Genomic DNA, 57,671 nt, shown 5'->3' with positions numbered 1-57,671 from the left:
AACAGCGACATGCCCATGAACAGGTGCAGCTTGAAGATCAGCGGCGCGGTTTCAATGAAGCCGGCGGCGTCGCCACGGAAGGTGACGATATGCTGGGCCCAGGTCATCAGCAGCACCATCATGTGGCCGTCCATGTGGCCGGCCGAGACGAAGATCGACGACAGACCAAGCAGCAGCGTCGCCAGAATCCACAGCAGCACGATCTTGTCCTTGAAGGTGCTGCGGGCACGCACGCGTTCATTGCTGAAGCGACGGGCCAGCAGCATCAGAAGACCCAGCAGGCACATGGAACCCATGATGCCGCCGGCGGTCATCGCCACCAGTTGCTTGACGGTGTGGCTCACGCCCAGCGTGTCCCACACCCACACTGGGGTCAGCAGGCCGGCCGCGTGACCGAAGAACAGGCCCAGGATACCGACGTGGAACAACGGACTGCCGAGACGCAGCATGCCGGTGTTGAGGGTCTGGCTGGATTCCGACTTCCAGGTGTACTGTTCGCGGTCGAAGCGGATCAGGCTACCCAGGAAGAAGATCGCCAGTGCGAGGTACGGGTAGATCCCGAACAGGAATTGATTCAGGTAGTTCATGGCTCCTCCTTCAGTGATGCTGCGGCGCTGGCGCCTTGGGGTAGAAATTGATCGGGTGCGCGCCGCCCGCGAGCGGGCCGACGCCTGGCTTGAGCAACGGCTCGATGCCGTCGGCGCCGGGGCCGAAGGTCTCCAGCGCTTCATCCATGTCGCGTACCGGCGGGCCGCTCAGCTCCTCGGCCTGCACGGCGGTCTGCGTTTGCAGCAGCTCGAAGATGCAGGCATACGGGCTGCCGTTGGCACGCAGCTTGCGGCCGATATGCGCCAGCACATGGATGGCGTCGCCCAGCAGGCGCTCCGCTTCCTCGTGGTCCTGCTGCGACAGAAATTCCAGGAACAGCGGCACATAGTCCGGCAGGTCGTCGCCGACCATCTGCAGGCCGTGGCGGCGGTACTCTTCCATCAGATCGACCATGGCCTGGCCACGATCGCGCGACTCGCCGTGGATATGCTCGAACAGGTGCAGCGAATGACCCGGACTACGGTCGAAGGTCGCCACATACTCCTGCTGCAGATCGATCAGCGCTGTGTTGCCGATGTGGGCCAGCAGGCCTTGCAACGGCGCCTGCCATTGCTGTGCCGCCAGCACGTCATCCATCTGCGCCAGGTCGGCCACCAGTTCCGCTTCCGGATACTGCAACAGCGCCGACAACACCAGGTAGCCAGGATTAGACATCTGCGTTCTCCTCACTGTTAGCTTTTTTCTTGCGCGACTTCGGCATCATCATGAAGATTTCCGAACCGTGTTTGCGCTTGCCGAACAGGCTTACGTCACTCACACCATCCGAGCAGCCGTTGCCGAAACTGAAGCCGCAACTCCCCTTCTCGTTGAAGCTGTCCTCGGCCATCTCTTTGTGGCTGCTCGGGATGACGAAGCGGTCCTCGTAATTGGCGATGGCCATGATGTGATACATGTCCTCGACCGTTTCCGCATCCAGACCGACCTGCCTGATCACTTCCAGATCCGGCACGCCTTCCACGCTCTTGCTGCGCATGTAGGCGCGCATCGCCAGCATGCGGTCCAGCGCCTTGATGACGGGCGGCTGATCGCCGGCGGTCAGCAGGTTGGCCAGGTACTGCACCGGAATTCGCAGGCTTTGCGTGTCCGGTAGGATGCCGTTCTTGCCCATCAGGCCCGATTCGGCGGCGGCCTGGATCGGCGACAGCGGCGGGATGTACCACACCATCGGCAGCGTGCGATATTCAGGATGCAGCGGGAAGGCCACCTTCCACTCGACCGCCATCTTGTACACCGGCGAACGCTTGGCCGATTCCAGCCAGCTGTCAGGAATGCCCTGACGGCGCGCTTCCTCGATCACCTTCGGATCGTGCGGATCGAGGAACAGGTTCAGTTGCGACGGATACAGATCGCGCGGATCGGCCACCGAAGCGGCGGCTTCGATCTTGTCCGCGTCGTACAGCAGCACGCCGAGGTAGCGGATGCGGCCCACGCAAGTCTCCGAGCAAACGGTAGGCTGGCCGGCTTCGATACGTGGGTAGCAGAAGGTGCACTTCTCCGCCTTGCCCGACGACCAGTTGTAGTAGATCTTCTTGTACGGGCAGCCGGAGATGCACATGCGCCAGCCGCGGCACTTGTCCTGGTCGATCAGCACAATGCCGTCATCTTCACGCTTGTACACCGAGCCGGATGGGCAAGAAGCCACGCAAGCGGGATTCAGGCAATGCTCGCAAAGACGCGGCAGGTACATCATGAAGGTGTTCTCGAAGGTGCCGTACATTTCCTTCTGCACGTTCTCGAACAGCGTGTCCTTGCTGCGCTGCGCGAACTCGCCGCCCAGGTCATCCTCCCAATTCGGGCCCCACTCGATCTTGTCCATCTTCTTGCCGGTGAGGACAGAGATCGGGCGCGCGGTGGGCGGGGTTTCCACCAGCGGCGCGTTTTGCAGGCGCTCGTAGTCGTAGGTGAACGGCTCGTAGTACTCGTCGATGTTCGGCAGGTTCGGGTTGGCGAAGATCTGCGACAGGATCTTCAGGCGGCTGCCCTGACGCGGCTCGATCTTGCCGCTGTCGTTGCGGCGCCAGCCGCCGTTCCACTTGTTCTGGTCTTCCCAGTGCTTCGGATAGCCGATGCCTGGCTTGGTTTCGACGTTGTTGAACCACGCGTATTCAACGCCGTCACGGCTGGTCCATACGTTCTTGCAGGTGACCGAGCAGGTGTGGCAACCGATACATTTGTCCAGGTTCAGCACCATGCCAATTTGCGCTCTGATCTTCATTCTTTTACTCCTTGCAGTGGGCCTTCCAGCCAGTCGATCTTGTTCATTTTCCGCACCAGCACGAATTCGTCGCGGTTCGAGCCCACGGTGCCGTAGTAGTTGAAGCCCCACGACAGCTGCGCATAACCACCGATCATGTGGGTCGGCTTGGTGACGGCGCGCGTCACCGAATTGTGGATGCCGCCACGCTTGCCCGACTGCTCGGAACCAGGCACGTTGATGATCTTCTCCTGTGCGTGGTACATCAGCGTCATCCCTTCCGGTACCCGCTGGCTGACAATGGCGCGGGCGGTCAGCGTGCCGTTGACGTTGAAGACTTCGATCCAGTCGTTGTCCACGATGCCTGCCGCTTGCGCATCGATCTCCGACAGCCACACGTGAGGACCACCGCGCGACAGCGTCAGCATGCGCAGGTTGTCCGAGTAGGTGGAGTGGATACCCCACTTCTGGTGCGGCGTGATGAAGTTCAGCGCGATTTCCTTGTTGCCGTTCGGTTTCGCGCCCAGCATCGCCGTCGTCGTCTTGGTATTGATCGCCGGTTTGTAAACACAGAGGCCTTCACCGAAATCGCGCATCCAGCGGTGATCCTGGTAGAACTGCTGGCGGCCGGTCAGCGTGCGCCATGGGATCAGTTCATGCACGTTGGTATAGCAGGCGTTGTAGCTGACTTCTTCCGACTCCAGGCCAGACCACGTCGGCGACGAGATAATCTTGCGCGGCTGCGCCTGCACGTCGCGGAAGCGGATGCTGTCGTGTTCACGCGGCAGCGCCAGGTGGGTGTGGTCGCGACCCGTGATCTTGGACAACGCGTCCCACGCTTTCACCGCCACATGGCCATTGGTTTCCGGCGCCAGCGACAGGATCATCTCGGCCGCGTCGATCGCCGTGTCGAGGCGCGGCTGGCCCTTGGCGATGCCATCCGCGATCACGGCGCGATTGATGCCGCGCAGGACCTCGACTTCATGGCCGGTTTTCCAGCTGATGCCCTTGCCGCCGTTGCCGATCGATTCCAGCAGCGGGCCAATCGACGTGAACTTCTGATGGATCTTGGTGTAATCGCGCTCGATGACGGTGAAGTTAGGCATGGTCTTGCCCGGAATCGGTTCGCACTCGCCGGCGCGCCAGTCTTTCGGATCGAACGGCTGGCCCAGTTCTCCCGGCGTGTCATGCATCAGCGGCGTCAGAACCATGTCCTGCTGCGTGCCGAGATACGCGCCGCCGATTTCCTCGAATTTCTTGGCGATGCCCTTGTAGATTTCCCAGTCCGAACGCGATTGCCACAACGGCTGCACGGCCTCCGACAGCGGGTGGATGAACGGGTGCATGTCCGACGTATTCAGGTCGTCCTTCTCGTACCAGGTGGCGGTCGGCAGCACGATGTCGCCGTACAGGCAAGTGGTCGACATGCGGAAGTCCAGCACCACCAGCAGATCCAGCTTGCCTTCGGCGGCGGGACGCACTTTGACGTCGCGTGGTTTGATGCAATCGGCTTCGTCGCTCATCAGCGCGTTCTGGGTGCCCAGCAGGTACTTCAGGAAGTACTCGTGGCCCTTACCCGAGCTGCCCAGAATATTCGAGCGCCATACAAACATATTGCGCGGGAAGTTGGCCGGATTGTCCGGATCATCGCAGGAGAATTCCAGCTTGCCCTGCTTGATCTGATCGACCGCGTAGTCGACCGGTTTCACGCCGGCGGCGGCGGCGGCGCGCGTCACTTCCAGCGGATTGGTTTGCAGCTGCGGCGCCGAAGGCAGCCAGCCGAGGCGTTCCGCCTTGGCGTTATAGTCCAGCAGCGTCATCGGCGCCACGTCGTCGCCGGCCAGCGGCGAAGCGATTTCCTCGGTGTGCAGCTTCTCGTGACGCCATTGGCTGGTGTGGTTGTAGAAGAACGAGGTGCCGTTCATCTGACGCATCGGACGGTTCCAGTCCTGAGCGAAGGCCAGCGGGGTCCAGCCGGTTTGCGGACGCAGCTTCTCCTGGCCCACATAGTGCGCCCAGCCGCCGCCGGATTGACCGATACAGCCGCACATCATCAGCATGTTGATGATGCCGCGATAGGTCATGTCCATGTGATACCAGTGGTTCAGGGCCGCGCCGACGATGACCATGCTCTTGCCGCGAGTCTTGTCGGCGTTTTCCGCGAACTGGCGGGCCACGGTGATCACATCGGCGGCTTTGACGCCGGTGTGCTTCTCCTGCCAAGCCGGGGTGTACGGCACGTCGTCTTCATAGCTGGTGGCGACATTGCCGCCGCCCAGGCCACGGTCAACGCCGTAGTTGGCCATGGTCAGGTCGAACACGGTGGCAACCAGCGCGGTACTGCCGTCGGCCAGTTTCAGGCGTTTGACCGGCACATTCCGCATCAGCATATCGCTGGCGTCCTTGCCGCCGAAGTAAGGGAAGCCGACCGGCAGCACTTCATCGCCGCTGCCCAGCAGCGACAGTTGCGGATCGACCGGAGCGCTGTTGCCGCCCTCTTTCATCTCCAGATTCCACTTGCCGGATTCGCCCCAACGGAAGCCGATCGAACCGGCCGGCGCGACGATGCGGCCGGTGACTTCGTCGATGACCAGGGTTTTCCATTCCGGATTATTGGTTTCGTCCAGATTGTTATCCAGGTGCGAGGCGCGCAGGAAGTACTCAGGGGCCAGCACGCCGTTCTGCTCTTTCAGCAGCACCAGCATCGGGAAGTCGGTGTACTGCTTGGCGTATTCCTTGAAATACTGCGACTGCTGGGCGCTGTGGTATTCCTTCAGGATCACGTGGCCCATGGCCATCGCCAGCGCGGCGTCGGTGCCCTGTTTCGGCGCCAGCCAGATGTCGCCGAACTTGGCCATCTCGCCGAAGTCGGACGATACGGCGACCGTCTTGGTGCCTTTGTAGCGCACTTCGGTGTAGAAGTGGGCGTCCGGGGTACGGGTCATCGGCACGTTCGAGCCCCACACCATCAGGTAGGTGGAGTTGTACCAGTCGGCCGATTCCGGCACGTCGGTCTGCTCGCCCCATACTTGCGGGCTGGCTGGCGGCAAATCGCAGTACCAGTCATAGAAGCTCAGCGCCACGCCGCCGATCAGCGACAGGTAGCGGGTGCCGGCGGCATAGCTGACCATCGACATCGCGGGAATCGGCGAGAAGCCGACGATGCGGTCAGGGCCATACTTCTTGATGGTCAGCGCGTTGGCGGCGGCGATCATCTCGTTGGTTTCATCCCAGGTGGCGCGCACAAAGCCACCCAGACCGCGCACCGATTTGTATTTGGCGGAGCGTTCAGGGTCCTGGCTCACATATTCCCAGGCGGTGACCGGGTCCATGGTTTTGCGAGCGTCGCGCCACATGTCCATCAGGCGGCCGCGCACCATCGGGTATTTCACGCGCTGCGCCGAATACACATACCACGAGTAGCTGGCGCCACGAGGGCAGCCGCGCGGCTCGTGGTTCGGCAGGTCCGGGCGGGTGCGCGGATAATCCGTTTGCTGGGTTTCCCAGGTAATCAGGCCATTCTTCACATACACCTTCCAGCTGCAGGAGCCGGTGCAATTGACGCCGTGCGTGGAACGCACGATCTTGTCATGTTGCCAGCGCTGGCGGTAGGCGTTTTCCCAGGTACGATCTTCATTGACGACGGCACCGTGGCCGTCGGAAAAAGTCGACGTGGTTTTGTTGAAGAACTTCAGGCGATCCAGAAAATGACTCATGCTACCTCCTCACTCTACGATGATTCCAGTCTACAGAGCGCGGCGGCCTGTGTGAATCGGCAAGAAGGCCGCGCGGCGTAGTGAGAAGGAGTAGTCCGTCTAGTCCTTTGTGACTAGCCGCACGCCGCGCGGGCGCATGTTTTCAGCATTTGCCGGTAATTCGGCAGTTGGCGCGCATCCGACCAGCGGCCGTCGGCATCGCGCACCAGCACCGCGCGCACCAGGCCTGGCTGCTCCTGCGCCACCAGTTGCGCGAACATGGCGTTGACGCTGCAATAGACCAGCGTGCGGCCGTTGTCATAACGGATTTGCGCACGCACGCCCTCCTCGCCGCAACGTACCTCCTGCGGCGGCACGGCGCGCGCCGGGTTGTAGCCCTCGTAGAGCAACACCCAGAGCGTGGCGGCTGCCAGGCCCCAGGCCAGGCGCCGCATGCCGATACGGTGAATTTGATTCCACATCATGAAGATCCTTTCATAGCCGTGCCATTGTCCATGGCCTCGCCGCCAAAAATCCTTGATGCAAGTCAGATTTTGCCAAACCAGATCAAGGCAAAAGAACTAGTCTGTCTAGTCATTCATGAGCATGGGCAGCGACCGCGTGGCACGGTATACATACGGTCGGGCCGCCATGTCGCGCGGCCAATGTGCAAGGAGCCTGAAATGAACATCGCCACTTTCGAAGAACTGCTGATCGCCGCCGCCGTCCAGCCGGAACAACAACGCCTGCTGTTGACGTTTGCCGTCGCCGAGCCAGAACCGGACGCCAAGCCGGGCGAGCGCGCCCGCACCACGCTGGTACCGGTGATGTGCGTCGACAAGCAGGTGGCGGAGCTGGACACGTTTGCCAACCTGGCGGAAGAGGCCAAACGCATGGGACAGAATTGGGATGTGCTGCTGGTGACCACCTTGTCCGGCACCGCGAGTCAATTACCGGACAATGAGCAGACCGAGGCCGCGCTGCGCAAAATGATCAAGGCGATCCGCCACGGCCAGATGGAACGCCTGCTGGCCTTCGACCGCGGCGGCGATCTGCTGCAATACGCCTGAGCGGGGCCGACATGGCCAAACATTTTCCGATTCGTCCGGCCAGGCCGGAATTGATCTGCTGGGGATGCGACAAGTACTGCGCGCACGACGCCATGATGTGCGGGAACGGCGCCGACCGCACCCAGCACCCGATCGAAACCTTCGGCGAGGGCTGGGATACCTTCGGGCTTAACGCGCCGAAGTCAGAGGACACACCAGCGGAAGGAACTGCTGCTGACGCGCCGAATACGCCATCAGCGCCCCACTCTCCAGATCAAAATACCAACCGTGGATCTTGAGTTTTCCGTCATCGACGCGGCGCTTCAGCCACGGATAGGTCAGCAGATTATCCAATGATTGCAGGATGCTGGCCTGTTCGCAGGCCTGATGCTGCTCGGCGCTGTCCCGGTGCGCCAGCTCACGCTTGACACGCGCCGCCACCGGTTCCGCAATCCGCATCCACTGGCCGACAAAGTCGGTCTCGCGCTCCACCACGCGCGGCACTGGCGACATCAGCGCGCGAATGCCGCCGCAGCGCGCATGCCCCAGCACGATGACGCGGTCCACTTCGAGATCGCACACGGCGAACTCGATGGCCGAGCTGACGCCGGGCGGCGCGTTCGGCGTGCACGGCGGCACCAGGTTGGCGATATTCCGCACAATGAACATGTCACCTGGATTGCTGCCGGTGAGTAGCAGCGGATCGACGCGCGAGTCGCAGCAGCCGATCAACAGCGTATGCGGGTGCTGGCCGGTACGCAGGTTGCCGTACAGGTCAGGGTTCTCGTTGAAGTACTGCTGTTGGAAGCGGTTAAAGCCGCTGATGAATTTTTCAATATCCTGCATGGTTGCGCAAATCCTCTGGATTGATGATCGTGATCTTGCGGCCCTTGAAGGCGATCAGGTTTTGTGCGCTCAGCTCCGCCAGGATGCGCGAGAAGTGTTCCGGCGTCAGGTTCAGGCGTGAGGCCAGCACCGCTTTGGTCACCGGCAGCGTCACTTGCGTGGCCTGCGCGTCCGGCAGCTCCTTGAGCAGGTAGCCGATCACGCGTTGGGTGCCGGTGCGCAGCGCATAGGACTCCATGTCACACATCAGCGAGTGCATGCGCTGGCTCAGGCCCGCCAGCATCTTGCAGGCGAATTCCGCGTCATGATGGATTTCGCGATAAATCACCGGCTTGGAGACGTGCAGCAGCAGCGTGTCCTCGGTGGCGGTGGCGGTGACGATGTAAGGGCTGCCCATGAACATCAGCGCCTCGCCGAAACTGTGACCGGGGCCGATCAGCTCTATCACCTTCTCCACACCGCTGAACGACGTGAAGGACAGTTTGACCTGGCCGTACAGCACCTGATGGAAGCCGACGCACGGATCGCCGCGCTGAAAAATCTGCTCGCCGCGCTCCGCGCGCACCTCGGTGGTGCCGAGCGCGATGCGATTCAGTTCCTCGGGTCCCATCGAATTAAACAGCGGCACGCGGGCCAGGAAGTCTTGTACTTTGATCTTGCTCTTATCCATAACCGCCTCAAATGGTTCTCGAGTAACGCGCCGGCTGCGGTCCTTCCTGCTTCGGCGCGTTCAGGTAATTGTCGAACGCCATGCAGATATTGCGTATCATCAGGCGTCCGCGCATCTTCACTTTGATACCGCCGCCGTCCCTGGACAGCAGCCCCTCTTCTTCCAGCGGCGCCAGGCGCGCCAGGTCTTCGGCGAAGTAATCTTCAGGCGCGACACCCGGCGGCAGCGCCAGGTCCTTGTAAGCCAGATCGAAGTCGCACATCAAGCGGCCGATCACCGTGCGCCGCAAGACATCGTCGTCGTTCAGCGTGATGCCGCGCGCGATCGGCAACTGGCCGGCGTCCAGCCTTTCGTAGTAGGCGCTCAGCACCTTCTCGTTCTGGCTGTAGCTGTTGCCGACGGCACTGATGGCCGACACGCCCAGTGCCACCATCGGCGCATCGGCGTGGGTGGAGTAGCCCTGGAAGTTGCGCTGCAATTTACCCTCACGCTGGCTACGCGCCAGATCGTCCTCCGGCAGGGCGAAATGGTCCATGCCGATGTAGACGTAGCCGGCCGCCGTCAGGCGCTCGATACACAGGCCGAGCATGGCCAGCTTGGCTTCCGGGTCCGGCAGTTCGTCCGCCTTGATCAGGCGCTGCGCCTTGAACAGCTGCGGCATGTGGGCGTAGTTGTAGACGGCGATGCGGTCCGGACGCGCGGCCACCACCTTGTCCAGCGTCGGGCCGAAGCTCTCGGCGCTTTGCAGCGGCAGGCCGTAGATCAGGTCCACGCTGATCGAACGGAAGCCGCTGGTGCGGGCGGCCTTCAGCACCTCCATGGTCTGCGCATACGACTGGATACGGTTGACGGCCTTCTGCACCGCCGGGTCGAAGTCCTGGATGCCCAGGCTGATGCGATTGAAGCCCTGCCGGCGCAACCTCGCGATGCGCTGCGGCGTCACCGTGCGCGGATCGACCTCGATCGAAAACTCGCCCTCCTCGTCCGGCGCAAAGTCGAAATAGGCGCGCAGTTGACCGAGCAGGCCGTCCATCTGCGCGTCGCTCAGATAGGTCGGCGTGCCGCCGCCAAAGTGCAGCTGGTCGACCTTGCGGCGTTCGCCCAGCAGCGCCGCCTGCAGCCGCATCTCGCGCGACAGGTAGCTCAGGTACTCGGCGGACTTGGTCTTGTCCTGCGTGATGATCTTGTTGCAGCCGCAGTAGTAGCACAGCGACTCGCAGAACGGAATGTGGACATACAGCGAAAACGGCGCCCGCTCGCCAAGGCCGTCCAGCCGGGTGACGGCGGTGCGGTACTGCTCCGTGCCGAAGTCGCCGCTGAAACGGTCGGCGGTCGGGTATGACGTATAACGTGGCCCCATCTGGTTCAATTTGCGGACCAGGGCGGCGTCGAATTCGACAGATGGGATCAGCGGTATCATGGTTTTTCTCCGGTTAGCAAGGCATGTCGGCGTTTTTGCGGGCATAGCACCACCAGGTGATGGCGATGCAGCTGGTGTAGAAAGCGATGAAGCCCCACAGCGCGGCGTCCACGCTGCCGGTCAAGGCGATCGAGGTGCCGTAGCTTTTCGGGATGAAGAAGGCGCCATACGCCGCCACCGCCGAAGTGAAGCCCAGTACCGCGGCGCTTTCCTTGTTCGCATCGACGATCGCCTGCTGCTTGACGGCTTCCGGCTGGCCGGCGGCGGCGCGCTGACGCTCGGTCATGAAGATGATCGGAATCATGCGGAAGGTCGAGGCGTTACCGACACCGGTGCCGGCGAACAGCGCCATGAACATCCAGAAGAAGCCATTGAAGCTGCCTGCGGCTTCGCCGTGCGGCAGGAACGCGATCACGCCATAGACGGCGGCGATCATGCCGAAGAAGGTCCACAGCGTGACGCGCGCGCCGCCCAGCTTATCGGCGATAACGCCGCCGGCCACGCGAAACAAGGCGCCCACCAGCGGGCCAAGGAAAGCGTACTTCAACGCGTTCACATCGGGGAACTGGGTTTTGATCAGCAGCGGGAAGGCCGCCGAGTAGCCGATGAAGGAGCCGAAGGTGCCGGTGTAGAGCCAGCACATCAACCAGTTGTGTTTGCGCTTGAAGATCACCGCCTGGTCGGCGAACGACGCCTTGGCCGAAGCCAGGTCATTCATGCCGAACCATGCCAGCAGGCTGCTGACGATAATGAACGGCACCCAGATAAAGCCGGCGTTTTGCAGCCACAAGGTGGTGGCTTCGCCAAACTTGACGGCGTTCTGCGGCTCGCCACCGACGGCGCCGAACACGCCGGCGGTGATCACCAGCGGCACAACGAACTGCACCGCCGACACGCCCAGATTGCCCAGGCCCGCGTTCATGCCCAGCGCATAGCCCTTCTGCGCTTTCGGGAAGAAGAAGCTGATGTTGGCCATCGACGAAGCGAAGTTGCCGCCACCGAAGCCGCACAGCAGCGCCAGAATCAGCATGGTCGGATAGCCGGTGTTGATGTCCTGTACCGCGAAGCCGATGCCGATGGCTGGAATCAGCAGCGAGGCGGTGGAGATCGTGGTCCATTTACGGCCGCCGAAGATCGGCACCATGAACGAATAGAAGATGCGCAGCGTGGCGCCGGACAGGCCGGGCAAGGCCGTCAGCCAGAACAGCTGGTTGGTGCTGTATTTGAAGCCGATGGCCGGCAGGTTGACCACCACCACGCTCCACACCATCCAGACCGCGAAGGCCAGCGCCAGCGCGGGGATCGAAATCCACAGGTTGCGGTTGGCGGTGGCCTTGCCACCGCTGCCCCAGAACGCGGAGCTCTCAGGCTCCCACGTATTGATCATGTACTTGCTCATGAGGTTCTCCTTATTTAGTCGATTGTGGGCGGAACGAGAAGTGCATCCACACCAGCGATACGCATACGGTGCCGTACAACAGCATGAAGGCGCTGGAGCGGATGCCGGTCAGGTCCAGCAAGGCGCCGAACATGATCGGCAGCACGAAGCCACCCAGGCCGCCGGCCAGGCCGACCACACCCGATACGGCGCCGATGTTGTCGCTGAAATCGTCCGCGATGAATTTGAAGACCGACGCTTTGCCCACCGCCATGGCGGTGCCGACGATGAACAGCAAACCGGTGAAGACCCATGGCGACAGCGCCAGGTCCAGATGCAGCGGGCCGTTGGTGGTCTGGATGATCATCGCGGTTTGCGGATAAGACAGCAGGAAGAAGCACACCCAGCACACCCACATCACCCACCAGGTGACCTTGTAGGCGCCGTGGCGGTCCGAGATCCAGCCGCCCAACGCGCGCAGCACACCGCCCGGCAGCGAGAAGCAGGCGGCCAGCAAGGCGGCCAGGCGCAGGTCAAAGCCGTATTCACCGACGTAGTACTTGGTCATCCACAGCGCCAGGCCGACGTAGCCGCCAAACACCACCGAGTAGTACTGGCAATAGCGCCATACACGGCGGTCCTTCAGCACCTTCAGTTGCTCGCTGAACGACACGGAGGAATTGGTCTGATGCGATGGATCGGTGGCCGAGAACACCCAGAACAGCAGCGCCGTCACCAGCATGGCGATGGCGTACACGGTCGGCAGCGATTGCCAGCCCCAGGCCGCGATGATCGCCGGCGCGACGAACTTGGTCAGCGCCGAACCGGAGTTGCCGGCGCCGAAGATGCCCATGGCCAGGCCGCGACGCTCCTTGGCGAACCAGCGCGCCACATATGGGGTGCCGACCGAGAACGAGCCGCCGGCCAGGCCGACGAACAGGCCAAGCACCAGGAACTGCCAGTAGGCGGTGGCGTGGCCGATCAGCGCGATGGCCGGCACCGTGGCCAGCATCAGCAGGAAGAAGACGATACGGCCGCCGTATTTGTCACACCAGATACCCAGCGGGACGCGCACCAGCGATCCGCTCAACACCGGCATCGCGGCCAGCAGGCCGAATTCGGTTTCGTTCAAGCCCAACATCTTCTTGATCGGGATGCCCAGCACCGCGAACATCATCCAGATCGCGAAGCAGATCGTGAACGCGAAGGTACTACTCACAAGTACCGAAACTGCTTTGTTATTGTTTGACACTTTGCCTCTCCTGATTACACGTAGGGATGGCATCAGGGTACGCTGCGGCGCAACAACCGACTATCGGCATGACGTATATCCCGCCTAGGTCGAAAGAACTAGGTCCGCCAGGGAGACAGCGTCCAGCGTGGCTAAAAAGGCATCAGTGGCTTTACCCAGCACGTTCTCCACGCGGCAGTGGCCCGCATGGCGACAGGTGGTGTGCTCGCGGTTGAAGCAGTCGGCGATATAAAAATCCGGCTCGCTATCGCGCACCACCTGACCGACACAAATCTCGCACGCGGGCCGCGCCAGCATGATGCCGCCGTTCCGCCCACGCACCGTGCGGATCACGCCGCGCACGCCGAGCCGGTAAACCACCTTGGTCAGATGGTGCTGCGAGATGCCGTGCGCGCCGGCGATTTCGGCCACGGTGGCCAGGCGCGCGGGCTGGCGCGCCAGGTACATCAGTGTGCGCAATGTGTAGTCGGTGAAGGTGGTCAGTCGCATGGAAGCCATTATTCATGAGGGCCTTTTGCACCGGCATAACCTACATCAAGAAATAACAACTATTTTCTATGCTGCTTTAAACCGCGGGCCTAGAATCCAGCTGTCGATCCTGACAAGCTCAAATAAAAAGGAACCATGCCATGCACGCTACACGCAAGCTCTGGACCTGGCTCGCCGTCATTTGCGTTCTCTCCTTCGCCGTTCTTGGCTGGGTGGGCGCGCAAATCTACCAGACCGCGCCACCCATCCCCAAACAAGTCATCAGCGCCGACAACGAGGTGCTCTTCAGCGAAGGCCAGGTCGATCGCGGCCAGCAGGCCTGGCTCTCCGCCGGCGGCCAGCAGCTTGGTTCCGTCTGGGGCCACGGCAGCTACCTGGCGCCCGACTGGTCGGCCGACTGGCTGCACCGCGAAGCGCTGGAACTGCGCCAGATCTGGGCCCAGCGCGATCATGGCGCCAATTTCGATGATCTGAGCAAGTCGCAGCAGGCCGCGCTGAACGCGCGCCTGAAGGAAGAAATGCGCCGCAACACCTACGACGCCGCCACCGGCGCCATCATCCTGTCGGCCGACCGGGCCGCCGCCGTGCGCGCCGTCACCAGGCACTACACCGACTTGTTCGGCGACGCCCGCGGCCTGGATCAGCTGCGCGAACAATATGCGATGACCGCCAACTCCGTGCCGGATGCGGACGACCTGCGCGCGCTGCCGGCCTTCATCTTCTGGTCGTCATGGGCCGCCGCCGCCGACCGTCCGGGCGAGACGGACCTGAGCTACACCAGCAACTGGCCGCACGAACCGCTGATCGACAACCGTCCAACCGCCGAAGCGGGCATCTGGTCGATCGCCAGCGTGATCCTGATGATCGGCGCCATCGCCGCCATGGTCATGGCCCACTCGGCCGCCAAGGAGGAGGAGGATCCTGTGCCACCGAAGGCCGATCCGCTGTTCAGCCTTAAAGCCACGCCGTCGATGAAGGCGACCAGGAAGTACTTCTTCGTGGTGATTGGCCTGATTCTGGCGCAAGTGGGCATGGGCGTCGTCACCGCGCACTATGCGGTGGAAGGCAACAGCTTCTTCGGCTACCCGCTGGCGGAAATCCTGCCGTTCGTGGTAAGCCGCACCATCCACACCCAGTTCGCCGTGCTGTGGATCGCCACCGCCTGGCTGGCCACCGGCCTGTATATCGCGCCGGCCATCTCCGGCCATGAGCCGCGCCTCCAGAAGCTGGGCGTGAATGTGCTGTTCTACGCGCTGCTGTTCATCGTGGTCGGCTCGACCGCCATGGGCTGGCTCGGCACCCTGCAACACAAGGGCACCGCGTTCGCCTTCTGGCTGGGTAACCAGGGCCTGGAATTCACCAGCATGGGCCGCATCTGGCAAATCCTGCTGTTCGTCGGTCTGCTGTTCTGGGTCACGCTGCTGGGCCGCGCGCTGTGGCCCGCGCTGAAAAATCCATCGTCCAGCCGTGGCCTGATCGTCATGGTGTTCCTGTCGGCGCTGTGCATCGGCGGCTTCTACGCCACCTCGCTGACCTGGGGCCGTCATAGCCACTACTCGATGATCGAATACTGGCGCTGGTGGCTGGTCCACCTGTGGGTCGAGGGCTTCTTCGAAGTGTTCGCCACCGCCGTCATCGCCCTGCTGTTCACGCGTCTGGGCCTGATCCGCGCCGCCACCGCCAACAACGCCATCGTGCTGGAGACCATCGTGTTCCTGTTCGGCGGCATTCTGGGCACGCTGCACCATCTGTACTTCACCGGCACGCCGACCTTCGTCATCGCCATCGGCGCCATGTTCTCGGCGCTGGAAGTGGTGCCGCTGTCGCTGATCGGTATCGAGGCATGGCGCAACTACCAGCGCTCGAAAGCCGCGCCGTGGGTCAGCAGCTACCGCTGGTCGATCCTGTGCTTCATCGCCGTCGGCTTCTGGAACACCGTGGGCGCCGGCCTGCTGGGTTTCTCGATCAACACCCCGATCGCGCTGTACTACATGCAGGGCCTGAACATGACCGCGGCCCACGGCCACGCCGCACTGTTTGGCGTCTACGGCATGCTGGGTATCGGCCTGTTGCTGTTCTGCCTGCGCGGCCTGTCGAGCCGTCTGGCCTGGTCGGATGCGCTGCTGCGCCCCATGTTCTGGTGCCTGAACATCGGCCTGGCGATGATGGTGTTCATCTCGCTGGTCCCTGCCGGTATCTATCAAGCCTGGGGCAGCATCACGCACGGCATGTGGTTCGCCCGCTCGCCTGAGCTGATCCACTCGAAGTTCATGGAAACGCTGGTCTGGCTGCGCGTTCCGGGCGACGTGGTGTTCGCCGTCGGCACGCTGTTCCTGGCGCTGTTTGCCTGGCGCCTGATGGTGGCTCGTAAAGAAAGCAATCCCGCCGCTGTCGCCGACCACGCCTGATTAACTCGTCATTCCGGCCAAGGCCGGAATGACCAACAAGGAGTTTGAAATGCCTCACGATTGTTCGACACCCACCGCCCAGGCAGGCGTCTACCCATTCGACGCGCGCGGTGTCGCCAAGCGCTTCCGCCACGCCGCCATCTTCGGCGCGCTGGAAGCGCTGCATCCCGGCGAAACCATGCGCTTCTGTAACGACCATGATCCGCTGCCGTTGCTGGCACAGATCCAGCATCGCTATGGCCCCTATTTCCGCGCCACCTATATTTCGCGCGCGGTGGGACAGGTCATTATCGATTTCCTCGCAGTTGGGGAAGAAACACCGCAGTAAAACACTAACGACAACCAGAAGGTGATTGAGATGAAAACGCAATTCAAGCTTGCCGCCGCCAGCATTACCGCCGCGCTGCTCGTGATGTCCCAAAGTTTCGCCGCTCCAGAACTTCCCGTCATCACGCAGGAACTGGTCGCTCCGCCGTTGATGCCTCCTCAGATAACCCGCAAGACCCCCGCCAAGGTGGTGGTCAACCTGACCGTGGAGGAGGTCGAGCGCGAAATCGCGCCGGGGACAAAATACACCTTCTGGACTTTTGGCGGCACGGTGCCCGGCAAGATGATCCGCGTGCGCGAAGGCGACACGGTGGAGCTGAACCTGCAAAACCTCCCGGACAACAAGCTGCCGCACAATATCGACCTGCACGCGGTGACCGGTCCTGGCGGCGGCGCGGCACAAACGCTGATCGCGCCGGGCAATGAGGCCAGCTTCACGTTCAAGGCGCTCAATCCTGGCCTGTATGTCTACCACTGCGCCACCGCGCCGGTTGGCATGCACGTGGCCAACGGCATGTACGGCATGATCCTGGTCGAACCGAAGGAAGGCATGTCCAAGGTCGACAAGGAATACTATGTGATGCAGGGCGACTTCTACACCTCCGGCGCCTACCGCGCGCCGGGCCTGCAGGGCTTCGACCAGCAGAAGGCCATCGACGAGAAACCGACCTATGTGCTGTTCAACGGCGCAGACGGCGCGCTGACCGGCGCCAACGCGCTGACCGCGAAAACCAACGAGAAGATCCGCATGTTCTTCGGCGTCGGCGGCCCTAACATCACGTCGAGCTTCCACATCATCGGCGCCATCTTCGACAAGGTGTACTTCGAGGGCGGTACCAAGTTCCAGGAGCAGGTGCAGACAACGATGGTGCCGGCCGGCGGTTCGGCCATCCTGGAGTTCACCCCAAAAGTACCGGGCAATCTGACACTGGTCGACCACTCGCTGACCCGCGCTTTCAACAAGGGCGCGATCGGCCTGCTGTCGGTCAGCGGTCCTGACAACTTTGCCATCTACGGCAAGGGCGTCAAGAAGCCGCTGCCTGGCGCGAAAACGGCCGCGGCGCCGGTGAAGGCAGCGCCGGTGGTGCCAGCCCTGCCCGGTGAACAGGTACGCGGCAAGTCGGTGTACGACAACACCTGCGCGGTCTGCCATCAGGACAAGGGGCAGGGTGTGCCGGGCGTATTCCCGCCGCTGGCCAAGTCGGACTTCTTCAAGGAGCGTCCATATGAAATGGCGCACATCGTGCTGCACGGCCGTACCGGTGAACTGGTCGTCAACGGCGAGCATTACAACGGCGTGATGCCGCCGCAGGAGCTCAATGACGAAGACGTGGCGGCGGTGATCAACTATGTCAGCGTGGCGATGAACGACGGCAAACCGGTGATCACGCCGGCCCAGGTGGCGGAAATGCGCAAAGCGAGGTAATCATGAAAGCGCCGATACTCGCACTGTCCATCGCGGTTGCGTGCAGCGTGACCGCCAGTGGGGCCGCCAGCGGCAGCGGTCCGGTCCAGCAGTCTGATATCGGCGCCCGTCTCGACAGCGCTCTCGCCGACGTCTGTGTCACGCCCCGGCCAAGCGCCGAAGGTGATACCGGCGGCGGCTCCGGCGGTGGCGTGGAATATCGCGCCATCGCCGGCGGTCCGTTGCGCAGCGTGCTGCCGGCGGACGGCGTGGCGGCCGACGCGCAGGTCCAGCCCTACCAACTGCGCAGCCGCCTCGTTACCAACCGTGAGTTCAAGGCCTTCCTGCAAACGTCGACGATGTGGCGGCGCGGGCAGGCCCCGGCCCTGTTCACGGCGCCAGGCTACCTGTCCGCCATCGACGGCGCCGACGACGAAGCCCCGGTCATCCAGGTCAGCTGGTATGCCGCGCAAGCCTATTGCGCGTCAGAGCAAGCCAGACTCCCCCGCTGGTATGAATGGGAATTCGCCGCCAAAGCCGACGCAACGCAAGCCGATGCGCGCGACGACGACGCCTGGCTCTCCAACATCCTGCGCTGGTACGCCGACGCGGGCAAAGCCCCTCCCGGCCGCGTAGCCTCCACCCCAGCCAACTACTACGGCGTGCATGACATGCATGGCCTGGTATGGGAATGGGTGGAAGACTACAGCGGCCTTTTTGTCAATGCCGACAGCCGTTCCAGCGTCGAAAAGAAACAGCTCGACTACTGCGGCGGCGCCGCCGTCTCCCTGCAAGACCGTCGCAACTACGCGGTCCTGATGCGCCTCGCCCTGCTCTCCGCCATGGAAGCACGCCAGGGTGGCGCCAACCTCGGATTCCGCTGCGCGCGCGACTCCACCGATCAAGGAGCTACACCATGAAACGCACCGCCATCACTTTCACATTGATTTCCGCGCTGCTGACGTTCGGCCAGGCCGGCGCGCAGCAGCACGACCATGGCGGCCACGCGGCGCACGCGCAGACCGCGCCAGCGACCGGCACCGGCGCGTGGGCGCCGTCCGCGCCCGGCGTCGCCATCCCCGCCAACTCCGTCTATCAGGTGCCAACGCCGCTGACCGACGCCGCCGGACAGCGCTTCGTGCTGAAGGACGCCGCCGGCGCGCCGCTGCTGGTGACCATGTTCTACGGCGACTGCCACTCGGCCTGCCCGGTGGTCATCGAAACGCTGAAGCGCACCGTCGGCGCGCTCGGCCCGGACGGCAAGCGTCTGCGCGTGCTGCTGATCAGCCTCGATCCCAAGCGCGACACGCCGAAATCGCTCGCCATGATGGCCGACATGCAGAAGCTCGATCCGGCGCAGTTCCGCCTCGCCGTCGCCGGCAGCGACACCGACACGCGCATGCTGGCCGCCGCGCTGGACATCCGCTACCGTCCACTGGACAACGGTGAAATCAGCCACACCACCCGCATCGTCCTGCTCAACCCGGACGGCAGCGTGCGCGCCGACAGCAACAAGCTGACGGTCGATCCGGATCCGGAATTCGTTAAGCAAATCGCCACGGCGTTAAAAAGATAAGCCAGATCAAGAAATCTACAGATAGGGCTAACCGTCGCCAAAAACACCATATATAGTGGCCCAACGATCAAACCAACTAAATATGGGGTCAGCATGGAAGGACTATTTCATACCAAAATCATCAAGCGCGATGGCGGCGAGCAGCCATTCAACCTGGTGAAGATTGAAAGCGCACTGCTGCGCGCTGGCCGCGCCACCGGCGAATTCGACACCCAGCAGGCCAACCAGCTGACCGAGGCCGTGCTGCTGCAACTCTCCACGCTGCCGCAGACCGACAGGCTGACGGTGGAACTGGTGCAGGACACGGTGGAAAAGGTCCTGTACCAAGCGGGCTTCCGCCGCACGCTGCGCGCCTACGTGGTCTACCGCGAGCAGCATGCCTCGCTGCGCCAGGACAAGCACTCGCTGGTCGACGTGGCGTCCTCCATCAACGAATACCTCGAACGCCAGGACTGGCGCGTCAACGCCAACGCCAACCAGGGCTACTCGCTGGGTGGCCTGATACTCAACGTGTCCGGCAAAGTCATCGCCAACTACTGGCTCAATCACGTCTACCCGCCGGAAGTGGGCCGCGCCCACCGCGACGCCGACATCCACATCCACGATCTGGACATGCTGGCCGGGTATTGCGCCGGTTGGTCGCTGCGCACGCTGCTCAACGAAGGCCTGAACGGCGTACCGGGCAAGGTGGAATCCAGCCCGCCGCGCCATATGTCCAGCGCCATCGGCCAGATCGTCAACTTCCTCGGCACGCTGCAGAATGAATGGGCCGGCGCCCAGGCCTTCAGCTCCTTCGACACCTACATGGCGCCCTTCATCCGCAAGGACAGGCTGCGCTACGATGAAGTCAAGCAGTACATGCAGGAGCTGATCTACAACCTGAATGTGCCGTCGCGCTGGGGCACGCAGACGCCGTTCACCAACCTGACCTTCGACTGGGTGTGCCCGGAAGACCTGCGCGAGCAGATTCCCCACATCGCCGGCGAGGAAATGCCGTTCTCCTACGGCGAGCTGCAGGAAGAGATGGACATGATCAACCGCGCCTACATCGAGATCATGATGACCGGCGACGCCAAGGGCCGCGCCTTCACCTTCCCCATCCCGACCTACAACATCACCGAGGACTTCGCGTGGGAGAGCCCAAACGCCGAGCTGCTGTTCGAGATGACGGCCCGCTACGGCCTGCCCTACTTCCAGAACTTCATCAACTCGGAACTGAAGCCGAACATGATCCGCTCGATGTGCTGCCGTTTGCAGCTGGATCTGCGCGAGCTGCTCAAACGCGGCAACGGCCTGTTTGGCTCGGCCGAGCAAACCGGCTCGCTGGGTGTGGTCACGATCAACTGCGCGCGCCTCGGCTATCTGTATCGCGGCGACGAACCGGGTCTGCTCGCCGCGCTGGACCGCCTGCTGGAACTGGGCCGCGACAGCCTCGAAATAAAGCGCAAAGTCATCCAGCGCCACATGGACAATGGCCTGTTCCCGTACACCAAACGCTATCTGGGCACGCTGCGCAACCACTTCTCCACGCTGGGCGTCAACGGCGTCAATGAGATGATCCGCAACTTCGACCCGGAAGGAAAACACGACATCACCACGCCGTGGGGCCGCGCCTTCGCCCTGCGCCTGCTGGACCACGTGCGCGCGCGCATGGTCGAATTCCAGGAAGCCACCGGCCATATGTACAACCTGGAAGCCACGCCGGCGGAAGGCACGACCTACCGCTTCGCCAAGGAAGACAAGAAGCGCTACCCGAACATCCTGCAGGCCGGCACGCCGCAGCAGCCCTACTACACCAACTCCTCGCAGCTGCCGGTCGGCTATACCGAAGATCCGTTCGCAGCGCTGGAACAGCAGGACGAACTGCAACGCAAGTACACCGGCGGCACCGTGCTGCACCTGTACCTGACCGAGGCGCTATCCAGCGCCGCCGCCTGCCGCACGCTGGTGCGCCGCGCGCTGGGACGTTTCGGCCTGCCGTACATCACCGTCACGCCGACCTTCTCGATCTGCCCGAAACACGGCTACCTGAATGGCAGCCACGAGTTCTGCCCGAAATGCGATGCCGACATCATCGCCCGCAAACAAGCCACTCTTCAACAACCAGCAAAGGAAACGCCATGCAAAGTGTGAACCAGCAAACCATCCAGCTCGACGACTCGGAACGCCAGCGCTGCGAAATCTGGACCCGCGTCATGGGCTACCATCGTCCGGTATCGTCCTTCAATATCGGCAAGCAGGGGGAGTTCCATGAACGTAAATTCTTCCGTGAGCCGCATGCGCAGCTGGAATCTTAAAGAGCAAGGCCGCCAACTGCGCGTTGGCGGCTACACCCCGTTCAGCGCCAGCGAATATCCCGGCCTGCTGTCGGCCGTGATATTCGTGCAGGGCTGCCCGTGGCGCTGCGGCTACTGCCAGAACACCCACCTGCAGGAGCGCACGCGCGACAGCCCGATCGCCTGGAAAGACATTCTGACGACGCTGGAACGGCGCGCCGGCATGCTGGACGCGGTGGTGTTCTGCGGCGGCGAGCCCACCATGGACCCGGCGCTGCACAGCGCCATCTCGCAAGTGCGTGCGATGGGCTTCAAGATCGGCCTGGAAACCGCCTGCATTTACCCGGAACGTTTGAAAAGCGTGCTGCCGCTGGTGGATTGGGTGGGCTTTGATGTGAAGACCACATTCGCGCGCTATGCCGACGTGACCGGTGTTCCCGACAGCGGCGCGCCGGTGCGGGAAAGCGTGGCCGCCATCCTCGCCAGCGGCGTCGATTACGAGTGTCGCACGACAGTCCATCCAGCGCAGCTGTCACCGGCGTTGCTGGCGGAGCTGGCGCGGGCGCTGGCCGCGATGGGCGTGGAAAACTATGTATTACAGGAATTCCGCGCCACCGGGTGCGCCGATGAAGGCCTGGTGGCGGGTGCGCAGGCGGGCTATCCGGGCGAAGCGCTGCTGGCCGGGATAGCACCGCTGTTCGACAGGTTTAACGTGCGCCGCGCCGGCCAGGCAGGGCGCTGAAAAAACGGGTAATGGCCTGGCGGCCCAGTTCCGTCAGCGGCAGCTCGATCGCGTCGAGCGTATTCTTCACCAGCAGGCCCAGTTCCGTATCCCCTTCCATCGACAAGCGGCGCGAGAAGAACAGCGTGTCCGGGTCCTGCTCGCGCTTGGCCAGCGCGATGAAGTCGCGTGTGCAGGCGCCGATTTCCAGGTCCGGCACGCCGGCGGGACGCAGGGCAGCGAAAGCGTCGCCGCGCCAGGTAAAGTCGAACGCCACGCCGGCGTCAGTGACGCGCACGCGCAGATGACGGCCGGCCAGTCCGGCGCGCACGTCATCCGGCAGATGCGGTCTCAGCACCAGATTCAGCGCCGTCACGCACAGCAGCGACCCGGGAAACGCCGGCAGACGCTGGCCGAGGGAGGCCAGCAAGGCCGGCAGCCGTTGCACCGTGCCGAAATTGTTTTTTGCTACAGGGTTCATGCTGCGTTCTCCATGCGATATTCCAGACCAGGCTTGCCGTACCAGTAGCCGTTGCAGGCTTCGGACGGCAGCAGCGGCAAGATCGTGTCGGCGGCGGTGCGCGGTGGCATGGCGCCGGTGCGCGCGGCATCGAAGGCGGAGATGATCTCGTTCATATTGGTCGACTGAGGGCTGAGGCGCGCCACGTCCACGCCCAGTTCCGCCATCTGCGCCATCTCCGCCACCAGGTTGTACACCAGCGCCGACTGGCTCTGGATGCCGTTCAGGATCAGGAACTCCTGCTTCTCCTTGGTTTGCATCATCATGCCGTCCGGATGATCGATGCAGCTGAAACGGCAATCGTCCTTTGGCAGGTTGCGGTTGCGCGCGGTGAAGCAGCGGGCGGAAAACGCCAGCGGCATGCGGCCGAAGGCGAAGACTTCGGTCTGCATGCCTTCCGGGCGGCTGCGCTGCATGTGGCGCAAGCCATCGCGGCTCATCTCCAGCGGCATGACCCAGCGCGTCGCGCCCAGTTCATGCATCAGCGCCAGCGTTGGCGGATTGTAGATATTCAGGTGTGGGCCGGCGACAAAGCTCGACTGGCCGGACAGCATGTGCACCGCCCCAATGTCGTTGGCTTCCACGTGGAAGCGACCATTCGCCACGATCTTGCGCTGGGCACCGAGGTCCGCGCTGGACTCGATCAACACCAGCGTCGATATCACCACCTCCTTGCCGCGCGCTTGCAGCAGTTCAGCGATGCTCAGCCAATCGGCGGCGCGCAGCTCGTGGCGGCGCGAGCACACGGTCTCGCCGAGGTAGACGATATCCACCGGGCTCTCCGCGATTTGTTCGTAAAATTCCAGGACCTTGGCGCGCGGCCAGTAATACAGCAGCGGCCCGAGGGCGAGTTTCAACATGACTTCTCCGTTCTTATTTCCACGAGCGGTGATACGCGCCCAGTGTGTGCTGCTGGCCTTCGGCCAGCGTGTTCAGTTCCGACATCCAGGCCGGCTTAACCGAGTAGCGCGCCGTATTACGCAGACAGTCGTCCAGCGCGGTGCGCCACACGCGCGTCACCTGCGAGACGTAGGCGGGGCTGCGCTGGCGGCCTTCGATCTTCACCGCGCGCACGCCCATTTCCAGCAACTGCGGCAGCAGTTCCAGCGTATTCAGGCTGGTGGGTTCCTCGATGGCGTAGTAGGTTTCATCCTCGACCTCGAAGCGGCCCTTGCACAGCGTTGGATAGCTGGCGTTTTCCTGCGGCGTGTAGCGGTCGATCATCACGCCGTTGAGGCGCGACTCCAGGCCGCGCGGATTCTGCTGCCAGCGCACCGCCTTGGCCGGCGAGCAGACGCCGTGGGTGTTCGGCGATTCACCGGTGACGTAGGACGACAGCTGGCAGCGCCCCTCCACCATCACGCACAGGCTGCCGAAGCCGAACACCTCGATTTCCACGTTGGTGTTCTTGACGACGTGCTCCACCTGCGCCAGCGACAGCACGCGCGGCAGCACCGCGCGCTGCACGCCAAACTGCTTCTGGTAAAAGTTGATCGCCTCGGCGTTGGTGGCCGAGCCCTGCACCGACAGGTGCAGGCGCAGGTTCGGATAGTTGTCGGCGGCGTAGCGCATCAGGCCCGGATCGGCCAGGATGACGGCATCCACGCCGGCCTTGGCGGCGCGGTCGATGGCGGCCTGCCACAGCGCCGTGTTGTCCGGCTGCGGGTAGGTGTTCAGCGCCAGCAGCACCTTGCGGCCGTGATCATGGGCGTAGGCGACGCCGGTGTTGATGGCGGCGTCGTCGAAATTGAGGCCGGCGAAGTTGCGGGCGTTGGTGGCATCGCGAAAACCGAGGTAGACGCAATCGGCGCCCAGGTCGACGGCGTTCTTCAACGCCGGCAGGCTACCCGCCGGGCATACCAGCTCGATGGGTGGGGAGACAGGATGATTCATGTGGTCTTCATGGCTAAATAGGGCGAACGAACTGTATCGCTCCATGAACCCGAAAATCCTTGATGTGAATCAAAGAAATTAAGCTTTATCGGGTGGGACAATGCACACAGATAAGCAAAGTACATGAGCAAGGACAAAGAAAATGCAGAAGATCGCAAGCTATCTCGATCAGGATCATCGCCGCTGCGACGATCAATACGCTGTGGCGGAATCGGACGTTATCCTGCGCCACTGGGACGACGCCACCAGTCATTTCAGCGTCTTCCTGCAGATGTTTGAGCTTCACCTTGAGAAGGAAGAACGGGTGCTGTTCCCCCGCCTCGACCACGCGCTGGGCAACGGCTACGGCCCGACCACCGTCATGCGCGGCGAGCACCGGCAGATGCGCGAGCTGCTGACGGACATGAAAAGCGCCATCACGCGGCAGGACAGCGACACCTTCTTCGACCATGCCGACACGCTGCGCATCATGATGCGCCAGCATAATCTGAAGGAAGAAGGGATCCTCTACCCGCAGGCCGACCATGTGCTGGCCGCGCAGGCCGACGACGTCGTCGCCAGCATGGAGCAGATGGAAGGGAGCATCGCATGAGCGCCTTGCTGGAAGATGGCGCGAGCGCCCGCCTGCTGGACGTCGGCGGCCTGGAAGCTCCGGAGCCGATGGTGCGCATTCTCGAAGCGCTGGACCGGCTGAGCGACGATGAGCGCCTGCGGGTGCTGATCGACCGCGAACCGGTGCCGCTGTACCGCATCCTGCTGCGCAACGGCTACCAGTACCGCACCACGCCGCAGGACGATCAGCGCTACGAAGTGATGATCTGGCTCGGCCCCATCGCATGAAACCCCTCGACGCACCGCAGCGCGCCCTCTCCTTCGGCAACAACCCGCCGCTGTCGCTGCCGCTGCGCTATTTTCTCTCGGCGCCGCTGTTCGCGGCGCTGGCCGCCGCCTTCCTCGCCTGGCAGGGCGAAGCGGCCCTGCTCACCCGCTGGTCGCCGCTGACGCTGGCCATCACCCACCTGATGGTGCTGGGTTGCCTGAGCATGACCATGATCGGCGCCTTGCTGCAAATGCTGCCGGTGGTGGCCGGCATCGAAGTGCCGCGCACCCACGCCGTCGGCGCGGTGGTGCATGTCTGCCTGTGCGCCGGCACGCTGGCGCTGGCCGCCGGCTTCTGGCTGGGCGGCCCGGTGCTGTTCCGCCTCGCCATGGCGCTGCTGCTGGCGGGGTTGATGCTGTTCGTCGGCGCCTGCACGGTCGCCATGTGGCAGTACCACCTGCCCGGCGCCGGCGCGGTGGTCGCGGGCATCCGCCTGTCGCTGGCGGCGCTGGTGCTGACCATGATCCTCGGCGGCATGCTGGCCAGCGGCTTCGCCTGGCCGGGCATGCTGCAAATGCCGCTGCAGCGCATCACCGACCTGCACGCGATGTGGGGCATGCTGGGCTGGGTGGGCCTGCTGGTGATCGGCATCGCCTTCCAGGTGGTGCCGATGTTCATGCTCACCGAGCCGTATCCCAAATTCCTGACCGGTGCCTACTCCACCTGGATGTTCATCCTGCTCGGCGCGGCCTCGCTGTCGAGCGGCTGGACCGGCCACGGCACGCTGCTGCATCTCGGCTTCCTGGCGCTGCTGGCGGCTGGCTACGCGCTGTTCGGCGGCGCCACGCTGTACCTGCTGGCGCGCCGCAAGCGTCCGCGCGCCGATCCGACCACGCTGTTCTGGCGTACCGCCATGGTCTGCCTGCTGGCGGCGCTGGGCGTGTGGCTGTGGCCTGCGGCCGCGCCATCCAACGCCGCGCCGCTGGCGGTGGGCGTGCTGCTGATCGCCGGCTTCGCGCTGTCGGCCGTCAGCGGCATGCTCTACAAGATCGTCCCGTTCCTGACCTGGTATCACCTGCAGGATGCGCGCGCGCGCAGTGGCCGCAAACCGCCCAATATCAACCAGATCATCCCGGAGCGCCACGCGCAATGGCAGTACGGCGTGCACCTCGCCGGCCTGCTGCTACTGCTGGCGGCTTGCTATCAACCGGCGCTGGCGCGTCCGGGCGCGGTGCTGATGTGCGCCGCCTGCCTCGGGCTGTGGTTCAACCTGGGTCGCGCCGTGACTCACCATATTCTCCTCGTTCCCGCACAATCATGAATAGCGAATTCTATATCGACGCCGTACTGCGTCAGGCCAAGCCCCGCCTGAGCACCCTGTTGAAACTGATGTTCAGCGAGGCGCAGGTCTTCGGCCAGCAGACCCAATGGCTGGGCAGCGTGATCGCCCTGCTGGAACCGCTGGGCTTCCAGGAGCGCACCGTGCGCACGGCGCTGTTCCGCCTCGCCGAGCACAAAGTGATCAAGATCGAGCGCCACGGCCGTCGCAGCCTGTGCATGCTGACGCCGCAGGCCGCAGCCTCGATCCAGTCGACGCGCCAGCGGCTCAACATCCCGGCAGGCCGCGGCTTCGCCGAGGACTGGACCATGCTGGTCAACTCCGGCGGCATCAGCGCCACCAGCTACGCGGGCGCGCGCAAGCAGCTGCTGGACCTGGACTACTGCGTGCTGGCGCCGAACGTGCTGGCCCGTCCGGCATCCTACACGCGCGGCGTGCAGGCCGGCGAAGACCACGGTCTGGCGCTGTTTGAAGTGAGCGGCGCGCAGCTGGCCGCCGCCGTGCGCCAGCCCTTGTTCGGCAAGATGGATTGGGACCTGGAGACACCGGCCGCGATGTACGCGCAGTTCAAGCAGCGCTTCGAGCCGCTGCGCCAGATGCTGGGCAAGCGCGGCGCCTTCACCGACGTCCAGGCTTACATGCTGCGGCTGCTGGTCAGCCATGGCTACCAGCACTGCCGCCGCGCGGATCCACTGCTGCCGCAAGAGCTGCTGCCGCGGGACTGGATGGCGATGGAAGCGTATCAAACCTATGTGGCCCTGTACGCGGGCTGCGCGACGCAGGCACGCCGCCACATCCTGAAGATTACCGAAGCGCCGGCATTAGAGCAGCCAGCCGGCATTTCGAACACGCCGGTACGTCGCCACGTCGCGCGCCGCACCAGCGTCTACATGACTGCTTAATATCACCGAAAGAGAATCATGAAACAAATGGCGAATGACTACTACGACGGTCCCACTCTGAGCGTCACCATCAACCGCGAAGGTGCGCGTGTGCACCGCCTGATCGACGATACGGTCTACCCGACCCGCGCCAAGAAGATGAATATCCGGCGCGATCCGATGGTCGAGGCGCTGTTCGGCGCCGCCGCCGAACATCCTCCGCGCGCCACGACGACGCGCAAGATCAAGGCCGCGCGGCGCTGATCCGTTGCACCACGCGGGCCTCTTCGGAGAGGCGATTGCGTCAGGCGCCGCCCGACTTCGCATCTGGCATTTTCGCCTCAGTGCAGCAACCACATCCAACCACTGAGCGTGAAGAAGGAGGAGACCATGCAAATCAGTAAGGCCGTCGCGCTGCGGTCGGCCTCGCCGTAGGCCTGGCCCAGAATCGGATAGATGCTCAGCATCGGCATGGCCGCCATCAGCAAGGCGGCGGCGCGCAGTGGCGGCGCCATCGGCGTGACGCCGATCAGCGGCACCAGCGTGGCGATCAGCAGCACCGCCAGCGGATGGCCGATCAGCTTGCCCACCACCAGCGGCACCACGCGCTGCCAGCCCGCGCTCAGCGACAGTCCGACCAGCATGCCGCCAATCGCAAACAGCGACAGGCCGCCGCTGGCCTGCGCGAACAAGTTGACGGCGCGGATCACCGGCGCCGGCAGTGTCAGCTCGGACAGGCTGACGATCAGGCCGGCCGTCACCGCCAACACCAGCGGATTTTTCATCAGCCGCCGCGCCGACTGGCGCACCACCTGATGCCAGGCGCCGCCGCCGCCATCGCGGCCATGCTCGGCCATGGCCAGCAGCAGCGGCAGCATCACCAGGTTCTCGATGATGACGTTCAGGCCCAGCGCCACGCCGGCCACCGGCGCCACCATCAGCATCAGGATCGGAAAGCCGATGAAGCTGCTGTTGGAGCACGACACGCCCATCGCCATGAAGGTGCTGCGCAGCATGCTCAGCTTGAGCAGGCGGCGGCCGGTGACATAGGCCAGCGCCAGCATCAGCAACGAACCGAATAGATATGACAGCAGATAAGCCGGGTGCAGGATGTCGCTGATATGGTGCTGCGCCAGCGCGTTGAAGATCAGCGCCGGCAGCGCCAGATTGAAGACGAACTTGCCGAACACCTGCATGTCGGCGCGGGCAAACAGACCGCTGCGGGTGGCGACATACCCGGCCAGCACAACAAGGTAAATCGGACAGGTGATGGCGAGGATTTCAAGCATGCCTGGAGGGCGGCGACGGCAGAGGGAAAACGATTATCTTACCATGGCGCCCGAACGAAAGCGGGCGCTCAGCCGCCGCGGTCAACGATGACGTAGTGTTTCCTGACCGGCTCGACGACTTCGAACACGCCCTTGAAGTTGGCCGGGATGACGAGAGCGTCGCCGGGGCCGGCTTCGGCAATGTCGCCGGCTTCGTTGATGACGCGGCAGCGGCCTTCGAGGACGTAGAAGTATTCATCCTTGTTGGGGCCGAAGGCGATGCGCCAACTGCCCTTCTCGCACGCCCAGACGCCGGCGCTGACTTCGCCGCTGGCGTTGGTAAAGTGGTTCCAGGTAGTGCGCTTCGGATTACCCTCCAGCCGCCGCCCGGCGCGCGGATGGTCGTACTCAGGCGTTGGAGATTGGTGACGAAACGCGGTAATGCTGGACATGTGTTATGGATCCGAAGGATTACAATGCCCTCATCATAAGCCTCCGCACGCAGCGTTTCAAGCCAGCACCAGCGCCAGCTCTTGCCGCAGTGTGGCCAGGTGCGGGTGGATGGCGTGGAGTTCGCCGGCGTCGGCCAGCTTTTCGATCTGGGCGCAGCGGGCGTGCAGCTGGTCGGCGCCAAGGAAGGCGGCGGCGCCCATCAGGCTGTGCGCGGCCAGCGCGACCGCCGTGGCGTCGCCCTGGTCGACGCCACGCTGCGCCACCTCCAGCAGACGCGGGCCTTCGACCTGGAAGGCGGCGCGCATCGCGCGGTACAGCTTGTCGCCGACGTCCGGCGCCGCGCTGACCGGCACGGTGACCGGCACGGCGGTCACGCCGAACATGGTGTCGAGCACCGCCGGCGCCGGCGCCGGCGCGTGCCGCTCGCCGATCAGCGCTTGCCCGCGCGCCAGCAAGCCGTCCAGCTGGCGCGCGATTTCGTTGTGCAGGTCGTTTTCGTCGATCGGCTTGGCCAGGAAGGCGCTGGCGCCGGCCTCCAGGAAACGCTGCCGCTCTTCGGCGCTGACGTTGGCGGTCAGCGCGATGACCGGGATGGCCGGATTGCGCACACCGTCGAGACCGGCGCGCAGCCGCTGCACGGCGGCGATGCCGTCCATGCGCGGCATGCGGCCATCCATGATCACCAGATCGTAGTCGTGCGCGGCCAGCGCCTCCAACGCCAGCAGGCCGTCCTCGACGATGGTGACCGCATGGCCCATATGCCCGAGCAGCTCGCGCAGAATCAGCTGGTTGGTGCTGCCATCCTCGGCGCACAGCACCGCCATGCGGCCGGCGTGCGGGCGCCGCTGTGGTTCCGGCGGCGCCATCGCCGGCGTGCCGTGCGCCAGCGGCAGGCAGACGCGGAACTCGCTGCCGACACCGGGCTCGCTGCTGGCCTCGATGCGGCCGCCCATCGCCAGCACGATGTTCTTGCAAATGGCCAGGCCCAGGCCGGCGCCGCCGTACTTGCGCGAGGTGGCGGCGTCGGCCTGCTCGAATTTCTGGAACAGGCGGCCCAGCGCGGCGGCCTCGATGCCGATGCCGGTGTCGCGCACGCTCAGCACGAGGCCCTGCCCCGGCTGCTCGCGCACGCTGACGCGCACCTCGCCGCGCTCGGTGAACTTGATGCCATTGCTCACCAGGTTGACCACCACCTGCCGCAGGCGCGTCGGGTCGCCGCGCCACCAGGCCGGCAGGGCCGGCTCGACCTCGGCGATCAGCGCCACGCCCTTGACAGCGGCGCGGTTGGCCAGCAGGCCGACCACGTCCTGCACCAGGCCGGGCAGATCGAAATCCAGCGTTTCCAGCGGCATCTTGCCCGCTTCGAGCCGGGTGTAATCGAGAATATCGTTGAGGATCTGCAGCAGCACCTCGGCATTGCTCAGGCTCAGCCGCAAGCGTTCGCGCGTCGCCGCCGCCAGCGTGTGATCCTTCAGAGACGAGCGCAGCATGCCGATCACGCCGCCCAGCGGGGTGCGCACCTCGTGGCTGATCATCGCCAGGAAATCGCTCTTGAGCTGGTTGGACACCTCGGCCGCCCGCCGCGCCGCCAGCGCTTCGGCGTTGCGCTCGTGGATCAGGCGTTCGCGCACCAGCGCACCGCCCAGCCCATGTAGCAGATAGGCGCATGACACGCTGAGCACGGCCGACACCAGCAGGAAGTTCACCGCGACGACGATCCAGTGCACCAGCGGGCTGACCGCGATCTGCGCCATGCCGAACTCCAGGCCGCCGACGTAGCCCGCCAGAAACAGCGTGCCGCTACACGCCAGCAGCGCGAGGACGGCGGCCTTGGTGCCGATCAGCACGGTGAACAGCACCGGCACCGCCAGCAAGTAGATCTGCGACAGCGGCCCGAGCGAAAACAGCAGGCCGACCGACAGCACGTAAGCGATGCCCAGCAGCGCGAAGGCGCGCCAGCGGTAAGCGATGTCGTGGCGGTAATTGAGCAGCGCCATGCCGGCCAGCGAGAAGCCATCCACCGCCAGCAGCGGCCAGTGGCCCTGGCGCGCGCCGGCCCACATGCTCGGCAGCGCGGCCAGCAGGCCGAGCCAGAACGCCACGGCGCACAGGCCGTTCAGCAGCCGCTGACGCCAGCCCTGCAGGTCCTGGTCGCCTTGATCCAGCATTTGCATGCGTTTGGACAAGGCGGCGCGCAGGGCGCGTACCGGTGGGCTGTCGATCAAGGCTCACTCGCTGGAGAAGGGATAAGTGCGCGTGATTTTACTCTACCTTAATGGTCGGCCGGGCGTAGTTACAATCTGCCCGGCAAAACTCCGATCCAGCGCGCAAGTACCGATTTAGTTCAGCAATGAACGATGGCGCGCGTAGGTGAAGTACACCACCAGGCCGATCGCCAGCCAGATCAGGAAGGCGATCCACGTCACCGCGCTGAGGAAGGCCATCAGCGCGCCGCAGAACAGGATGGCCAGCGCCGGCACCACCGGCACACCCGGGCAGCGGAAGGCGCGCGGCAGGTCCGGCCGCTTGCGGCGCAGCACGATCACCGCCAACGACACCAGGCAGAACGCCGCCAGCGTGCCGATATTGGCCAGTTCGCCCAGCACTTGCAGCGGCACCAGCGCGCCCAGCAGGCCGAAGACGATGCCGACCAGCCAGGTCGAGATAATCGGCGTGCCGGCCCGGTTCAGCGACGACAGGCTTTTCGGCAGCAGGCCGTCGCGCGACATGGCGTACAGCACGCGGGTCTGGCCGAAGGCCATCACCAGGATCACCGTGCTCATGCCCAGGATCGCGCCCAGGTCGACGAAGCCGGCGAACCATTTTTCCCCGGCGAACTGCAGCGCCAGCGACACCGGGTGATCGACGCCCTTGAACTGGGCGAACGGCACGATGCCGGTCATGATCATCGACACCACCACGTACAGCACGGTGCAGCCGGCCAGCGAGCCGATGATGCCGATAGGCAAATCGCGCTTCGGATTCTTGACCTCCTCCGCCGCCGTGGTCACCGCGTCGAAGCCGATGAAGGCGAAGAACACCAGCGCCGCGGCGCTCATCACGCCGGTGACGCCGAACGGCATGAACGGTTGCCAGTTGGCCGGCGTCACATGGCGCGCGCCGACCACGATGAACATCAGCACCACGCCGATCTTCACCACCACCATGATGTTGTTGACCCGCACCGATTCACGCACGCCCAGCGACAGCATCACGGTCAGCAGCATCATGATGCAGAACGCCGGCAGGTTGAAGAAGGTGGTCACGCCCGGCAGCGCGCCCGGCGCGGCCGACAGCGCCACCGGGATATGCAGGCCGAAGCCGCTCAGCAGCGACTGGAAGTAGCCCGACCAGCCGACCGACACGGCCGACGTCACCAGCCCGTATTCCAGAATCAGGTCCCAGCCGATCATCCAGGCGATCACCTCGCCGAGGATGGCGTAGCTGTAGGTGTAGATGCCGCCGGCCACCGGCAGGATGGAGGCGAACTCCGCATAGCACAGCGCGGCGAAGCCACAGGCCACCGCCGCCACCATGAACGACAGCGCCAGCGCCGGGCCGGCCGTGGTGGCGCCGCTGCCGGTCAGCACGAAAATCCCGGTGCCGACAATCGCGCCGATGCCCAGCAGGATCAGGTCGACCGGGCCCAGCACCTTGCGCAGGCCGCCCTGTTGTTGGGTGGCGGCGCGCATGGCGTCGACATCCTTGGTTCTGAAAATATTCACTGTGACTGCCTCCTCTATTATTGGGTCCGCCTTCGGCGAGGCCGGCATTATACTGGAGCGGCGTCACGCCTCCGCATGGCGCGTCAGCTGCAGCGTTTGCGTCGGGTGCGCAAACTTGATGCCCAGCTCGCCAAAACGTTCAAACAGCGTCACGTTGATGTTCTGCTGGATGTCCATATACGCCCGATAATCCGAGCTTTGCACGATGTAGACCGTCTCGTACTCCAGCGCCGACGGACCGCAGGCCTTCAAGTGGGCGCGGTCGAACTGCGCCAGCGGCTGCGCCTCCACCGCCTGCTGCAATATCCGCGGGATCATCCGGACGTTTTCCTTGCTGGTCTTGTAGGTCACGCTGATCGGGAAAACGATGCGGCGCGTTTCCATCCGCTTCAGGTTGCGGATGCGGCTTTTCAGCATGTCGCTGTTGGAGAACACGATCTGTTCGCCGCTGAGGCTGCGGATGCGCGTGGTCTTCAGGCCGATATGCTCGACCGTGCCGGCGATATCGTCGATGATGATGAAGTCGCCCACGACGAAGGGCTTGTCGAGCACGATGGACAGCGACGACAGCAAGTCGCCGAGGATATTCTGCAACGCCAGCGCCACCGCGATACCGCCGATGCCCAGGCTGGCCACCAGCGTGGTGATGTTGACGCCGAAGTTATCCAGAATCATCAGCAGAATCACCACCCACAGCGCGACGCGCAGCAGGAAGCCCAGCACGGCGGTCGAGGTGGTGCTGGCGATGTCTTCGGCGATGCGCTGGCGGCGGTAGTGTTCCAGCCACTCGCGCACGCCGACGTCGCCCCAGCGGGCCACCTGCAACAGCGCGGCGCCCAGCGCCAGACGGGTCAACCGCAGCGTGGCCGGTTCGGACAGCTCCAGCCATTGCGCGCCGGCCAGCGCGCCCATCGCCAGCATGAACAGCGGATGAGTGGCGCTGAGCAGCTTGACGGCGGCGTCATCGATATAGGTGGTGGTGGTTTGCGCGTAGCGCTGCAGACGGCACACGGCAACTTTGCGGACCATGTACAGCAACAGGAACACGGCGCAGGCGATGGTCAGGGCGATGGCCCAGGTGGTGAGGTCGTTTTTAAACAGTACGTAATGCATCGGTCTCCCGAAATAGTCATCACCCGGTTCAATCCCGGAGCGATGCGCCCGGCGCTGCGGCGCCGGCCTGGTGATAAAACACAACTGCGGGCGCCTGGCGCGCCCCGTTGCCAGGAAGGTAGCCGCCAGCATCAAGTATCGTGGCGGACTGGGGAGCGGCGATTGTAGCATTCCGCCGACGAGCGACTATGCAACTGGGTTCAGGCGTGCGGCCCCGGAGGCCAAAGCACTTGGCAATGCGCTTTATTCTCTGCTAATCTTGCCGAACTGAACTGTTACTTAAGTTCTAAATCTACCCTGATCGACCTCGGCCAACGTCTAGTCCGGCCCTCGTCCAACGGGCGACGAGTACGCGAGGTGCTCCAGCGGCGGCTGCACAAGCAGTGGCGAATAAAACACTGGGGACACTGCATGACACTGCGGCACCACGCCTCGTCCCTGCTGATTATTCCGCCTCGCCGCTAAGCGCCGCACTCATCACACATTGTGTTTGCACCAAGGAGCCTCGCCGCCCCTTGTGGCAAGTTTTTTCATAAAAAAAGTCGGGAGATAAGAGATATGATAACGTACAACAAACCACGCCTCGCTCTGAGCGCCGTCAGCTTGGCCATTCTGGCGCTGAGCAATCCAGCGCATGCCCAGCAAGGCGATGACAACATGACGCGGGTTGAAGTGACCGGTTCATCGATCAAGCGCGTGGCGTCCGAAAACGCGCTGCCGCTGACCACCTACAAGGCCGAAGAACTGGAGGCCCAGGGGCTGACCACCATGTCCGAAGTGGCGGTCTCGCTGGTGACCGCCTCCACCAATGAACCGGTGGGCGGCGGCGGCGGCGGCGGCACCATGATCAATATGCGCGGTCTCAACACCAACCGCACGCTGGTGCTGTTGAATGGTCGCCGCCTGCCCAACGAGGCCATCGGCGACAGCTCGGTCAACGTCGACGTCGTACCGATGAGCGCGGTGGAGCGGGTGGAGGTGCTGCGCGACGGCGCCTCGTCCATCTACGGCACCGACGCGATTGCCGGCGTAATCAACTTCATCACCAAGCGCACCGTCAACGAGGTGCGCGTCAGCGTGGCGGCGGTCCAGCCGGAACGTTCGGGCGGCGGCGAGCAGCGCCGCTTCTCGCTGATCGGCGGCAAGGGCGACCTGAACACCGACGGCTGGAACGTGTACGCCGCTTTCGATACCCAGAGCCGCAGCGCGCTGATGCAAAGCAGCCGGCCGGAAATCTGGGACGCGGACAAGATCGTGGCGCTGGGCGGCACCGCCTTCGGCACCGGCGTGGCCGGCTCGTCGGCGTCGCCGGCCAACTTCACCGTGTACAACGGCGGCAAGGCCACCAGCACCACCGGCAACCCGTACTGGTCCACCGGCTGCGGCAGCACTTACGACACGCCCTACAGCCTGGCCTCGACCAAGGCCAGCGGCTCGGGCAACAAGACCTGCATCCTCAATCCCAACTTGTATCCGCAACTGCTGCCGGAAAATCGCCAGACCACGCTGTTCACCAAGGCCTCGCTGCGCCACGGCGACAACAAGCTGCTCACGGTTGAGATGCTCAACACCGATTCCTACATCGACGCCCTCAATCCGCCGCAGATCGCCGGCGCCCAGACCGACTACGACAAGATCAACGCCGGCGTGCGCAAGCCGCTGTTCATCACCAAGAGCAGCCCGTGGTATCCGGGTGGTTCGGGCGGCGTGCCGGCCGTGGCCGGCGTCAACGGCCAGGACCTGGCGGTGACCTGGAGCCTGGATGAACTGGGCGCGGCCGGCCTGCACGACCGCCAGAAGACCAACCGCATCATCATCGCCGACGAAGGCGAGTTCATGAACTGGGATTACCGCGTCGGCTTCAACGCCTCGATGAGCGAGCGCCGCGTCGGTTACAAGAGCGGCTTCGTCACCACCCCGGGCATTTACGCGGGCGTGGCCAACGGCAAGCTGAATCCCTTCGGCAAGCAGGACGCGGCCGGTCGCGCCTACCTGGACGAGATCAGCGTCGACGGCCAGGATTACCGCACCGCCCGCGTCAAATATTTCGGTCCCGACTTCAATCTCTCACGCGGCCTGATGGAGCTCGAAGGCGGCTCGCTGGCGGTGGCCGTCGGTGGTGATGTGCACCGCGAAATGTACAGCGACGACACCTCCATGCTGGCCAACGACGTCACCTACAAAACCTCGGGCACGCCGGGCGCAAACCCGTCGGGCGCGCGCACGGTGTCCGGCCTGTACGTTGAGATGGACATGCCGATCACCAAGAAACTCGACTTAACGCTGGCCGCGCGCGCCGACCATTTCAGCGATTTCGGCTCGACCTTCAACCCCAAGGCCAGCGTGCGCTGGGAACCGCTCAAGACGCTGATGTTCCGCGGCACCGCCAGCACCGGCTTCCGCGCGCCGACGCTGCCGGAGCTGTACGGCGCGGCGCGCACCAAGGGCCCGTCGACCAGCCGCTGGGATGACCCGCTGCTGTGCCCGAGCGCGACACCGTCGCAGGCCAACACCGGCAGCGTCACTACCGATCCGCGCTACGCCGGCCTCAATCTGGACCCGGCACGCGTGTGCAACACGCAGCTGACCACGCTGACCGGCGCCAATCCGGACCTGCAACCTGAGAAATCGCGCACCGTGACGGCCGGCGTGGTGATCGAGCCGGTCAAGAACATGATGGTGTCGCTGGACGTGTGGGACATCCGCATGAAGGCCACGATCGCGCAGATCACGGAAGACACCATCTTCGCCGACGTCAGCCGCTACAGCAATCTGTTCGTGCGCAACGCTGATGGCACGCTGGACTACATCGTGATGACCCGCCTGAACATGGGCGGCCTGCGCACCCGCGGCGTGGACCTGGGCTTCCGCTACACGCTGCCGACCAAGACCATGGGCCGCTTCGGCGTCAACCTCGACGGCACTTTCGTCGACAAATACGCCAGCCAGAAGGATGCGGGCGGCGCCTGGTATGACAGTGTCGGCCGTCCAGGCGCGCTGGCGACCGGCTCGACCTCGGCCAACACCTACATCTTCAAGTGGCGCCACAACCTGCGCTTCTCCTGGAACATGGGCGACTTCGGCATGCAGCTGACGCAAGCCTACACTTCCAGTTATGAAGACACCAACGCCCTGCCCAGCCAGAAGCCCGGCCAGCCGTTCTATAACGTGATCAAGCCCTACACCTTGTACAACCTGAGCACCAACTACCGCTTCTCGAAGCAGTTGCGTGTGACGCTGGGCGTGAACAACTTGTTCAACCAGGAACCGCCGCTGTCGAACCAGCGTCTGAGCTCACGCGTGGTGTTTGCGCAGAACATCGCCAAGCCGATCGGCCGGGCCTATTCGCTGCGCGCGGAGTACGCGTTCTGACCGGATAGACCCGGGCCTCAGGCCCTGGCGCGCGCCGCGTGCAGCTTCTTGTAACTATCGAGCAGCCGCGCGTGGCGCTCCAGGCCTTCCAGACGCATGCTGGTCGGCGTCAGGCCGTGGAAGCGCACGCTGCCGTCCAGCGAACCCAGCACCGCGTCCATGCGTTCATTGCCGAACATGCGGCGGAAGTTGACCTCGTACTCTGCCATTTCCATGTCGTCGTCCAGCGTGACTTCCAGCGCCGCGCTGACGGCCTGGTAGAACAGGCCGCGCTCGACGGTGTTGTCGTTGTATTGCAGGAAGGCGCCCACCTGCTCCTGCGCGTCCTCGAACTGTTGCAGCGCGAGGTTGATCAGCAGCTTCAGTTCCAGCACGGTCAACTGGCCCCAAACGGTGTTGTCGTCGAACTCGATGCCGATCAGCGTGGCGATGTCGCCATATTCGTCCAGCTCGTTGTTTTCCAGCCGCTCCAGCAGCGCTTCCAGCTGATCGTCGTCAAGGCGATGCAGGTTCAGCACGTCTTCGCGGAACAGCAGCGATTTATTGGTGTTATCCCAGATCAGGTCTTCCACCGGATAGATTTCCGAATAGCCCGGCACCAGAATCCGGCAGGCGGTCGCGCCAAGCTGGTCGTAGACGGCGGTGTAGACTTCCTTGCCCATGTCGTCGAGGATGGCCAGCAGCGTGGCGGCTTCGGCGGCGTTGTCGCCGTGACCGCAGAAGTCCCACTCGACGAAATCGTAATCAGCCTTGGCGCTGAAGAAGCGCCACGACACCACACCGCTCGAATCGATGAAGTGTTCGACGAAATTGTACGGCTCGGTGACGGCCTCGCTGGCGAAGGTCGGACGCGGCAGGTCGTTCAGGCCTTCAAAGCTGCGGCCTTGCATCAGCTCGGTCAGGCTGCGTTCCAGCGCCACCTCAAGGCTGGGGTGGGCGCCGAAGGAGGCGAACACGCCGCCGGTGCGCGGGTTCATCAACGTCACGCACATCACCGGGTAGACGCCGCCCAGCGACGCGTCCTTCACCAGCACCGGGAAGCCCTGCTCTTCCAGCCCCTTGATGCCGGCGACGATGCCGGGATATTTGTCCAGCACGGCTTGCGGCACATCCGGCAAGGCGATTTCGCCTTCGAGAATCTCGCGCTTGACGGCGCGCTCGAAAATCTCCGACAGGCACTGCACCTGTGCCTCGGCCAGCGTATTGCCGGCGCTCATGCCGTTGCTGGCGTACAGGTTCTCGATCAGGTTGGACGGGAAATACACCGTCTCGCCATCGGACTGGCGCGTGAACGGCAGCGCGCAGATGCCGCGCTGGACGTTGCCGGAGTTGGTGTCGATCAGGTGTGCGCCGCGCAGCTCGCCGTCCGGGTTGTAGATTTCCAGCGTGGTGGCGTCGAGCAGCCCGTCCGGCAGCGCATCCTTGCGGCCCGGCTTGAACCAGCGCTCGTTCGGGTAGTGCACGAAGGCGGCGTTGGCGATCTCCTCGCCCCAGTAGGCGCCGGCGTAGAAGTGGTTATTGCTGATGCGTTCGATATACTCGCCCAGCGCCGAGGCCAGCGCGCTTTCCTTGGTCGCGCCCTTGCCGTTGGTGAAGCACATCGGCGAATGCGCGTCGCGGATATGCAGCGACCACACGTTCGGCACGATGTTGCGCCACGAGGCGATTTCAATCTTGATGCCCAACTTGGCCAGCACCGCCGACATATTGGCGATGGTCTGCTCCAGCGGCAAGTCCTTGCCGGCGATGTAGGTGCGGGTGTCGCCGTCCGGCTTGACCGTCAGCAGCGCTTGCGCGTCGGCGTCCAGGCTGGCCACTTCCTCGATGATGAAGTCCGGGCCTTCCTGCACCACTTTCTTGACCGTGCAGCGCTCGATCGAGCGCAGGATGCCGAGGCGGTCCTTCTCGGAAATATCTTCCGGCAGTTCCACCTGAATCTTGAAGATCTGCTTGTAGCGGTTTTCCGGATCGACGATATTGTTCTGCGACAGGCGGATATTCTCGGTCGGGATGTCGCGCGTGTTGCAGTAAAGCTTGACGAAGTACGCCGCACACAGCGCCGACGAGGCCAGGAAGTAGTCGAACGGGCCGGGCGCGGAGCCGTCGCCCTTGTAGCGGATCGGCTGGTCGGCGATGACCGTGAAATCGTCGAACTTGGCTTCGAGACGGAGCTTGTCGAGAAAATTGACCTTGATTTCCATGGGGAGAATTCCGAAAAAGCAGAGCTGGGAAAGAACGGCAAACAATGCAAAAGGGCAGCCAAGCAGGCTGCCCTTGTACTTTACAGATGCGGGATTGTAACACAGTTATCCCGCCGCCTCTGGCTGGGCGCGCGTTAGCGGAGCTCCAGCTGGAACGGCGCCGCCGGCAGGTCGTCGCCGCTGAACAGGTTGACGAACGGCGCGTCGGCCCACGCGTAGCGCACACGGGTCACGTCGGCGCCGGCGGCGCCCGGCAGCACCACCGTGTCGCCGGCCACGCGCGCCTCGGCGTAGCGACAGGCCGCGCCGGCGCAGACCTCAAAGCCGATGGCGCGGTCGGACGAATACGTCACCAGGCCGCCGCCATTGTCGCGGAAGGCGATCACAATGTCGCCGCCGCGCCGCTGCGCCGACAACGCGGCCGGGCTGCCGGACGCGGTTTTATCGCCGTAGGCCACGCTGCGCGCGGCGCGCGCCAGTCGCTCGCCGACCACGGTTTTCTGGGTCGGATGGATGTCAAAACGGTCGCCGATGTCCAGCGTGACGGCCAAACCGGCGTTGGCATCGCCCGCCACGGCCGCAGCCTGGGCGTCGCGCAATTCGGCCCAGCCGGACTGACCGGGCGTCCTGGCGGTGGCGCCATAACCGGGCAGCTGCACCACCAGGAATGGCAACGCCGGCTGGCCCAGGCGCTGGCGCCAGTCGCGCATCAGCAGCGGCAGCAAGGTACGGTATTCCTGCGCCGCGCCGGCGTTCGACTCGCCCTGATACCAGGCCGCCAGCTTGAAGCCGTAGCCGGCCAGCGGCGCGATCATGCCGTTGTACAGCGTGGTCAGGCTGGTCGGCACGTCCCACGGCGCCGGCGGCACCTTCAGCCCCTTGAGCGCGCTGCCGCGCTGGACCTTCCACGCCTCGGTCAGCGGGATCGACTGGCCGTCCGCGGTGCCGATGCTGGGCCGGCCCGCCAGGCCGCCGTTCTTGCCGCTGTTGAGCACGCGCACGGCGATGACGTTGCGGCCGGCGCGGAACACGCCGGTTGGCACGGCGTAATCGCGCCACACCCAGGCGGTGCTGGTGCCGCCGACCGGCTCACCGTTGACCCAGGTGCTGTCGTAGGTGTCGATCGGACCGAGGCGCAGCGCATTGGCCGCGCGCGCCTGCTCCGCCGTCAGCGTGACGCTGGTGCGATACCAGGTCACGCCGTCGAAGTCCTTGAAGCCGGCCAGGCCGCTGTCCTTCCACGAGCCGGGCGGCGTCAGTTGCGGCCAGGCGGCGTCGTCGAAGTCCGGCTTGGTCCAGGCTTGCTGCGCGGCGGCGGCCGGATCGTTGGCGCGCCACCACGCCGCGTTGCGCTCGGCTTCGGCGCGCCGGCCGGCGTCGCGGTCGGCGCCATATTGCGCCACGGCGGCGACGCCGGCGCGATAGTCATCCAGCGTGCCCAGCGACTCGCCGGCGATCCAGCCCTGGATCGTGGTGCCGCCCCAACTGGCGTTGATGAAGCCGACCGGGACCTGATACTTGGCTTGCAGCGAGCGCGCCATGTAGTAGCAGGCGGCGGAAGCGGCGCCGACGGTCTCCGGCGTAACGCGGGTCCAGGCCGACGCGGCCGGCAGCTCGGCCTGCGGGACGGCGGCGCTATGTTTCGGCACGTTCAGGTAGCGCAGCTTGTCGTTGTGCGCGCCCTGGACGGCGCCGAAGGCGTTGGTCGCCGCGCTGACCGCGTATTCCATGTTGGACTGGCCGGAGCACAGGTAGACGTCGCCAACCAGCACATCGTCGCGGCTCAGCGTTTGCCCGTCGGCGCGCACGGTCAGCGTGTAGGGACCGCCGGCCGGCTGCGCCGGTAGTTGCAGCCGCCAGCGACCCTGCGCGTCGGCGTTGCCGTTGACGCTGCGCGGACCCAGCGTCAGCACCACGCGCTGTCCGGCGCGCGCCGTGCCCCAGACCGTCAGCGGCTGGTCGCGTTGCAACACGGCGTGGTCGGAAAACACCCGCGCCAGGCCCAGGCCGGATGCCGGCTGCGAGGTCGGCTTTGACTCCGCCGGCCGCAGGTAGCCATGCATCCCCAGCCAGCGCACGAAGCTGTCGAACCAGCCGGTGCTGGTGGTGTTCTTCTGGTACATGCCGAAGCCATGGCCGCCCCGCTCGAACAGGTGGAACTCCACCGGCCGTTGGACCTGACGCCAGCTGTCCACCAGCCCATAACCGGTGTTGCCGAACAAAGGATCGTCGGCGGCCAGGCCGATGAACAACGGCGGCGCGTCGGCCGGCGCGGTCACTGCGCCCAGCGGACCGTAGATGTTGCCGATAAAGGCCGGCTTCGCATCCTGCCCGTGCAGCGTGGTCGCCATGGTCAGCATGGCGCCGGCCGAGAAGCCAACCATGCCGACGCGGTCCGGATCGATGTGCCATCCGGCGGCGCGGGCACGCACCAGCGCGAAGGCGGCGCGGGCGTCGGCGATCTGCGGCGCGTAGGTGGTGGCGTCCTGCGTCGCCGGTGGACGCTTGGCGGCGGCCGAGAACAGTTCCGCCATCGACCGTTCAAAACCGGGAATATCGGCCGGCGTCTGGATCAGGCGGTACTTCAGCACGAACGCGGCCACGCCACGGTCGGCCAGTGCCTGCGCCACCTGCCAGCCCTCGTTTTCCATCGACAGCGTGCGGAAGGCGCCGCCGGGGGCGACGATCACCGCCGCGCCGCTGGCCTTGCCGGGAGCCGGCAGGAACGGCGTCAGCGTGGCCTGGGTGACGTTGCGGGTGAACACGCTGCGGTACTGGCGATGCCAGCTCTCCTGCGTGGCGGCGCCCGGCAGCGGGCCAGTGTTGAGGGGGATCGCGCCCGGTTGGGCCGGCGCCGGGATCGGCGTCATCTTGTCATCCTGCGCCTGCGCCGGCGCCGTTGCGCCGAGCGCGCATATCAGCACCAGCGACAGTGTCGCTAAGCTTGCTTGCTGCATCTTGTCTCCTGTTATCGTTATAGGTCCAGCGGCACGCTGCGGCTCAGCACCAGCGGCGCCTGTTGTCCGGCCACGCCCTCGCCCGGCTGCCCGGAGCCGACGCTGAGCCGGTACTGTCCCGGCATCAGTTGGCGCGCGCCGTCGCGCGTGACGAAACTCAGGTCGCGCGGCGTCAGCCGGAAGCTGATCTGGCGGCGCTCGCCGGCCTTCAGCGTCACGCGCTGGAAGCCGCGCAGCGCCAGCCGTGGCGCGCCCTCGAAGGCCGGCGGCGTCAGGTAGAGCTGCGCCACCTCGTCGCCATCGCGGCCGCCGGTGTTGCTGATCTCGGTGGTGACGATGACGCCGTTTTCCGGCGCGCCCTCCACCGGATCGATCCGCAGCGGCGCATAGCGGAAGCTAGTGTAGCTGAGACCGGCGCCAAACGGATAGACCGGCGTGCCGGCGTAGTAACGGTAGGTGCGGCCCTGCATGCGGTAGTCGTCGAACGGTGGCAGGTCGGCCAGGCCACGGTAGAACGTCAGCGGCAGGCGGCCGCCGGGATCGGCGCGGCCGGTCAGCACATCGGCCACCGCCAGCCCGCCGGACTGGCCGGGATACCAGGCTTCGAGAATGGCGGCGGCGTTGTCCTTGGCCCATGACAGGTCGAGCGCGCTACCGTTCATCAGCACCACCACCAGCGGCTTGCCGGTGGCCTTGGCGCGTTCCAGCAGACGGCGCTGGCTGGCCGGCAGGTCCAGCGAGGTTTTGTCACCGCCGGCAAAGCCTTCGACATTGATCGCCATCTCTTCGCCTTCCAGGTCCGAGGTCAGCCCCACCACCGCGACGATCACATCGGCGTCGGCCGCCACGCGCTGCAACTCGGCGTCGGCGTCGCTGGCGATGCGCTTCCAGAACAGGCCGGGCACGCCGCTGCCGCCGCTCTCGGCCTCGAAGCGCAGCGGATAGCGCTTGCCCTGCTCCAGCCGCACCGTGTCCAGTTGCAGCGGCTCGGCCCATTTCGAATAGTCGAGGGCATTGACCGCCGGCTTGCCATCGACCTGAAGCGTGCCCTTCACACCGCTGACGCCGAGGCGGTACAGGCCGCTCTCGGGCGCCGTCAGGTAGCCACTCCAGACGATCTTGTGCTGATCGCCGACCGTCTTGAACTGCAGCGCGCGTGACGCCAGTCCCGGCTCGGTGCGCGTGACCACCGGCCGCGTGTCATATTGCGCGCCGGCGCGGTTGTAATACGCCACGCGCAATCCCGGCTGGCCATCCGGCGTGCGCAAGGCGGATGCCGGCACCGGGTCGCCATCGGTGATCGACGGGCCGTCCGGCGCCAGTCTGACCTGCGCCGACGGCAGCACGCGGCGCAACCCTTCCAGCACCGATACCGGCGGCGCCGACTGGCTCGATGAATAATTGCCGCGCAACACGCGGGTGGCGTCGGCCAGCGGGCCGATCACCGCCAACTTCAGTCCCGGCTTGAGCGGCAGCACGCCGTCGTTCTTCAGCAGCACCATGCTGCGTGTGGCCGCCTGCAACGCCAGCGCCTGGTGCGCCGGCGTATTGATGGCCGCCACCGGCACCGCGTTGACCTGACGCTGCGCCAGTCCGGCCAGGTCGCCATTGCGGTAGCGCGCCGAGAACAGCCGCACCAGCGACTGGTCGATATCGGCCATGCTGATCAGGCCGCGCTGCCAGGCTTCGCGGTAGCGCTCGGTCAAACCCGGCGTCGCGCTCAGGGTCTTGGTATTGCACTCGTTGTCGGTGCCGGCCTTGAGCGCCACCGCGACGGCTGCAGCCGGATCGGGCGCGTATTTGTGACGTTCGGAGATATCGGTCACCGCGTCGCAGTCGGACACGACATAACCCTTGAAGCCCCAGGCGCCGCGCAGGTACTGCTTCATCAGCAGATCGCTGCCGCAGGCCGGCTGGCCGTTGATGCGGTTGTAGGCGCACATGATGGAGCCGGCCTTGGCGTCGACGATGGCGGCGCGGAAGGCCGGGAGATAGGTGTCCTCCAGGTCATGCGCCGAGACAAACACATCGGCGACATGGCGGGTCGACTCCGGCCCGCTGTGGACGGCGAAATGCTTGGGTGTGGCGACCACGTCCGGCAAGTCCGGGTTGGCGCCCTGTATGCCGCGAATGAAGGCCACGCCCAGCGCGGCGGTCAGATGCGGATCTTCGCCATAGGTCTCCTGGCCGCGCCCCCAGCGTGGATCGCGGAAGATGTTGATGTTGGGCGACCAGGTGTCGAGGCCGGTGCCGATGCGGCCCAGGCGACCGGTCTCCCGCCCCAGCGTATGCAGCGCGCGCACCTCGGTGCTTATCGCGGCGGCCACCTGCTCCAGCAGCGGCGCGTCAAAGCTTGCGGCCAGGCCTATCGGTTGCGGAAAATTAGTGGTCGGCAGCGGCCCCAGCGCGCCGTGCAGCGACTCGGTCCACCAGTTGTAGGCGGGAATGCCAAGACGCGGCACGGCCGGCGCCACATTCAGCAACTGATCCAGCTTTTCTTCCGGCGTCAGCCGCGCCACCAGGCTGCGGGCTGGCGTCTCGGCGGCGGCGCGGGCGTCGTCCGCGTGCGCCAACGGCACGGCGGCCGCCAGCACCAGCGCACTGATTACGGCACACATCCATAGGCGCGGCGGGGTTGCGGCGGCGCACGGCCGGCAGGTTTTACAGGCTCGCATGCTGGTCTCCTTATTATTTTTCGAGCAATTATTGTTTGCGGTAACATTTTGCTCGGCCTAAGCAATGTAGTGCTTACGTTAACTCGCCGCCAATAATTTTTTCAGCCGGTTTGATATTGAAATCGATATCAACGCTCCGGTTGCTTTTTTACAACGGCCGGCGATGCCGTTGCGCGGTGTTGCGTGCGCGTTTAGCATGGTTTCTCAAAGCGCGCCGCCCCTGCCGATATCCATTTCAACATCGCCGCCAACAAAAAAGTTATTGGTTTCCTGCCAACCCGAGGAATACATTGGCTACACAATTGAAATGTTACCGCAAACATTTTTAGACTCATTAACATGAGCAATAACAAAAAGGAGACAAAATGATCAAAGCCGGATTCCCCGCCTTGCTGTTGGCCTGCGCGCTGCATGCACCGGTCATGGCGCAAAACGACAAGATGAGCCCGATCGCCACGCCGGCCCAGCCGAACGCGATCACGCTCGACACCGGCGCACTGCCGGGCGCCACCGCGCCGGAGGCCTGGCACCGCCAATACAACAGCGTATTCACGCGCAACGTCACGGTCGCCACGCTGACGCCGTTCCTGCCCGAAGCCGGCAAGGCCAGCGGCGCGGCGGTGATCGTCGCGCCCGGCGGCGGCTTCCGCACGCTGTCGATGGAAAACGAAGGCTGGCAGGTGGCACAAGCACTGGCCAACAAGGGCGTGGCCGCGTTCGTGCTGAAGTACCGCTTGAATCAGACGCCGGCCGACATGGCCGGCTTCGAGCGTTCGATGGCGGAAATGTTCTCGGGCACCGCCAAGCGGCCACCGGCGCCGCAAGATCCGACCGCCGCCTACGCGCCGCAGATCGCCGATGCCCGCGCCGCCTTCGCGCTGGTGCGCGCCCGCGCCGGCGAATGGCATGTCGATCCGGACCGCGTCGGCATGCTGGGCTTTTCAGCCGGCGCCATGCTGACCATGATGACCGCGCTGCACGGGCAGGATGCCAAGCCGGCCTTCATCGGCAATATTTACGGTCCGCTGACGACGATGACGCCGCCCGCCGATGCGCCGCCGCTGTTCATCGCCCTGGCCGCCGACGACCCGTTCTTCGCCAACAGCGGTTACGGCCTGGTGGACAGCTGGCGCAAAGCCAAACGGCCGGTGGAATTCCACCTGTTCGAGCAAGGTGGCCACGGCTTCGGCATGTATCCGAAAACCACCACCAGCACCGGCTGGTTCGATAGCTACACGCGCTGGCTGGCGATGCACGGCTATCTGCAGCCGGCCAAGCCGCGCTGATCCATCCACCATCACAGGGAGACCGACCACCCGCCACCACCCCACGCATCACCCACGCCTCACCCACGCAGAAGACATCAATATAAAAAGACGGAGACCTTATGCAAACACCTTTTCAACGTACCTTGATGAACCTGGCGGTCGCCAGCGCATGCGGCGTGCTGGCCCTGCCCGGCCACGCCCAACAGACCGCCTCGGCCGATACGGCCAACGATCCGCCGCAAGTGGTCGTCACCGGCATCCGCGCCAGTATGCAGTCGACCCTGAACCTGAAGCGCAACTCGGACGGCATCGTCGACGGCATCGTCGCCGAGGACATGGGTAAATTCCCGGACACCAACCTGGCCGAATCGCTGCAGCGCATTTCCGGCGTGTCGATCGACCGCAGCAATGGCGAAGGCCAGAAAGTCACCGTGCGCGGCCTGGGGCCGGACTTCAATCTGGTGCTGCTGAACGGCCGCCAGATGCCGACCACCGACCTGAGCGACCTGTCCGGCCGTTCGTTCGACTTTTCCAATCTGGCGTCGGAATCGATTTCGCAGCTGCAAGTTTACAAGACCGGCCGCGCCGACAGCCCGACCGGCGGCATCGGCGCCACCATCAACGTGGTCACCGGCCGGCCGTTCGACAATCCCGGCCTGCATTCCAGCGTCGGCGTCAAGGCGCTGAAAGACACCTCGAACGACCACGTGGCGGACTCGATGAAGGGCCGCAGCGTCACGCCCGAGGTCTCCGGCATTTACTCGAACACCAGCGCCGACGGCCGCTTTGGCGTGGCGCTGAGCGCCAGCTTCCAGTCGCGCGATTCCGGCTTCAACCGCGCCGGACTGTTCAACGGCTACCAGGGCCCGTATCTGGGCTCGGCGGTCATCGACGGCCAGACGCTGGCACAGCCGGGCAAGCCGGGGTCGGAGAAGATCACCAACCGGCCGGCACAGGACGCGCTGTATTCGATTCCGCAGAACATGAACTACAACATTGCCGCCGTCCAGCGGCAACGCACCAATGGCCAGTTGACCTTGCAGTTCCGTCCGGTTAAGGAACTGACAACGACGGTCGACTACACCTATTCGGAAAACAAGATACAGACCAAGCGCAATGAGCTCAGCGTGTGGTTCGCGCAGACGCCCACCTCCACCAGCTCGTGGCCAAGCGGCCACGTGGTCAGCCCGCTGACCTATGCCGAGGTCTACCCGACGCCGCAGGACATCTCGGTGGTCGGCAGCGATTTCGCCACCAGAACCAAAAACAAGTCGCTGGGCGTGAACGTCGCCTGGAAAGCCAGCCCGGACCTGAAGATCGAGTTCGACGCCCACCACTCGACCGCCCAGTCCGGCGCCGACAGCCCGTTCGGCAGCGATAACGCGCTGTCCAACGCCAGCTTCAGCCGTGGCCCGGTCAAGCTCGACTTCACCAAGGAACTGCCGATCCTGAGCATGCCGGCCGCCAACCTGACCGCCGCGCCGATCCAGGCCGCCGGCTCGTGGTTCCACAACAGCTTCGAAAAATCGACCATCAAGCAGGCGCAGACCAAGGCCAGCCTGAAGATCCTGGAGGCGTCCGAGCTGAACTTTGGCGTCGGCTACACCGACACCACCAACCGCTCGACCTATTCGAATGTGCAGAACAACACCTGGGGCGGCGCGACCAAGGCGTCGGACTATCCGGCCAACCTGTTCCAGGCCAATTCCCTGTCGTCGTTCTTCAACAAGCTGGGCGGCGCCAACTCGCCGGAGCTGTTCGGTACGCTGTACACCTTCGACTTCGCCAAGGTGCGCCAGGTGACGGCGAACGCGGTCGGCAACCAGGCCGCCTATCTGCCCAACTTCGGCACGCCGGACACCGACCGCACGCTGCAGGAAAAAACCACGTCCGGTTACCTGTCGCTCAACACCGATTGGGATACCGCGATTCCGTTCCACTCGTCGGTCGGCGTGCGCGTCGAGCGGACCAAGGTCAGCTCGACCGCCCAGGTATTGCCGGGCACGGCCGTCGTGTGGGTGGCGCAGAATGAGCTGCCGATCACCTTTGGCGGCCAGGCCTTCAGCAACACCGACGCCTCGTACACCAACGTGCTGCCGTCCATCAACCTCGATACCGATCTGCGCAGCGACATGAAGCTGCGCGCCAGCGCCGGCGCCACCATTGGCCGCGCACGCTATGATCAGCTGCAAGGCGGCCTGACGCTGGGCACCATCGCCAACGTGTTCACCGGCGGCAGCGCCTCGGTCGGCAACCCGGCGTTGAAACCGGTCAAATCGAAGAATCTGGATATCTCGTGGGAATGGTACTACGACAAGCAGAGCGTGCTGTCGCTGGCCTACTTCCGCAAGCAGCTGGATAACTACGCCGGCCAGACGCTGATCACGCAATCGCTGTACGGCCTGCACACGCCGATCGGCGGCGCCTACTACAAGGCGGCGCTGTCGAGTGGCTGCGGCGCCGCCGACACCAACTGCATCCGCAACTACATCCTGGGCAATTTCGACGGCCAGCCGGGCGTCAAGAAAACCGGGGTCAAGGGCGACGGCATGTTGGATGGCACCATCACCGGACTGCCGACCGACCCGATCCTCAACTTCCAGACCACCACCTATGCCAACCAGAAATCGGCCAACGTCAGCGGCGCCGAGGTCAATCTGCAGCATATGTTCGGTCAGAGCGGCTTCGGCGTACAGGCGAACTACACCTACGTGCACTCGCCGCTGAAGTACAACAACGCCGACGTCAACGACCAGTTCGCGATTCTCGGGCTCAGCAACTCAGCCAACCTGGTGGGTATTTTCGAGAACAAGGACTGGTCGGTGCGCGTGGCCTATAACTGGCGTGACGAATTCCTGGCCGCCACGGTCGATGGCAACGGCCGCGCGGCGCCGGTGTACACCGACGCCTACGGCCAGGTCGACCTCAGTATCGGCTACAACTTCAACCAGAACCTGAGCTTCCAGCTGGAGGCCATCAACCTCAACGATGCGACGCAACGCCAGCACGGCCGCACGGCCGCATCGACGCTCAATGTGACGCAAGCCGGACCGCGTTACATGATCGGCGCACGCTACAAGTTCTGATGGCGGGTTAAGCCAGGCGCGGGGCGGTTGCAATGGCCGCCCCGCGCCTGGGCGCCGAAATAAGTTGTACCCGGTCTCGATGTAGGGATAAAGTAGCGTCTGAACAGACGCTACTGCAAAGCAACACCCGTACATTCAGATCAAATGTCTCAGTCAAAATCCATACAAGATGAGTCACAGGCCATCGCCTGGATAGGACACTTCGTGCAGCAGGCCGGCCCGCGCTACCTGCAAATTGCCGACGCCATCGAGCAGGCGCTGTCCGACGGCATGCTCAAGCCCGGCGACCGTTTGCCGCCGCAGCGCCGCCTCGCCAGCCTGCTGCGGGTGGACCTGACCACCGTCACCCGCGCCTATGACGAAGCGCGCCGCCGCCACCTGCTGGAAGGCAAAGGCGCGCGCGGCACCTACGCTGCCGCGCCCAAGGTCGAGTTGCAAGCGCTGCTGGACCTGAGCATGAACATCCCTCCCCCGCCCGCCGGTGTCGACTTTGACGACATGCTGAAACAGGGACTGGCGCAAGTACTGCTGCGCACGGACAGCGGCATGCTGATGAATTACCACCTGGGCGGTGGCGGCGCCGCCGACCGCGCGGCCGGCGCGGCATGGCTGGCGCCACTGTTCGGCCCGCTGGATACGGAACACCTCGCCGTCTGCGCCGGCGCGCAAACGGCACTGGCCGCGCTGATCCTCGCGTTGAGCCGTCCCGATGACGTGATCCTGACCGAGCCGACCGTCTATCCCGGCCTGACGACGGCGGCGCAGCAACTGGGACGGCGCGTGGTGGCGGTGGACATCGACACCGACGGCATGCGTCCGGACCTGCTGGAGCAAGCCTGCGCCGCCCATCCGGTCGCGCTGATCTATCTGAATCCCACGCTGCAAAATCCGACCACGCACACCATGCCGGCCGCGCGGCGCAAGGAAATCCTGCAAGTGGCCGCGCGCCATAGCGTGCGTATCATCGAGGATGATCCGTATTCGCTGCTGGCGGCCGACGCGCCGCCGCCGTTGGCGCTACTCGCGCCGGAGCAGGTGGTGCACATCGCCACGCTGTCCAAATGCCTGGCGCCGGGACTGCGCACCGCCTACGTGCTGCTACCCGACGCGCAACTGCGCGAGCGCTTCATGCACGCGCTGCGGTCGTTCGTGCTGATGGCGGCACCGTTGACCACCGCGCTGACCACGCAATGGATACACGACGGCGCGGCGCAGCAATTGCTGGCCGGCGTCAAGCTGGAGGCGCGCAACCGCCAGCGCATCGCGCATCAACTGCTGGCAGGCAAGGCGGAAGCGCGGGAAGACGGCATCCACCTGTGGCTGGAACTGCCAAGCTACTGGACCGCGCCGGAACTGGCGCGGGTGGCGCGGGCCGAAGGGTTGGCGGTCACCTCATCCGAGGCGTTTTCGACCGCCCCGACCAGACCGCCGAACGCGATTCGCATCTCGCTCGGCGCCATCCAGGACAGCGATCGCCTGTCGGCCGCGCTGCGCAAGCTGTCCCGGCTGCTGAGCCGCCGCCCGGACGGCCCCGCCAGCTTCGTGGTCTGAGCTAGCCGGCCATCAAAAACTCAGGCTGACCGGCTTGCCGCGGTAGACCACCGAACGGCTCGGCGCCGCCGTGCCCAGCGCGCTGGCATTGGCGGGATCGGCGATCACGATGTTCAGCGTGCGCTCGCGCACCAGACCGGGGAAACTGCCCTTGCGCGCGCCGATGCGCAGCGTGCGGCTGGCATCGTCCCACACCAGTTCGTAACGCGCGGACTGGCCTTTTTCGTAGGCGTAGGTTGCGTTATCGTCCTCGTAGACGGTGAAGCGGCCATCGGCACCGGGATAGATGCGTATCTCGTAAGGCGCGGACGGCTGTTCGGTCGCATACTGCACCACCGGCCCCATCGGGATGATCGCGCCGGCGCGGACATACAAGGGCAGCATGTCCAACGGCGCATCCCGGCCGACCTTGGCGCCGCCGGCGTAGCGCTGGTGGGTCCAGAAGTCATACCAATCGCCGCCCTTGGGCAGATAAGTCTGCACCTGCAGGTCGCGCGGCGCGGCGGCCGCCGCCGCCAACGCGCGCAGTTCGGCCGGCGTACGCCAGCCCAGCCGCAAGGAGCGCTCGGCCGTGCCCTGGTAATACTCGATGGTCAGCGGCAGGTGTTCGCCGCGCTTCAAGGTGCGCCGCACGCTGCGGGTGCGCGCGGAGCCTTCGGTCCAGTCGTCGATGACCTTCTCGCCGCCGAGGAACAGGCGCACGCCGTCGTCGCCGCTCAGGCCAAGCTCGTATTCGCCGTCTTCCGGCGCGATCAGCTCGCCTTGCCAGCGGGCGGAAAAATGATCCAGCGAGCTCAGCCCACCCGGAATTTCCGCCAGCGGCGGCGCCGGCCAGTCGTGGTCGATCTTTTCATCGACCAGCTTCTCCAGCGGCTTGTCGAAGTTCTCTCCGGAGAAATATTGCAGCGTCAGGCCGCGCTTGCCATCGGCGGTGCGCAGATACTCGGACGGGATCACCGGGATGGGCGGCGCCTGCACGTGGTACATGGCGCGCGTTACCGGATGCACCAGCAGCGACGGGCCGAACATGAAGCTGTCGTTGATGTCATAGGTGGCGGTGTCCTGCGCGAAATCCATCGGCAACGCGCGCATCAGCGTGTAGCGGTCGGCGGTGACTTTCGCGCTCAGGCTGTAGGTGTATGGCAGCAGCCGATAGCGCAGGTGCACGGCGTTGAGCATCGACTGGTAGACCGCCGGGTCCAATTGCTTGAACAGATAGGGTTCGCGCTCGATGCTGGTGCCATGCACCCGCATGATGGGATTGAACGCGGCATATTGGAACCAGCGCGCGTACAGTTCACGGTAGGCCGGGTTCTTTTCACCACCGGGGAATTCGGTGACGAAGAAGCCGCCGGTGTCCTGCGTCCAGTACGGATTGCCGGTGATGGTCACATTCACGCCGCCGGCGATCTGCTGCCGATACGTCTTCCAGCTGGCGAAGATGTCGCCCGACCACGAGGCCGCCGCCGTGCGTTGCGCGCCGGCCCATGCCGAGCGGGTCAGCGTGAACACGCGCTTATTGTCGGTGGCGCGCTGCCCCTGGTAGGTGCCTTCCGTCGTCAACAGCGTGTACGGATTCAGATAGCGGGTGAAGTCGCCCATCGCATTATTGCCCAGCGCCTTGGTGTCGCGCACATTGTCCATGGCGTTCCACATCGCCGAGCTGACCTCGACCTCGGTGCCGTCCATCCACAGCGCGTCGACGCCCTTGTCCAGCAGGCCGCTCTTAATGTGCTTGAAGTAAATCTGCCGCCCGAGCTTGCTGTAGGCGTCGTACACCCGCGCATGCTTCGAGATCCAGTGCAGCGGCGCGAAACGCAGATGGTGCTGATCGAGCTCGTGCGCGAGCGCGGTATCATCGCCGATGGACGGCCAGATCGACACCATCAGCTTCATGTTCAGATCGTGAATGGCCTTGGTCATCGCCTTCGGGTCCGGGTAGCGCTCCGGATTCCACGTCATGCCGCTCCAGCTGCCGTCCTTGTCCGAGCCCCAGTACTGCCAGTCCTGCACGATGTAGTCGAGCGGGAATTGCTCCTGGCGGAAGGTGCGCGCGACTTCCAGCAGCCGCGCCTGGGTGGGATAGCGCTCCTTGCTCATGAACAGGCCAAACGCCTGCTTGGGATACATCGGCGCGTCGCCGGTCAGCCAGCGGTAGGCGCCCACCACGTCGTCCATGGTGTCGCCAGCCATGAAGTAGTAATCGACGCCGCCGGGCGCGCTCTCGGCCCACAGCCGGGCGCCATCGGCGTCGTCCTTGAAGCGCATCATCGAATAGGTGTCCCACAGCACGCCATAGCGTTCGGACGAGACCATCACCGGAATGATGATGCCGACATTGGTCTGCACCAGCAGCAACTCCTTGTTGCGGCGGTTGACCTCATCGTCGGCGGTGAAGCCGAAGCCGTAGATGCCCTCGCCCGGCTTCAGCGTGAAGCGGTTCTCGACCTCATAGGTCGGCGCGGCGGAAATCGTGCGGGCCACGATGCTTTGCGGCGCCGCCGCGTTCTCGCGCGTCAGCGCCCTGCCGGCGCCATCCGCATAAGCGATCGCGCCGCTGTGCTTGTCGATCGAAATGCGCACCTTGGCGCCCACCAGCTCCAGGCTGGTGGGCTGGTCACGCAACTCGAACGGCGCCGCCGCCGGCCGGCGCAGCACCACCAGGCTGGGGTGACGCCAGTGCGGCGTGCCGAGATGCGCATTCACCCGTACCACCGAAGGCGAATAGAAGATCACTGTCTTGGTAACGCCGCCCAGCTGAAACTGCACACCGCCGTCGATACGCTGGAACTGGAACTCCGGACCGGACGCGGGATGCAGCGCCCGCACCTGTCCAATTTTGTCCAGCACAGCGGGCGCTTGCGCCGCCGACGCCGCGCCGGCCGAAAAACACAAGGCCAGCAGCAGCAAGGAAAAACGGCCACGCCCACGCGCCGCCGGTTGATAGAGGCTTGGTTTCACTCGATGATCTCCTGTAATTAGGCCGTTTCAAGCGATGCCCCACCACTGGGCTGCAAATCTTGAAACGTTTTATTAAAGCAAACTTAACAAGTTCACCCAACCCAGTCCAATCACTTTTTTATCATCTGCGATACAGCTATCGCATTGGCATCCTGCCAATAAAAAAGGCAGCCATGACGGCCGCCCTTCAGCATCCAACGCTGGACGATTTAGAATTTATGCATCATCCCCAAAGTGACGCCACGGCCATGCGTACTATTGGCCAACGTACCGGTCACGCCAGCGGCGTTGCCGTTCCATTTGGTCGAATCCGCTTCAACATACAGCGTGGTCCGTTTGGATAAATCATGCTCCAGATACGCGTACAAGCGATCAAAACCGTCTTGTGAAAAGCCGGTGCTGTCACGTCGCACACGATAATAGGCAATCGTCAGCAGGTTGCCAGGGGAAACGAGGACGCTGCCACCACCGGAAGCGATGCGTTGCTTGGTTTCTTTGTTGATCGCCGTGTCCGCTTTGTTATTGCCGTAATTGGCCTTCAAGGTCACCTCGCCCAGCTTGTAGGCGGCGCCGAGGGTGTAGGCATCCAGCGCGAAATCGGCGCGATTTTTAAATTTCATGTAGCCACCCGAGACCACGAAACCATCACGCTGGTAGCTCAATGCGGCGCCTGTCGTTGACAAGGCACTGGAATCTCCCGGCACCTCGCCGAAAGAATACGAAACACGTGCGGTCACCGGTCCCATTTCGCTGGTGAACTTCAACATATTGTCCAGGCGGTAGAAATTATCGTTATAGCCGCTGGTACCGTACTGCGTGCCAAAGGCGTGCGTGCCAAAGGCCGTATTGCTTAACGCGGTGACATTGATATTTGGATTAAAGCTGGCGTTACGCATGCCCAAGGGGTCCACCGGATTGATCGCGTCGGACAGGATGGTTGCCTGCCGGCCGGCGGTCAGCCTGCCGGCACTGGTTTTCAGTCCCACATAAGCGATGCGATCAAATAATTTATCGGATTTGGCGCTACTGCCGGTGTCAAGATTGAGCCCGCCCTCCAGATGGAAAACCGCAGCCATGTCATTGCCCAGCGATTCCTCGCCTTTAAATCCCCAGCGGCTGGTATTATTCACGCCACTGGTGATGCCGGTGCTGGTGTTCGACGTGGGCGCATTGGCCGCACTCAAACCACTGCTATAACGCGCACCCAGATCGGCGATGCCGTAAAGCGTGACGTTCGATTGCGCGGCCGCGCCCTGTCCCAACATGAAGCCACTCGCAAGAGCAACTCCGGATATATATTTTTTTCTCTTCATAGCCCCCCCCTTTATAATATTTTATTTTCCGATGCACGATCACGTGCTATCGCCAATCCGTCTATCTCAAAGCCACCGCGCTATGCTCTATGCGGAACACATTCACCGACGTCGCCAATTCCGCCGCCAGATCCTGCATCGATTGCGACGCCGCCGCCGATTCCTCGACCAGCGCCGCATTTTGCTGCGTCACCGTGTCCATTTTTGCGATCGCAATATTGATCTCTTCAATCCCGACGCTTTGCTCTTGCGTCGCCGAGCTGATGTCAGTCACGATACTGCTTACTTTACGCACACTGTCATTCACTTCAGTCATCGTATTACCGGCCAAATTCACCAGTTTGCTGCCGGCGCTCACCCGCTCTACAGAGTCGTTAATTAAATCCTTGATTTCTTTTGCCGCCGCCGCGCTACGCTGCGCCAAACTCCGCACCTCGCTCGCCACCACCGCGAATCCACGTCCCTGCTCACCGGCGCGAGCGGCTTCCACGGCGGCATTCAGCGCCAGAATATTCGTCTGGAAAGCAATTCCATCAATTACGCCAATAATGTCGACAATTTTATGGGAGGACTCATTGATGGCGTTCATGGTCGAAATGACCTCGCCCACCACTTTTCCTCCCCGGCCCGCCACCTCGGTCGCGGATATGGCCAAACTATTCGCCTGCCGGGCATAGTCGGCGTTTTGTTTGATGGTGGAAGTCAGCTCCTCCATTGCCGATGCCGTTTCCTCCAGGGAGGCGGCTTGATCCTCAGTTCTCGCCGACAAATCCAGATTACCCGCAGCGATTTCCTGCGAAGCGATGTTCAGCGTTTCCGTCCCCGTGCGCACCTGTCCGACCAGCCCCTGCAAATTGGTGTTCATGGCTTGCAAGGCGCGCAGCAATAGTCCGATCTCATCGGTCGAAGTGGGCGCAATGGTTGCCGTCAAATCGCCTTTCGCGGCGCTTTCCGCAACGCGGACCGCAGCATGAAGAGGACGACTGATCAGGCGCGCGATCCATAAAGCAAGCGTCACATTAATCAATAACGCAGCCACCAGAATGAGGGTAATCCAGTTGCGCGAAGAGGCGTATAAGGTCTGATTCTTTTCCAGCGCATTGTCGCTTTCTACCTTGCTGAGTTCGACCAAACGGTCGACGACATTATTAACTTCTCGGAAAATTTTTACCGATTCGCCCCGGATCGCTTCTCTGGCCTGATCTTTCTGGCCTTTACGCGATAAACCCATAATCTGTTCATTGGCCACCGAGTAGGACTTAAACGCAGAATCCAGGTTTTTAACCAACTTATCTTCTTCGGGCGAGTGATCCAGCAAGCGATATTGCGCCTGGTATTCGGAAAACTCCTTGGACCGGGTAACGATGCTCTTTTCGTAGTTTGTGTAATCGGCCGCTTCAGACGAGAGGATATGCTGTAGTTCAGAGACGCGCATACGGTTTAAAGTGGCCTTCATCAATAAAGCCAAACGGACACTCGGCAATGTGTCACTTAGCACTTCTGTTGATGCGGCGTTGAGGCGGGAGTTTTGAAAAATACCAAAAATGCCGATGATCAGTGTCAGACTTAATGCAACGGAGAAGGACAGCAATAATTTATATGCCATCTTCAAATTTAAAAACCACTTCATTTTTTCTCCTTATTCACTTTTGGTGCTCAGGAATTCATGACCTTTTATGAATTCCTGTGCACGAAAGCTATTTTTTTTATAAATCGGGTGCTGCCAGATCATGCTGCTTACACTAGCCTCTTCCCGCTAAAAATGCAAAAAAAACAGCCAACCAAGATGAATAATTCTGATCAAACGATGCTTTATCGCAACTCATGAGCACTAGGGGGCCTCGAAAAACCGGCCCGGCCGTGGCATGATGTCAGCGCATCAACCTTGACGACTCTGCCATGATGAAACCCAACCTTTTTGCTGCGCAGGAGCGCGAAGCCAAGCTGACGAAGCTGGGCG

Annotated in this window: 44 protein-coding genes (1 of these 44 running past the window's edge); 19 read left to right on the top strand and 25 right to left on the bottom strand. The window is 63.8% G+C overall.

Annotated features, from left to right (window positions below; genetic code table 11):
* The 5 genes from narI to GTP44_RS21900 form a co-directional block, all read right to left on the bottom strand.
* Nucleotides 1-587 carry the 5' portion of a respiratory nitrate reductase subunit gamma gene (gene narI / locus GTP44_RS21920; protein WP_160988848.1) on the bottom strand. Its footprint begins 97 nt before the window's first position, so the window shows 587 of its 684 coding nt (coding positions 1-587); the start codon lies at nucleotides 585-587; the stop codon falls past the left edge of the window.
* Between the two features lie 10 nt (nucleotides 588-597).
* Nucleotides 598-1,263, bottom strand: a complete 666-nt coding sequence (gene narJ, locus GTP44_RS21915) for a nitrate reductase molybdenum cofactor assembly chaperone (RefSeq protein ID WP_161021078.1) — start codon at nucleotides 1,261-1,263, stop codon at nucleotides 598-600.
* Entirely contained in the window at nucleotides 1,256-2,824 is a 1,569-nt protein-coding gene (narH, locus tag GTP44_RS21910) for a nitrate reductase subunit beta (RefSeq protein ID WP_161021077.1), read from the bottom strand. Before narH ends, narJ begins: the two co-directional genes overlap by 8 nt.
* On the bottom strand, nucleotides 2,821-6,519 hold the full coding sequence (locus GTP44_RS21905; RefSeq protein ID WP_161021076.1) for a nitrate reductase subunit alpha: 3,699 nt from the start codon (nucleotides 6,517-6,519) through the stop codon (nucleotides 2,821-2,823). Before GTP44_RS21905 ends, narH begins: the two co-directional genes overlap by 4 nt.
* Before the next feature lie 113 nt (nucleotides 6,520-6,632).
* Nucleotides 6,633-6,983, bottom strand: a complete 351-nt coding sequence (locus tag GTP44_RS21900; protein WP_202424188.1) for a hypothetical protein — start codon at nucleotides 6,981-6,983, stop codon at nucleotides 6,633-6,635.
* A 198-nt stretch (nucleotides 6,984-7,181) separates the two neighbouring features.
* Here GTP44_RS21900 and GTP44_RS21895 point away from each other — a divergent pair, with 198 nt between their 5' ends.
* Both GTP44_RS21895 and GTP44_RS21890 read left to right on the top strand, forming a co-directional pair.
* On the top strand, nucleotides 7,182-7,568 hold the full coding sequence (locus tag GTP44_RS21895; RefSeq protein ID WP_161021075.1) for a hypothetical protein: 387 nt from the start codon (nucleotides 7,182-7,184) through the stop codon (nucleotides 7,566-7,568).
* Between the two features lie 11 nt (nucleotides 7,569-7,579).
* Nucleotides 7,580-7,846: a DUF3079 domain-containing protein gene (locus GTP44_RS21890; RefSeq protein ID WP_161021074.1), complete on the top strand. Its 267-nt coding sequence runs from the start codon at nucleotides 7,580-7,582 to the stop codon at nucleotides 7,844-7,846.
* On the opposite strand, the gene GTP44_RS21885 is transcribed toward GTP44_RS21890, so the two are convergent.
* Genes GTP44_RS21885 through GTP44_RS21860 form a run of 6 tightly spaced genes read right to left on the bottom strand, consistent with a single transcriptional unit; the run spans nucleotide 7,737 to nucleotide 13,602 of the window.
* Nucleotides 7,737-8,393, bottom strand: coding sequence for a carbonic anhydrase (locus tag GTP44_RS21885; protein ID WP_161021073.1), 657 nt, complete (start codon nucleotides 8,391-8,393; stop codon nucleotides 7,737-7,739). The two genes, GTP44_RS21890 and GTP44_RS21885, sit on opposite strands and share 110 nt — an antisense overlap.
* Nucleotides 8,380-9,063 carry a Crp/Fnr family transcriptional regulator gene (locus tag GTP44_RS21880; protein ID WP_161021072.1) on the bottom strand — a complete coding sequence of 228 codons (684 nt, stop codon included), beginning with the start codon at nucleotides 9,061-9,063 and terminating at the stop codon, nucleotides 8,380-8,382. Before GTP44_RS21880 ends, GTP44_RS21885 begins: the two co-directional genes overlap by 14 nt.
* 7 nt (nucleotides 9,064-9,070) lie before the next feature.
* Complete coding sequence (gene hemN / locus GTP44_RS21875; protein ID WP_161021071.1) at nucleotides 9,071-10,483, bottom strand: oxygen-independent coproporphyrinogen III oxidase; 1,413 nt, start codon at nucleotides 10,481-10,483, stop codon at nucleotides 9,071-9,073.
* A gap of 13 nt (nucleotides 10,484-10,496) precedes the next feature.
* Nucleotides 10,497-11,882: a NarK family nitrate/nitrite MFS transporter gene (locus tag GTP44_RS21870; protein WP_160988839.1), complete on the bottom strand. Its 1,386-nt coding sequence runs from the start codon at nucleotides 11,880-11,882 to the stop codon at nucleotides 10,497-10,499.
* A 10-nt stretch (nucleotides 11,883-11,892) separates the two neighbouring features.
* Nucleotides 11,893-13,146 carry an MFS transporter gene (locus tag GTP44_RS21865; protein ID WP_160988838.1) on the bottom strand — a complete coding sequence of 418 codons (1,254 nt, stop codon included), beginning with the start codon at nucleotides 13,144-13,146 and terminating at the stop codon, nucleotides 11,893-11,895.
* Nucleotides 13,147-13,197: 51 nt separating this feature from the next.
* The gene (locus GTP44_RS21860) at nucleotides 13,198-13,602 is read right to left on the bottom strand and encodes an RrF2 family transcriptional regulator (RefSeq protein WP_160988837.1); all 405 of its coding nucleotides are present in this window, start codon (nucleotides 13,600-13,602) and stop codon (nucleotides 13,198-13,200) included.
* A gap of 140 nt (nucleotides 13,603-13,742) precedes the next feature.
* Here GTP44_RS21860 and GTP44_RS21855 point away from each other — a divergent pair, with 140 nt between their 5' ends.
* The 8 genes from GTP44_RS21855 (at nucleotide 13,743) to GTP44_RS21820 (ending at nucleotide 22,336) form a co-directional block, all read left to right on the top strand.
* Entirely contained in the window at nucleotides 13,743-16,010 is a 2,268-nt protein-coding gene (locus GTP44_RS21855; RefSeq protein WP_161021070.1) for a nitric-oxide reductase large subunit, read from the top strand.
* 49 nt (nucleotides 16,011-16,059) lie between these two features.
* The gene (locus GTP44_RS21850) at nucleotides 16,060-16,338 is read left to right on the top strand and encodes a DUF2249 domain-containing protein (protein WP_160988835.1); all 279 of its coding nucleotides are present in this window, start codon (nucleotides 16,060-16,062) and stop codon (nucleotides 16,336-16,338) included.
* Between the two features lie 30 nt (nucleotides 16,339-16,368).
* Nucleotides 16,369-17,763, top strand: coding sequence for a copper-containing nitrite reductase (nirK, locus tag GTP44_RS21845; protein WP_160988834.1), 1,395 nt, complete (start codon nucleotides 16,369-16,371; stop codon nucleotides 17,761-17,763).
* A gap of 47 nt (nucleotides 17,764-17,810) precedes the next feature.
* Entirely contained in the window at nucleotides 17,811-18,662 is an 852-nt protein-coding gene (locus tag GTP44_RS21840; RefSeq protein WP_371867296.1) for a formylglycine-generating enzyme family protein, read from the top strand.
* Complete coding sequence (locus GTP44_RS21835; protein ID WP_161021068.1) at nucleotides 18,659-19,318, top strand: SCO family protein; 660 nt, start codon at nucleotides 18,659-18,661, stop codon at nucleotides 19,316-19,318. Before GTP44_RS21840 ends, GTP44_RS21835 begins: the two co-directional genes overlap by 4 nt.
* Before the next feature lie 93 nt (nucleotides 19,319-19,411).
* Nucleotides 19,412-21,451, top strand: a complete 2,040-nt coding sequence (locus tag GTP44_RS21830) for a ribonucleoside triphosphate reductase (RefSeq protein WP_161021067.1) — start codon at nucleotides 19,412-19,414, stop codon at nucleotides 21,449-21,451.
* Nucleotides 21,439-21,615: an anaerobic ribonucleoside-triphosphate reductase gene (gene nrdD / locus GTP44_RS27860; RefSeq protein WP_160988830.1), complete on the top strand. Its 177-nt coding sequence runs from the start codon at nucleotides 21,439-21,441 to the stop codon at nucleotides 21,613-21,615. Before GTP44_RS21830 ends, nrdD begins: the two co-directional genes overlap by 13 nt.
* Nucleotides 21,596-22,336, top strand: coding sequence for an anaerobic ribonucleoside-triphosphate reductase activating protein (locus tag GTP44_RS21820; protein ID WP_161021087.1), 741 nt, complete (start codon nucleotides 21,596-21,598; stop codon nucleotides 22,334-22,336). Before nrdD ends, GTP44_RS21820 begins: the two co-directional genes overlap by 20 nt.
* Here the strand turns inward: GTP44_RS21820 and ubiT are convergent.
* From ubiT to ubiU, 3 genes are read right to left on the bottom strand one after another with little or no spacing between them, the layout of a single operon-like run.
* On the bottom strand, nucleotides 22,302-22,796 hold the full coding sequence (gene ubiT / locus GTP44_RS21815; RefSeq protein ID WP_160988829.1) for a ubiquinone anaerobic biosynthesis accessory factor UbiT: 495 nt from the start codon (nucleotides 22,794-22,796) through the stop codon (nucleotides 22,302-22,304). The two genes, GTP44_RS21820 and ubiT, sit on opposite strands and share 35 nt — an antisense overlap.
* Complete coding sequence (locus GTP44_RS21810; RefSeq protein ID WP_160988828.1) at nucleotides 22,793-23,695, bottom strand: U32 family peptidase; 903 nt, start codon at nucleotides 23,693-23,695, stop codon at nucleotides 22,793-22,795. Before GTP44_RS21810 ends, ubiT begins: the two co-directional genes overlap by 4 nt.
* 13 nt (nucleotides 23,696-23,708) lie before the next feature.
* The gene (gene ubiU / locus GTP44_RS21805; RefSeq protein WP_161021066.1) at nucleotides 23,709-24,728 is read right to left on the bottom strand and encodes a ubiquinone anaerobic biosynthesis protein UbiU; all 1,020 of its coding nucleotides are present in this window, start codon (nucleotides 24,726-24,728) and stop codon (nucleotides 23,709-23,711) included.
* 142 nt (nucleotides 24,729-24,870) lie between these two features.
* Here ubiU and GTP44_RS21800 point away from each other — a divergent pair, with 142 nt between their 5' ends.
* The 5 genes from GTP44_RS21800 to GTP44_RS21780 are packed head-to-tail and all read left to right on the top strand — an operon-like array spanning nucleotide 24,871 to nucleotide 28,032.
* Nucleotides 24,871-25,320 carry a hemerythrin domain-containing protein gene (locus GTP44_RS21800; protein ID WP_160988826.1) on the top strand — a complete coding sequence of 150 codons (450 nt, stop codon included), beginning with the start codon at nucleotides 24,871-24,873 and terminating at the stop codon, nucleotides 25,318-25,320.
* Complete coding sequence (locus GTP44_RS21795; RefSeq protein ID WP_160988825.1) at nucleotides 25,317-25,568, top strand: DUF2249 domain-containing protein; 252 nt, start codon at nucleotides 25,317-25,319, stop codon at nucleotides 25,566-25,568. The genes GTP44_RS21800 and GTP44_RS21795 overlap by 4 nt, the downstream gene beginning before the upstream one ends.
* On the top strand, nucleotides 25,565-26,869 hold the full coding sequence (locus GTP44_RS21790) for a permease (protein WP_161021065.1): 1,305 nt from the start codon (nucleotides 25,565-25,567) through the stop codon (nucleotides 26,867-26,869). Before GTP44_RS21795 ends, GTP44_RS21790 begins: the two co-directional genes overlap by 4 nt.
* The gene (locus GTP44_RS21785; protein ID WP_161021064.1) at nucleotides 26,866-27,789 is read left to right on the top strand and encodes a PaaX family transcriptional regulator C-terminal domain-containing protein; all 924 of its coding nucleotides are present in this window, start codon (nucleotides 26,866-26,868) and stop codon (nucleotides 27,787-27,789) included. The genes GTP44_RS21790 and GTP44_RS21785 overlap by 4 nt, the downstream gene beginning before the upstream one ends.
* An 18-nt stretch (nucleotides 27,790-27,807) precedes the next feature.
* Entirely contained in the window at nucleotides 27,808-28,032 is a 225-nt protein-coding gene (locus tag GTP44_RS21780) for a hypothetical protein (protein ID WP_160988822.1), read from the top strand.
* Nucleotides 28,033-28,109: 77 nt separating this feature from the next.
* Here GTP44_RS21780 and GTP44_RS21775 read toward each other — a convergent pair whose 3' ends face one another.
* From GTP44_RS21775 to GTP44_RS21755, 5 genes are all read right to left on the bottom strand, one after another.
* A complete protein-coding gene (locus GTP44_RS21775) occupies nucleotides 28,110-29,057 on the bottom strand; it encodes an AEC family transporter (RefSeq protein WP_161021063.1) in 948 nt (315 codons plus the stop codon).
* 68 nt (nucleotides 29,058-29,125) lie between these two features.
* On the bottom strand, nucleotides 29,126-29,488 hold the full coding sequence (locus GTP44_RS21770) for a cupin domain-containing protein (RefSeq protein WP_161021062.1): 363 nt from the start codon (nucleotides 29,486-29,488) through the stop codon (nucleotides 29,126-29,128).
* 57 nt (nucleotides 29,489-29,545) lie between these two features.
* Nucleotides 29,546-31,714, bottom strand: a complete 2,169-nt coding sequence (locus GTP44_RS21765; protein ID WP_161021061.1) for an ATP-binding protein — start codon at nucleotides 31,712-31,714, stop codon at nucleotides 29,546-29,548.
* A 114-nt stretch (nucleotides 31,715-31,828) separates the two neighbouring features.
* Nucleotides 31,829-33,214, bottom strand: a complete 1,386-nt coding sequence (gene bcaP, locus GTP44_RS21760; protein WP_160988818.1) for a branched-chain amino acid transporter BcaP — start codon at nucleotides 33,212-33,214, stop codon at nucleotides 31,829-31,831.
* Between the two features lie 63 nt (nucleotides 33,215-33,277).
* Nucleotides 33,278-34,327 (bottom strand): mechanosensitive ion channel family protein, encoded by a 1,050-nt coding sequence (locus GTP44_RS21755; RefSeq protein ID WP_161021060.1) that lies wholly within the window; start codon nucleotides 34,325-34,327, stop codon nucleotides 33,278-33,280.
* Nucleotides 34,328-34,885: 558 nt separating this feature from the next.
* On the opposite strand from GTP44_RS21755, the gene GTP44_RS21750 reads away from it, so the two are divergent.
* Nucleotides 34,886-37,699, top strand: a complete 2,814-nt coding sequence (locus GTP44_RS21750) for a TonB-dependent receptor domain-containing protein (protein ID WP_161021059.1) — start codon at nucleotides 34,886-34,888, stop codon at nucleotides 37,697-37,699.
* 17 nt (nucleotides 37,700-37,716) lie between these two features.
* Here GTP44_RS21750 and GTP44_RS21745 read toward each other — a convergent pair whose 3' ends face one another.
* The 3 genes from GTP44_RS21745 to GTP44_RS21735 form a co-directional block, all read right to left on the bottom strand.
* Nucleotides 37,717-39,900, bottom strand: a complete 2,184-nt coding sequence (locus GTP44_RS21745) for an OsmC domain/YcaO domain-containing protein (RefSeq protein WP_161021058.1) — start codon at nucleotides 39,898-39,900, stop codon at nucleotides 37,717-37,719.
* 134 nt (nucleotides 39,901-40,034) lie between these two features.
* Nucleotides 40,035-42,857, bottom strand: a complete 2,823-nt coding sequence (locus GTP44_RS21740) for a sialate O-acetylesterase (RefSeq protein WP_202424186.1) — start codon at nucleotides 42,855-42,857, stop codon at nucleotides 40,035-40,037.
* Nucleotides 42,858-42,874: 17 nt separating this feature from the next.
* Nucleotides 42,875-45,532, bottom strand: a complete 2,658-nt coding sequence (locus GTP44_RS21735; RefSeq protein WP_202424185.1) for a glycoside hydrolase family 3 C-terminal domain-containing protein — start codon at nucleotides 45,530-45,532, stop codon at nucleotides 42,875-42,877.
* A 365-nt stretch (nucleotides 45,533-45,897) separates the two neighbouring features.
* Between GTP44_RS21735 and GTP44_RS21730 the strand changes: the two genes are divergently transcribed.
* The 3 genes from GTP44_RS21730 to GTP44_RS21720 all read left to right on the top strand — a co-directional run bounded on the left by GTP44_RS21730 (nucleotide 45,898) and on the right by GTP44_RS21720 (nucleotide 51,437).
* Nucleotides 45,898-46,818 carry an alpha/beta hydrolase gene (locus GTP44_RS21730; protein WP_161021057.1) on the top strand — a complete coding sequence of 307 codons (921 nt, stop codon included), beginning with the start codon at nucleotides 45,898-45,900 and terminating at the stop codon, nucleotides 46,816-46,818.
* Between the two features lie 101 nt (nucleotides 46,819-46,919).
* Nucleotides 46,920-49,886, top strand: a complete 2,967-nt coding sequence (locus GTP44_RS21725) for a TonB-dependent receptor (RefSeq protein WP_161021056.1) — start codon at nucleotides 46,920-46,922, stop codon at nucleotides 49,884-49,886.
* Nucleotides 49,887-50,030: 144 nt separating this feature from the next.
* Nucleotides 50,031-51,437, top strand: a complete 1,407-nt coding sequence (locus tag GTP44_RS21720) for an aminotransferase-like domain-containing protein (RefSeq protein ID WP_202424184.1) — start codon at nucleotides 50,031-50,033, stop codon at nucleotides 51,435-51,437.
* A gap of 12 nt (nucleotides 51,438-51,449) precedes the next feature.
* On the opposite strand, the gene GTP44_RS21715 is transcribed toward GTP44_RS21720, so the two are convergent.
* From GTP44_RS21715 to GTP44_RS28060, 3 genes are all read right to left on the bottom strand, one after another.
* Nucleotides 51,450-54,398 (bottom strand): glycoside hydrolase family 31 protein, encoded by a 2,949-nt coding sequence (locus tag GTP44_RS21715; RefSeq protein WP_202424183.1) that lies wholly within the window; start codon nucleotides 54,396-54,398, stop codon nucleotides 51,450-51,452.
* Between the two features lie 209 nt (nucleotides 54,399-54,607).
* Complete coding sequence (locus GTP44_RS21710; protein ID WP_161021055.1) at nucleotides 54,608-55,711, bottom strand: porin; 1,104 nt, start codon at nucleotides 55,709-55,711, stop codon at nucleotides 54,608-54,610.
* A 61-nt stretch (nucleotides 55,712-55,772) separates the two neighbouring features.
* Nucleotides 55,773-57,341 (bottom strand): methyl-accepting chemotaxis protein, encoded by a 1,569-nt coding sequence (locus GTP44_RS28060; RefSeq protein ID WP_161021054.1) that lies wholly within the window; start codon nucleotides 57,339-57,341, stop codon nucleotides 55,773-55,775.
* Nucleotides 57,342-57,671 lie beyond the last annotated feature (330 nt).

The organism is Duganella lactea (assembly GCF_009857505.1).
GTDB classification, from domain to species: domain Bacteria; phylum Pseudomonadota; class Gammaproteobacteria; order Burkholderiales; family Burkholderiaceae_D; genus Rugamonas; species Rugamonas lactea.
The sequence above is the reverse complement of the archived record's forward strand: the minus strand, read 5'-3'. Positions and strand labels throughout refer to the sequence as shown.

Excerpts from the sequence above, each read along its gene's own strand:
- narJ (WP_161021078.1), bottom strand. The coding sequence starts at position 1,263 with ATGTCTAATCCTGGCTACCTGGTGTTGTCGGCGCTGTTGCAGTATCCG.
- narH (WP_161021077.1), bottom strand. The coding sequence starts at position 2,824 with ATGAAGATCAGAGCGCAAATTGGCATGGTGCTGAACCTGGACAAATGT.
- GTP44_RS21905 (WP_161021076.1), bottom strand. The coding sequence starts at position 6,519 with ATGAGTCATTTTCTGGATCGCCTGAAGTTCTTCAACAAAACCACGTCG.
- GTP44_RS21900 (WP_202424188.1), bottom strand. The coding sequence starts at position 6,983 with ATGATGTGGAATCAAATTCACCGTATCGGCATGCGGCGCCTGGCCTGG.
- GTP44_RS21895 (WP_161021075.1), top strand. The coding sequence starts at position 7,182 with ATGAACATCGCCACTTTCGAAGAACTGCTGATCGCCGCCGCCGTCCAG.
- GTP44_RS21890 (WP_161021074.1), top strand. The coding sequence starts at position 7,580 with ATGGCCAAACATTTTCCGATTCGTCCGGCCAGGCCGGAATTGATCTGC.
- GTP44_RS21885 (WP_161021073.1), bottom strand. The coding sequence starts at position 8,393 with ATGCAGGATATTGAAAAATTCATCAGCGGCTTTAACCGCTTCCAACAG.
- GTP44_RS21880 (WP_161021072.1), bottom strand. The coding sequence starts at position 9,063 with ATGGATAAGAGCAAGATCAAAGTACAAGACTTCCTGGCCCGCGTGCCG.
- hemN (WP_161021071.1), bottom strand. The coding sequence starts at position 10,483 with ATGATACCGCTGATCCCATCTGTCGAATTCGACGCCGCCCTGGTCCGC.
- GTP44_RS21870 (WP_160988839.1), bottom strand. The coding sequence starts at position 11,882 with ATGAGCAAGTACATGATCAATACGTGGGAGCCTGAGAGCTCCGCGTTC.
- GTP44_RS21865 (WP_160988838.1), bottom strand. The coding sequence starts at position 13,146 with ATGCCATCCCTACGTGTAATCAGGAGAGGCAAAGTGTCAAACAATAAC.
- GTP44_RS21860 (WP_160988837.1), bottom strand. The coding sequence starts at position 13,602 with ATGCGACTGACCACCTTCACCGACTACACATTGCGCACACTGATGTAC.
- GTP44_RS21855 (WP_161021070.1), top strand. The coding sequence starts at position 13,743 with ATGCACGCTACACGCAAGCTCTGGACCTGGCTCGCCGTCATTTGCGTT.
- GTP44_RS21850 (WP_160988835.1), top strand. The coding sequence starts at position 16,060 with ATGCCTCACGATTGTTCGACACCCACCGCCCAGGCAGGCGTCTACCCA.
- nirK (WP_160988834.1), top strand. The coding sequence starts at position 16,369 with ATGAAAACGCAATTCAAGCTTGCCGCCGCCAGCATTACCGCCGCGCTG.
- GTP44_RS21835 (WP_161021068.1), top strand. The coding sequence starts at position 18,659 with ATGAAACGCACCGCCATCACTTTCACATTGATTTCCGCGCTGCTGACG.
- GTP44_RS21830 (WP_161021067.1), top strand. The coding sequence starts at position 19,412 with ATGGAAGGACTATTTCATACCAAAATCATCAAGCGCGATGGCGGCGAG.
- nrdD (WP_160988830.1), top strand. The coding sequence starts at position 21,439 with ATGCAAAGTGTGAACCAGCAAACCATCCAGCTCGACGACTCGGAACGC.
- GTP44_RS21820 (WP_161021087.1), top strand. The coding sequence starts at position 21,596 with ATGCGCAGCTGGAATCTTAAAGAGCAAGGCCGCCAACTGCGCGTTGGC.
- ubiT (WP_160988829.1), bottom strand. The coding sequence starts at position 22,796 with ATGAACCCTGTAGCAAAAAACAATTTCGGCACGGTGCAACGGCTGCCG.
- GTP44_RS21810 (WP_160988828.1), bottom strand. The coding sequence starts at position 23,695 with ATGTTGAAACTCGCCCTCGGGCCGCTGCTGTATTACTGGCCGCGCGCC.
- ubiU (WP_161021066.1), bottom strand. The coding sequence starts at position 24,728 with ATGAATCATCCTGTCTCCCCACCCATCGAGCTGGTATGCCCGGCGGGT.
- GTP44_RS21800 (WP_160988826.1), top strand. The coding sequence starts at position 24,871 with ATGCAGAAGATCGCAAGCTATCTCGATCAGGATCATCGCCGCTGCGAC.
- GTP44_RS21795 (WP_160988825.1), top strand. The coding sequence starts at position 25,317 with ATGAGCGCCTTGCTGGAAGATGGCGCGAGCGCCCGCCTGCTGGACGTC.
- GTP44_RS21790 (WP_161021065.1), top strand. The coding sequence starts at position 25,565 with ATGAAACCCCTCGACGCACCGCAGCGCGCCCTCTCCTTCGGCAACAAC.
- GTP44_RS21785 (WP_161021064.1), top strand. The coding sequence starts at position 26,866 with ATGAATAGCGAATTCTATATCGACGCCGTACTGCGTCAGGCCAAGCCC.
- GTP44_RS21780 (WP_160988822.1), top strand. The coding sequence starts at position 27,808 with ATGAAACAAATGGCGAATGACTACTACGACGGTCCCACTCTGAGCGTC.
- GTP44_RS21775 (WP_161021063.1), bottom strand. The coding sequence starts at position 29,057 with ATGCTTGAAATCCTCGCCATCACCTGTCCGATTTACCTTGTTGTGCTG.
- GTP44_RS21770 (WP_161021062.1), bottom strand. The coding sequence starts at position 29,488 with ATGTCCAGCATTACCGCGTTTCGTCACCAATCTCCAACGCCTGAGTAC.
- GTP44_RS21755 (WP_161021060.1), bottom strand. The coding sequence starts at position 34,327 with ATGCATTACGTACTGTTTAAAAACGACCTCACCACCTGGGCCATCGCC.
- GTP44_RS21750 (WP_161021059.1), top strand. The coding sequence starts at position 34,886 with ATGATAACGTACAACAAACCACGCCTCGCTCTGAGCGCCGTCAGCTTG.
- GTP44_RS21745 (WP_161021058.1), bottom strand. The coding sequence starts at position 39,900 with ATGGAAATCAAGGTCAATTTTCTCGACAAGCTCCGTCTCGAAGCCAAG.
- GTP44_RS21740 (WP_202424186.1), bottom strand. The coding sequence starts at position 42,857 with ATGCAGCAAGCAAGCTTAGCGACACTGTCGCTGGTGCTGATATGCGCG.
- GTP44_RS21735 (WP_202424185.1), bottom strand. The coding sequence starts at position 45,532 with ATGCGAGCCTGTAAAACCTGCCGGCCGTGCGCCGCCGCAACCCCGCCG.
- GTP44_RS21730 (WP_161021057.1), top strand. The coding sequence starts at position 45,898 with ATGATCAAAGCCGGATTCCCCGCCTTGCTGTTGGCCTGCGCGCTGCAT.
- GTP44_RS21725 (WP_161021056.1), top strand. The coding sequence starts at position 46,920 with ATGCAAACACCTTTTCAACGTACCTTGATGAACCTGGCGGTCGCCAGC.
- GTP44_RS21720 (WP_202424184.1), top strand. The coding sequence starts at position 50,031 with ATGTCTCAGTCAAAATCCATACAAGATGAGTCACAGGCCATCGCCTGG.
- GTP44_RS21710 (WP_161021055.1), bottom strand. The coding sequence starts at position 55,711 with ATGAAGAGAAAAAAATATATATCCGGAGTTGCTCTTGCGAGTGGCTTC.
- GTP44_RS28060 (WP_161021054.1), bottom strand. The coding sequence starts at position 57,341 with ATGAAGTGGTTTTTAAATTTGAAGATGGCATATAAATTATTGCTGTCC.